At 47.9% G+C, this 43,980-nt stretch carries 44 protein-coding genes and 1 pseudogene (1 of these 45 cut by a window edge); 15 read left to right on the forward strand and 30 right to left on the reverse strand.

Going from position 1 to position 43,980, the window contains the following annotated elements; all coding sequences use genetic code 11:
- A protein-coding gene (locus PJF56_RS11740) for a serine/threonine phosphatase (protein WP_283762862.1) crosses the window boundary here: on the forward strand, nt 1–55 show its 3' end. It extends 1,514 nt beyond the left edge of the window; the window shows 55 of its 1,569 coding nt (coding positions 1,515–1,569); the start codon falls outside the window, past its left edge; the stop codon is at nt 53–55.
- Nucleotides 56–95: 40 nt separating this feature from the next.
- Nucleotides 96–1,322, forward strand: a complete 1,227-nt coding sequence (locus PJF56_RS11745; RefSeq protein ID WP_283762863.1) for a protein kinase domain-containing protein — start codon at nt 96–98, stop codon at nt 1,320–1,322.
- Between the two features lie 33 nt (nt 1,323–1,355).
- Here the strand turns inward: PJF56_RS11745 and PJF56_RS11750 are convergent, their stop codons facing one another.
- From PJF56_RS11750 to psaC, 14 genes are all read right to left on the reverse strand, one after another.
- Entirely contained in the window at nt 1,356–2,234 is an 879-nt protein-coding gene (locus PJF56_RS11750; protein WP_283762864.1) for a hypothetical protein, read from the reverse strand.
- 324 nt (nt 2,235–2,558) lie between these two features.
- Complete coding sequence (locus PJF56_RS11755; RefSeq protein WP_347179524.1) at nt 2,559–2,774, reverse strand: DUF4327 family protein; 216 nt, start codon at nt 2,772–2,774, stop codon at nt 2,559–2,561.
- A 367-nt stretch (nt 2,775–3,141) separates the two neighbouring features.
- On the reverse strand, nt 3,142–5,085 hold the full coding sequence (glmS, locus tag PJF56_RS11760; protein ID WP_283762866.1) for a glutamine--fructose-6-phosphate transaminase (isomerizing): 1,944 nt from the start codon (nt 5,083–5,085) through the stop codon (nt 3,142–3,144).
- A 132-nt stretch (nt 5,086–5,217) separates the two neighbouring features.
- Nucleotides 5,218–6,927, reverse strand: coding sequence for a hypothetical protein (locus PJF56_RS11765; protein ID WP_283762867.1), 1,710 nt, complete (start codon nt 6,925–6,927; stop codon nt 5,218–5,220).
- Nucleotides 6,924–7,295 (reverse strand): hypothetical protein, encoded by a 372-nt coding sequence (locus tag PJF56_RS11770; protein ID WP_283762868.1) that lies wholly within the window; start codon nt 7,293–7,295, stop codon nt 6,924–6,926. The genes PJF56_RS11765 and PJF56_RS11770 overlap by 4 nt, the downstream gene beginning before the upstream one ends.
- A gap of 62 nt (nt 7,296–7,357) precedes the next feature.
- A complete protein-coding gene (gene vapC, locus PJF56_RS11775; protein WP_283762869.1) occupies nt 7,358–7,759 on the reverse strand; it encodes a type II toxin-antitoxin system tRNA(fMet)-specific endonuclease VapC in 402 nt (133 codons plus the stop codon).
- Nucleotides 7,756–7,992: a hypothetical protein gene (locus PJF56_RS11780; RefSeq protein WP_283762870.1), complete on the reverse strand. Its 237-nt coding sequence runs from the start codon at nt 7,990–7,992 to the stop codon at nt 7,756–7,758. Before PJF56_RS11780 ends, vapC begins: the two co-directional genes overlap by 4 nt.
- Nucleotides 7,993–8,053: 61 nt before the next feature.
- Complete coding sequence (locus PJF56_RS11785) at nt 8,054–10,894, reverse strand: CHAT domain-containing protein (RefSeq protein WP_283762871.1); 2,841 nt, start codon at nt 10,892–10,894, stop codon at nt 8,054–8,056.
- A gap of 192 nt (nt 10,895–11,086) precedes the next feature.
- Complete coding sequence (locus PJF56_RS11790) at nt 11,087–11,578, reverse strand: PIN domain-containing protein (protein ID WP_347179530.1); 492 nt, start codon at nt 11,576–11,578, stop codon at nt 11,087–11,089.
- Nucleotides 11,575–11,820 (reverse strand): UPF0175 family protein, encoded by a 246-nt coding sequence (locus tag PJF56_RS11795; protein WP_283762873.1) that lies wholly within the window; start codon nt 11,818–11,820, stop codon nt 11,575–11,577. The genes PJF56_RS11790 and PJF56_RS11795 overlap by 4 nt, the downstream gene beginning before the upstream one ends.
- A 21-nt stretch (nt 11,821–11,841) precedes the next feature.
- Entirely contained in the window at nt 11,842–12,120 is a 279-nt protein-coding gene (locus tag PJF56_RS11800; protein ID WP_283762874.1) for a hypothetical protein, read from the reverse strand.
- A gap of 89 nt (nt 12,121–12,209) precedes the next feature.
- Nucleotides 12,210–12,434, reverse strand: coding sequence for a hypothetical protein (locus tag PJF56_RS11805; protein WP_283762875.1), 225 nt, complete (start codon nt 12,432–12,434; stop codon nt 12,210–12,212).
- A 165-nt stretch (nt 12,435–12,599) separates the two neighbouring features.
- Nucleotides 12,600–13,205 (reverse strand): Uma2 family endonuclease, encoded by a 606-nt coding sequence (locus PJF56_RS11810; protein ID WP_283762876.1) that lies wholly within the window; start codon nt 13,203–13,205, stop codon nt 12,600–12,602.
- Nucleotides 13,206–13,344: 139 nt separating this feature from the next.
- Nucleotides 13,345–13,590, reverse strand: coding sequence for a photosystem I iron-sulfur center protein PsaC (gene psaC, locus PJF56_RS11815; RefSeq protein ID WP_012307203.1), 246 nt, complete (start codon nt 13,588–13,590; stop codon nt 13,345–13,347).
- Nucleotides 13,591–14,017: 427 nt separating this feature from the next.
- Between psaC and glmU the strand changes: the two genes are divergently transcribed.
- Nucleotides 14,018–15,394, forward strand: a complete 1,377-nt coding sequence (gene glmU / locus PJF56_RS11820; protein ID WP_283762877.1) for a bifunctional UDP-N-acetylglucosamine diphosphorylase/glucosamine-1-phosphate N-acetyltransferase GlmU — start codon at nt 14,018–14,020, stop codon at nt 15,392–15,394.
- 59 nt (nt 15,395–15,453) lie between these two features.
- On the opposite strand, the gene hemW is transcribed toward glmU, so the two are convergent.
- Complete coding sequence (gene hemW, locus PJF56_RS11825; protein ID WP_283762878.1) at nt 15,454–16,680, reverse strand: radical SAM family heme chaperone HemW; 1,227 nt, start codon at nt 16,678–16,680, stop codon at nt 15,454–15,456.
- Nucleotides 16,681–16,836: 156 nt separating this feature from the next.
- Here hemW and PJF56_RS11830 point away from each other — a divergent pair, with 156 nt between their 5' ends.
- The gene (locus PJF56_RS11830) at nt 16,837–17,916 is read left to right on the forward strand and encodes a PIN/TRAM domain-containing protein (RefSeq protein ID WP_283762879.1); all 1,080 of its coding nucleotides are present in this window, start codon (nt 16,837–16,839) and stop codon (nt 17,914–17,916) included.
- Between the two features lie 232 nt (nt 17,917–18,148).
- The gene (locus PJF56_RS11835) at nt 18,149–18,895 is read left to right on the forward strand and encodes a Uma2 family endonuclease (RefSeq protein WP_283762880.1); all 747 of its coding nucleotides are present in this window, start codon (nt 18,149–18,151) and stop codon (nt 18,893–18,895) included.
- A 24-nt stretch (nt 18,896–18,919) separates the two neighbouring features.
- Here PJF56_RS11835 and PJF56_RS11840 read toward each other — a convergent pair whose 3' ends face one another.
- From PJF56_RS11840 to nfi, 4 genes are all read right to left on the reverse strand, one after another.
- Nucleotides 18,920–19,549 carry a ribonuclease D gene (locus PJF56_RS11840; RefSeq protein WP_283762881.1) on the reverse strand — a complete coding sequence of 210 codons (630 nt, stop codon included), beginning with the start codon at nt 19,547–19,549 and terminating at the stop codon, nt 18,920–18,922.
- Between the two features lie 63 nt (nt 19,550–19,612).
- On the reverse strand, nt 19,613–19,807 hold the full coding sequence (locus PJF56_RS11845; protein ID WP_283762882.1) for a hypothetical protein: 195 nt from the start codon (nt 19,805–19,807) through the stop codon (nt 19,613–19,615).
- A 140-nt stretch (nt 19,808–19,947) separates the two neighbouring features.
- Nucleotides 19,948–20,547 (reverse strand): hypothetical protein, encoded by a 600-nt coding sequence (locus PJF56_RS11850; RefSeq protein WP_283762883.1) that lies wholly within the window; start codon nt 20,545–20,547, stop codon nt 19,948–19,950.
- Nucleotides 20,548–20,619: 72 nt separating this feature from the next.
- Nucleotides 20,620–21,291 carry a deoxyribonuclease V gene (gene nfi / locus PJF56_RS11855; RefSeq protein WP_283762884.1) on the reverse strand — a complete coding sequence of 224 codons (672 nt, stop codon included), beginning with the start codon at nt 21,289–21,291 and terminating at the stop codon, nt 20,620–20,622.
- A 207-nt stretch (nt 21,292–21,498) separates the two neighbouring features.
- Here nfi and proX point away from each other — a divergent pair, with 207 nt between their 5' ends.
- On the forward strand, nt 21,499–22,497 hold the full coding sequence (gene proX, locus PJF56_RS11860; RefSeq protein WP_283762885.1) for a glycine betaine/L-proline ABC transporter substrate-binding protein ProX: 999 nt from the start codon (nt 21,499–21,501) through the stop codon (nt 22,495–22,497).
- A 180-nt stretch (nt 22,498–22,677) separates the two neighbouring features.
- Here the strand turns inward: proX and PJF56_RS11865 are convergent, their stop codons facing one another.
- From PJF56_RS11865 to PJF56_RS11890, 6 genes are all read right to left on the reverse strand, one after another.
- Complete coding sequence (locus PJF56_RS11865) at nt 22,678–23,169, reverse strand: DUF4079 domain-containing protein (protein WP_283762886.1); 492 nt, start codon at nt 23,167–23,169, stop codon at nt 22,678–22,680.
- A gap of 20 nt (nt 23,170–23,189) precedes the next feature.
- Nucleotides 23,190–23,696 (reverse strand): hypothetical protein, encoded by a 507-nt coding sequence (locus tag PJF56_RS11870; protein ID WP_283762887.1) that lies wholly within the window; start codon nt 23,694–23,696, stop codon nt 23,190–23,192.
- 55 nt (nt 23,697–23,751) lie between these two features.
- Nucleotides 23,752–24,732, reverse strand: a complete 981-nt coding sequence (gene msrP / locus PJF56_RS11875) for a protein-methionine-sulfoxide reductase catalytic subunit MsrP (protein WP_283762888.1) — start codon at nt 24,730–24,732, stop codon at nt 23,752–23,754.
- Between the two features lie 157 nt (nt 24,733–24,889).
- Nucleotides 24,890–26,119 carry an exonuclease subunit SbcD gene (gene sbcD, locus PJF56_RS11880; protein ID WP_347179525.1) on the reverse strand — a complete coding sequence of 410 codons (1,230 nt, stop codon included), beginning with the start codon at nt 26,117–26,119 and terminating at the stop codon, nt 24,890–24,892.
- A 120-nt stretch (nt 26,120–26,239) separates the two neighbouring features.
- On the reverse strand, nt 26,240–26,488 hold the full coding sequence (locus PJF56_RS11885; protein WP_283762890.1) for a hypothetical protein: 249 nt from the start codon (nt 26,486–26,488) through the stop codon (nt 26,240–26,242).
- 78 nt (nt 26,489–26,566) lie between these two features.
- The gene (locus tag PJF56_RS11890) at nt 26,567–28,381 is read right to left on the reverse strand and encodes an FAD-dependent oxidoreductase (protein ID WP_283762891.1); all 1,815 of its coding nucleotides are present in this window, start codon (nt 28,379–28,381) and stop codon (nt 26,567–26,569) included.
- A gap of 215 nt (nt 28,382–28,596) precedes the next feature.
- Here PJF56_RS11890 and PJF56_RS22165 point away from each other — a divergent pair.
- Nucleotides 28,597–28,683, forward strand: a pseudogene (locus PJF56_RS22165) (UPF0175 family protein); the annotation flags it as partial.
- Between the two features lie 6 nt (nt 28,684–28,689).
- A complete protein-coding gene (locus tag PJF56_RS22410) occupies nt 28,690–28,839 on the forward strand; it encodes a PIN domain-containing protein (RefSeq protein WP_488199625.1) in 150 nt (49 codons plus the stop codon).
- A gap of 98 nt (nt 28,840–28,937) precedes the next feature.
- Here the strand turns inward: PJF56_RS22410 and PJF56_RS11895 are convergent, their stop codons facing one another.
- Entirely contained in the window at nt 28,938–29,894 is a 957-nt protein-coding gene (locus tag PJF56_RS11895; RefSeq protein WP_283762892.1) for a glycosyltransferase family 2 protein, read from the reverse strand.
- Nucleotides 29,895–29,927: 33 nt separating this feature from the next.
- A complete protein-coding gene (locus PJF56_RS22170) occupies nt 29,928–30,047 on the reverse strand; it encodes an NAD synthetase (protein ID WP_347179526.1) in 120 nt (39 codons plus the stop codon).
- 105 nt (nt 30,048–30,152) lie between these two features.
- Here PJF56_RS22170 and murD point away from each other — a divergent pair, with 105 nt between their 5' ends.
- The 5 genes from murD (at nt 30,153) to PJF56_RS11920 (ending at nt 36,761) form a co-directional block, all read left to right on the forward strand.
- Nucleotides 30,153–31,508 carry a UDP-N-acetylmuramoyl-L-alanine--D-glutamate ligase gene (gene murD / locus PJF56_RS11900; protein WP_283762893.1) on the forward strand — a complete coding sequence of 452 codons (1,356 nt, stop codon included), beginning with the start codon at nt 30,153–30,155 and terminating at the stop codon, nt 31,506–31,508.
- 22 nt (nt 31,509–31,530) lie between these two features.
- Nucleotides 31,531–34,449, forward strand: a complete 2,919-nt coding sequence (locus tag PJF56_RS11905) for a UPF0182 family protein (protein ID WP_283762894.1) — start codon at nt 31,531–31,533, stop codon at nt 34,447–34,449.
- Between the two features lie 89 nt (nt 34,450–34,538).
- Nucleotides 34,539–34,739 (forward strand): hypothetical protein, encoded by a 201-nt coding sequence (locus tag PJF56_RS11910; protein WP_283762895.1) that lies wholly within the window; start codon nt 34,539–34,541, stop codon nt 34,737–34,739.
- Between the two features lie 27 nt (nt 34,740–34,766).
- Nucleotides 34,767–35,066 (forward strand): hypothetical protein, encoded by a 300-nt coding sequence (locus tag PJF56_RS11915; RefSeq protein WP_283762896.1) that lies wholly within the window; start codon nt 34,767–34,769, stop codon nt 35,064–35,066.
- A gap of 99 nt (nt 35,067–35,165) precedes the next feature.
- The gene (locus tag PJF56_RS11920) at nt 35,166–36,761 is read left to right on the forward strand and encodes a glucose-6-phosphate isomerase (protein WP_283762897.1); all 1,596 of its coding nucleotides are present in this window, start codon (nt 35,166–35,168) and stop codon (nt 36,759–36,761) included.
- A gap of 68 nt (nt 36,762–36,829) precedes the next feature.
- Here the strand turns inward: PJF56_RS11920 and PJF56_RS11925 are convergent, their stop codons facing one another.
- The 3 genes from PJF56_RS11925 to PJF56_RS11935 all read right to left on the reverse strand — a co-directional run bounded on the left by PJF56_RS11925 (nt 36,830) and on the right by PJF56_RS11935 (nt 38,830).
- Nucleotides 36,830–37,036, reverse strand: a complete 207-nt coding sequence (locus tag PJF56_RS11925; RefSeq protein WP_283762898.1) for a glycogen debranching protein — start codon at nt 37,034–37,036, stop codon at nt 36,830–36,832.
- A 159-nt stretch (nt 37,037–37,195) separates the two neighbouring features.
- Complete coding sequence (locus PJF56_RS11930) at nt 37,196–37,687, reverse strand: GNAT family N-acetyltransferase (RefSeq protein WP_283762899.1); 492 nt, start codon at nt 37,685–37,687, stop codon at nt 37,196–37,198.
- A gap of 27 nt (nt 37,688–37,714) precedes the next feature.
- A complete protein-coding gene (locus PJF56_RS11935; protein ID WP_283762900.1) occupies nt 37,715–38,830 on the reverse strand; it encodes an RNA polymerase sigma factor, RpoD/SigA family in 1,116 nt (371 codons plus the stop codon).
- Nucleotides 38,831–39,127: 297 nt separating this feature from the next.
- On the opposite strand from PJF56_RS11935, the gene priA reads away from it, so the two are divergent.
- Nucleotides 39,128–41,653: a primosomal protein N' gene (gene priA, locus PJF56_RS11940; RefSeq protein ID WP_283762901.1), complete on the forward strand. Its 2,526-nt coding sequence runs from the start codon at nt 39,128–39,130 to the stop codon at nt 41,651–41,653.
- 59 nt (nt 41,654–41,712) lie between these two features.
- Complete coding sequence (locus tag PJF56_RS11945; protein ID WP_283762902.1) at nt 41,713–43,275, forward strand: ATP-dependent DNA helicase; 1,563 nt, start codon at nt 41,713–41,715, stop codon at nt 43,273–43,275.
- The last annotated feature ends 705 nt before the right edge of the window (nt 43,276–43,980 follow it).

Raw genomic sequence — 43,980 nt, forward strand, 5'->3', positions numbered from 1 at the left:
GGTGGTTTTGGTGCGGGCTAAGGTGCGCCCCAATTTGGGAGGGTTGAGCCGTTAGGGGACGCTGGGAGAAAGTCGGTATGGTTTGAGGTTCGATAATGCAAGGGACGATTACCCTGACGTTGTTAGATCCAAAGGAAGGAGATCCGCTCCAAAGCTGGGAGTTTCTTCCCCAAGGAAAAGTTTGTATTGGCCGGGCCCAGGATAATGAAGTGGTGCTTTCTAATGATTTGGTGTCTCGGTATCATTTGGAGTTAGAACCGATTCAGGATAAGGGGGCGATCGCCTGGAAGGTGACGAACCGAGGGACGAATGGCACGCTAGTGAACCATCAGCCGATCGCCCAAATTGTGGTCGAGAGCAAAAGTCTGATTCAGTTAGCGGCTGGAGGGCCGATTTTAGAGCTGACGTTTGCCAATCAGGAAATTGCTCCCCTTCCAGGAACTTCAGGATGTACCCATGAAGGCAATGCTCCGAATAATCTGTTTTGTATCCATTGCGGTCAACCTTTGCACATTGAAAAGCAGGTGCGAGATTATCAGATTTTGCGCATTTTGGGCCAAGGGGGTATGGGAACGACCTATTTGGCCTATCCTCCCCTATCGGAACAACAGACTTCTCAGTTAATTGTCCTCAAGGAGATGAATTCCGATCTCGCTCGCATTGCTAAGGCGAGGGAACTGTTTGACCGGGAAGCTCGTACCCTGAAGGGGTTGAACCATCCAGGGGTTCCCCGCTTTTTTGATTCGTTTATTGAGGAGGGTAAAAAGTATTTGGCCATGGAATTAATCCATGGTGAAGATTTAGAGCGTCTGTTGTATCAGCAGGGGTGCTTTTCTGCACCGGTGGCGGTTGAGTGGATGATTCAAACCTGCAAGATTTTGGGTTACTTGCATAGCCAGTCTCCCCCGATTGTGCATCGGGATATTAAACCGGCGAATTTGCTTCTGCGACGTTTGGATCGTCAGATTGTGGTGATTGATTTTGGGGCGGTTAAAGAGATTGGAACGCCCTTGGGAACCCGGATTGGGGCTGAGGGCTATAGTGCGCCCGAACAGGATCGGGGACAACCGGTGACCCAATCGGATTTATATGCGATCGGGCCCACGCTTGTCTTTTTGCTCACGGGAGAGCAGCCATTAAAATATTACAAACGCCGTCGCGATTTCTCCTATCGTTTAGACTTGCAGTCCGTGGAAGCAGTGGCTCCACCTCTGCGGGAGGTGATTGAAAAGACGACGGCTCCTAAACCCCGCGATCGCTTCCAAACGGCTGAAGAGCTAGTGCAAGCTTTAGAGTCTGCACTTTCAGCTGTAAAGCTATAAACCCACATTCGGCATTCAAATCGACTATAATTGTTAATTGATATAAAGTCCGGCTGACCTTCGTGCTTGTTGTAAGTCTTGGCTCAATCCTAGACGATTTGACCAATCATTTAGATAGTTAAAGTCCAGAGATTCTCCTTGTACTTTCAATATTCCTAAAATATCTCGCCATTGTTTATCCGATTCAGTTTGACTTCTCCACTGAAGTTTATTAAGAATAATATCTTCTGGGGATGCTAGATTAACCTCAATTCCACCTGGAATTTTGTATTGTTGTCTGCGTTCAAATTGAATGCGATCAAATGCATTATCATCAGATAAAATGAGGTCTGCACGGGAAATAGTTTCAATCTCAGTGACTTGTAATATTCCCATCCGACCCTCAACAATATCCTCTACACCAGGAACATAAAACCCAACAATTTCTAATTCAGTTGCTAGTTCGGTAACCTGTTGAGGCTGAATAAAAATAACCATATCAACATCACGAGTCGTGCGAACTTCCCCATAGGCGATCGCTGCCACTCCGCCTGTAATATAATAAGGGATATTGAGGGATTCAAAAATTAGGTGTAACCGCCCTGCTAAGGCAATTGAATCTTGAGTCCAATTCATTGGATTTTTAGTCGTTATAGCATCGAGGAAATGCGCCTCTCCTAACCAAGCTTGAGCTAATTTCTGAGCCAGTTGTATCTCAGATAAGTCAGAAAAGCGTTGGCGGAAACAGGAGAGAGAAAACTGACGAGCATTCTGATTCATCCCAGCTCCCATTGCCAGCCGTTGTGATGGGGTACGTTCTTGCAGCAATCTAAAACCCAATATATCAACTTGAGGAGTGGTGTCTGGCGATTGAGATTGATAGCCCGGTGTGACAGCTTGGCTTGATAATTGACCAGGAATCGGTTTATTCATTTAAAATTGTGTCATATCAAGTTCCATTAATATCAAGTGCGGGTAATCAGTTAAAGTATAGGAGTCAGGTGGGCAGGGTCTTTGGGTAGAATTTGAATGATACAGCGCTTCGCGCGGTAATGGGTAATGGGTAATGGGTAATGGGAAAACCATTTTTCACGCTATAATCCCCATTTTTCAGGCTTTTCATGGGAAGGCACTCAACCCTTAAAATTTCGATAACTGTACCTCATAACATCGAAAAGCGCTGTATGGCTTCTTCTGTTGCCCACCCTACGATGAGCTAGGGGATGCCATGAGTGGCTCGCTACCCCTAGACCGGAATTAGTCTTCCCATTCTTCTACAGCCAGGAGTTCACTAACGGGATCGTGCATAGAGAAATCGTAGGCTTGCAATTCTTTTTTCCAATATTGCCACTGGTCTCCATACAGAAATGCCATTTTCCAAATGCCATCTGTCGGTTTCAGGATATTGGAATCGACCAATGATTTCACTTTGGATTGCAGTTTAAACATTGGGTGAACAACCTGCTGGCTCATACAACCTTGATTCATATTTGAAGTTTGTCAAATCTTTTCTATGTGTGCTTTCCTAGTGGCGAGTGAGGGTTCTCGTGAAGATTCTGCAGAATTAGAGAACAAGAACAGCTAGGAATTATTTTTCTTGTTACTCCCTCACAATAGCATAACACTCTAGGAAAGGGAAGAGTTGCATAGAAAAGTTTTTTTTATGTAATGGGGAATGGGGAATAGGCAATAGGAAGTTCTCCATGTCTCCCCATCTCCGCGTCTCCCCATCTCCGCGTCTCCGCGTCCCCGCGTCTCCCCATCTCCGCGTCTCCCCATCTCCGCGTCCCCGCGTCCCCGCGTCTCCGTGTCTCCCCATCTCCCCCACTCCCCCATCTCCCTACTCTACCGTCACCGATTTAGCCAGATTCCGGGGTTGATCGACATCGAGACCTCTGAGGGCGGCAATGTGATAGGCCAGTAATTGCAGGGGAATCACGCTCACGAGGGGCGAGAGAGACTCATCAACCGTGGGAATGGCTAAGATTTCGTTGAAAATATCTTGAGCTTCGAGGGAGTCTTTGGGGGTGACTCCAATTAGACGAGCGTCTCTGGCTTTGGCTTCTTGGGCGTTAGAGAGGACTTTTTCGTACAGCAGTCCCGGAACGGCGATCGCCACCACAGGCACTTTGGCATCCAACAGAGCAATGGGGCCGTGTTTCATTTCGCCAGCCGGATAGCCTTCGGCATGAATATAACTGATTTCCTTGAGCTTCAAGGCTCCTTCGAGGGCAATGGGAAAGTTGATTCCGCGACCCAGGAAGATAAAATCGCTGGTTTCATTAAACTGATGGGCCAACTCTCCAATATAATCATCCTGCTCCTCAATCAGCCGTTCAATCAGTGGGGGCAATTCGCGCAACTTCTTGATGATGCTCTCGATCGCCTCTGCTTTCAGGGTCTTGCGGCGATCGGCCAAATCCAAAGCTAAGGCATAAAACGCCATCACCTGAGCGCTAAAGGTTTTCGTCGCTGCCACTCCCACCTCTAAATTGGCATGGGTATTAATAATGTAGGGAATCAGCCGACCCAAAGAACTTTCCGGCCGGTTCGTAATTCCCAGCATTCGCGGTTGATATGCCGGAGAATGGTGGGACTTGCGCCGCTCCTGTTCCATCTCCAAAGCTGCCAGGGTATCCGCCGTTTCTCCCGACTGGGTAACCCCAATGGTTAACGTATTCGCCGTTAAAGGTGGGGGAGAATAGCGAAACTCCGAGGCATATTGAATAAAAGTGGGAACCCCCGCCCATTGTTCCAGCAAATGCTTCCCGACTAGCGCCGCGTGCCAACTGGTTCCACAGGCCACAATCTGGATCTGTTCTAAGTTCTCATACAGGCTTTGGGGTAAGTTGAGTTGCACCAGTCCTGGAGAGGATGCAGGGGCAGAAGGTGGATTAGAACCTGTGATTCGACTACGCTCACCAACCGTTGGATTTTGGGTTTGGAGATACCATTCTGGGTCAAAATAGGCATCGAGTTGGGTTCGCAAAACCGTCGGTTGCTCATAAATTTCCTTGAGCATAAAGTGGCGAAACCCTTGTTTTTCGGCGCTGCTGGGATGCCAGTTCAGGGTTTGGGGATATTTGACCCGTCGCTCTCCCCGAAAATCATAGACTTCTACCCCTAGGGGAGTCAGGCGAGCGATTTCCCCGTTATCTAAGGGCAGAATAATATGGGTGTGGGAAACCAGGGCTGGGGTATCGGAGGCACAGAAAAATTCCCCTTGACCAAAGCCAATAACTAGGGGGGCTTGTTGGCGGACTACGATCAGTTCATCGGGAAATTGGGTACAAATAATGGCAACAGCAAATGCCCCCTCTAACCGGTTCACCGTTTGCCGCACCGCTTCTAGGAGGGAATTCGAGTTCAGCGATAAATACTCAGAAATCAGATGGGGAATCACCTCCGTATCCGTATCGGACACAAACTCATGACCCTTTGCCTTCAGTTCCTCCCGCAACTCCCGATAGTTTTCCACAATTCCATTTTGGACAACCGCCACCGTTGCCTGCTTATCGGTATGGGGATGGGCATTATACTCCTCCGGTTTACCATGGGTTGCCCATCGAGTGTGCCCAATGCCTACACGAGCGCTATCTTCAACCCCCCTAAGCTTATCGCGCAAATTATACAGCTTTCCTTTGGCTTTGATGGCGTGCAGTTCGCCTTCAGAAATCATGGCAACGCCTGCCGAATCATAACCTCGATATTCCAGCTTCTCCAATCCAGATAAGAGAATATCCTTAGCTTCTTGAGTACCAATGTATCCAACAATTCCACACATTGAATCGATTACTCCAGGTTGTATGAATGACGCAACTGGGGGGTTTGTAGACGGAGAACTTGGGCGATCGCCCTCCCCTTAGCTCTCCATGCTAACAGTTTCTTCGTGGGATTCGTTAATTCACCGGATGGTTCACCCGAACTTCTCTTTTTTTGGGCGATCGCCCTCCTCCGGTGGCAATGATGATGCCTGTTGGCTTGATTGGAGCTTTTCTAAGTTACGCTGACGGTTAATCCACTTTTGGGCAATTTTCCAGGCTCCAAAAGAACAGACAGAACTCGCGAGTAAAGCAGTGAGAAAGGGATGGGGTAATTGAAAGTCTAGTTTTTGGCGATTGGGTAAATACCAGGGTTCAGTCATTAAACCAGACGTTGAAGCGACGATCGCCCCCGCAGCGATACCCACACCGATCGCCTGAATTTCGTTTTCCAGAATGCGATCGCGTTCCGCTTGGTCAATTTCTACTAATCCCCGAATCGTATTAATTGCCGTATCTAACAGCCGTTCCCCTTGCTGAAGATAAACCAAATCCACTTTAATTTGTCCCTGAAACGTTCCAAAAATATAATTTGCCTTATCCCGCAAACAACTTAAATCACTTTGAGTTTTAACCTCCATTCGCGTCAAAGTATTTAGATAATTTTGCCGATTAATTTCAATGGTGTTCTCGAATGTCACCAAACTTCTCATTCTTTGAGAATAGCGCAACGACAAATCCAACAAATTCTTGATTTCCCGTTTCAATAACTTTAACTCTTCCTCCGATAAATCCGGCGGAACATTCGTCGCAATATTAGGCGGAAACGTCCGAATCGTCCTCTCTATCGTTTCAATATCCTGATTCGCCTTTTTATATTCCCCACGACTGTCCAGGTAATTTTGGCAAATCTTGTGTTCATAACAAAACAACTCCGGTAAAGACCACTGGACCGCATTGAGTTTCTCTTTACTCTCTTCTGAAAATATCAGCAAAATTAGAATCTGTCCGTAGGGATGGCGGTTATAAACATCTTGATACTCATACAAAAATCCTCCCAAAAACTCGCGACTAGCTAAAAATGGTGGCGCTGTTTCTAGGGAGTCAATTCCTAACAGGTTTTGTAATAGCCGATCGGCTAATGGTTTACTCCCCTCCAGACTCCCTGCGGAAGAGTCGATAAAACCACTAAACAGAATCGTTGTCCCCCAAAATGCTTGCTGGAGATGAGTTTGTAGGGGGTCATTTAGGTTTGATGAGGTTCCGGTAAAAAATGACTCAGGAGGTCTTAATTCCGAAATATCTGAGAATTTAACCCCATCTTTTCCTTGTTTCTGGGGATGGAGTAAGTGTAATAAAAAGCTATAGCTATCATTGATATATTGTGGGTGGAAAAATCCACGATATCTTGAATTAAAATTAATTCGTTGAATGCCTACCTTGCCCGGATTCTTGATGCCTTGAAAAAATGAACTATTAGCATTCGTTAATTTTTCAAAATCCGACCGAAATAGATAGTCTTGAATGACATCTTCTAGGGTCAATCTGCTCAAATGATTGTTTAAATTAATGAGATTTTCTAGAATAGTTATTCTCTGTTTACACCACCAGACCAAGACTTGAATTTTATCAATATCCGGAAGCCAACTCTCCAGAATTGACAAAGGGGATAAAATGTCTCGTTGTAACTTCTTGATGAGCGAATCCACCAGCGTATAATCCGCCAATAACCGCACATAATAGGCAATCATTGACCTTAAATCTATATTCCGATCCGGGTCGTTGAGGTTTGTGGTTCTTAGAATTTTTAAATGATAGGTGAATAAACGAACTTCTGGGGCATAAATTACCTTGTCTGTCATCATGATTGCTGCTCATGTTGCCCTTTAGCTTGGCTAATCGTTTCATCCACAAATCGAATTGAGAAGTTTGTGAGTCTGAGGATTTGCCGTTCCGTTTCGTCCTCATCTGGGTCTTCGTCTTCAGGAATCGCATCACCTTGGACGGGTCGGAGAGCTTGGAGGATTTGACTATATTGGTGTTTTTTACACCATTCTGTAATAGCTTTCTTTATGGTTTTAATATCATCATTGGCTGACGCGAGGCTGGCTTTCAGTTCCGTTAAAGTTTCCCAAGCCTCGGGGGGAATAATTGCACTATCTGGTTTCTTGCTTTCTCGATGCAGAAGCAGTAAGAAAGCCCGCACAATTCGTTCTTTTTCAGATATGGGCATGGTCTAACCTCATTCTGGCTCAACTCTGCCCCATTATAAACCGATCGCCGTAAACGCAAACCCTACTCAACCCAATTCTCTAAGTTCAAACCCTCAACTCGGCTGAACTCTTTGATATTATTAGTCACCAGTATCAGTTCCCGATTGACTGCTTGAGAGGCAATCAGTAAGTCATAACTACCAATAGGTTGCCCTCTTCGCTCTAATTTGGCTCGAATTTCGCCAAATTTTTGAGCATCTTCTGGACGGAAGCCGACTATCTGAAATGGCAAATAAAAGCGAGTTAAGGTTTCTCGATTGCGCTGGGGGTTTTGACTCTTTGCTGCTCCATATTCTAACTCTGCTAACGTAATAATAGACAGTCCAATCTCTCGGGGATCTATGTTTTGCAATGTCTCCTTAACCCTTAGAGGTTTTTGCTTGATGACGTAAATACAAATATTTGTATCGAGCAAAAATTTCATTCAAATATATCCTCTCGTGCCGGAAGTTGAGGTTGTTCTCGAACTTCTAGAAAGTCCGGGCTAAACTGAGATAAGTTATTCCACCAAGTTTCATCAAAACATGGCATTTCCTGAGAGTTTTGTTCCTGATTTGGGCGATCGCCAGCCATACCCTGAATATAGGCTAAAACCCGCTCAACTTGGGAGTCCGGGAGAGTTTCAATGGCTTGAATCAGTTTGTCTCTGGCTGTCATCTCGGGTTCACCTCTATGAAGTGGGTATGGTCTAACCTCATCATGACTCAAGTATTCTCTATTATAAACCCGTTGCCGTAAACGCTGACCAATAATAGGCATTAGCAAAGGGGGGGTTATCCTCAAATAAATCCAAACGGTCTTCCACCGCTTCGACTTCCTCCTCCGTCGCCTTCTGGTCATGTTCTAGCCAGTGGAGAACATCAGCAGAGGATAACCCCCGTAACCAGGTTTGAGCCGCTTGCAGGGCGACTGTCACCGAGGGATAGTCCGGTAAAATTTGATAGAGGCGCAGGGTCACCAGAGTGGCGGCGAGTTCATCCACATTCCAGAGACTGGCGACCACGGTTCGCGCTCCGGCGTAGAGAAAAGCACTGGATAATCCCACATAGTCATCAGTGTCAGAAGTTTCCACTAAGCCAGTTTTGCAAGCCGAAAGCACCAGCAGGCGACAGAGGGGAATATTAAGACCGTTGAAAATATCCAGAAAGGTCAGCTTTTCCTCATTCGCCAGTCTCAGATGGGCGTTGAGGGGGTTGCGCTGGTCAAACTCACCGTGACAGCCAAAATGGACCGCGTGACTCTGCTCCAGGAAGGTTTGGGTCTGGGGTTGGGTGAAATTATCCAGGGTAGCTTGGTCGCGACGCAAGACTTGATGAGGGCTGAATTGGCGCAATAATAGTTCCACTGCTAATTCAGCAAAGGCGAGATTCTTCTCGTTAGTCGGGTTTTGAATGGCGAAGAAGGGGACGGTTTCCCGGTTGAGGGGGGGACGCTGCTGGAGGTTGTTGAGAATTTGACAACTGGGGGCATATTGCACCGGGAACCAGTCTTGCAGGGGTTTTCCCTCACCCCCGGCCCCTCTCCCAGAGGGGGAGAGGGGAGAAGAGGGGACGGGGAGAGCGTGGAGGGGGATGAGATGCAGTTCCCGGTGGGGAATCAGGATGAGCTGTTGAATCTCGGATAATTCAGCCAGAATGCGGGGGAGTTGCAGGGCGGCGCTGAGGGTTTCCAGGCGTTGGGGGAGTTGCTTATTCCAGGTGGGTTTTCCGTAGTCGCTGCGGTAGTCGAGGATGGCTTCGTCGAGGTGTTGGCGGTGTGCCGCGCTGAAGGGGTGGGGGGTAATCTGGATTTGCTCGTCTCGGCGACGGGTGACGAGGAAGAGGTAAAACCCGGAGTCGGCATCCCTGGGGAGATACCACTCGATGAGGGCGGTTTGAGGGGGGAGGAGGTGGCGCAAGTCCGGGAGTTGGGGGAGGACTTGTTGGGTGAGGGTAAAGTTGGGGTCGTCGAGTTCCGCGAGCAGGTCTTGGAATTGCTGATTGGCGGCTTGGAGTTGTTGGCGGATGAGGGTTTCGGGTGAGGGTTGGTTGGGCTGCTTCTCGGTGGTGGGGGTGAGGGTGTCGCTGGAGGTGTAGGCGAGTTGTTGTTGGTAGATGGCGATTTGACGGCGCAGGTCGCTGATGCGTTGTTTTTGTTCGTCCGTGGCGTTTTTGGGGTAGAGGGTGGCGCTGTCGAGGAGTTCGATCAGGGTGCGGGATTTACTGCGTTCGACGGTGAGCAAGGCTTGGGCGTAGTCTTGGTGGTTGATGCAGGCTTGCACCATTTTTTGATAGATATCCAGGGAGTTGGCGATGAGTTCCCGTTTGGTGGCTTCGGAGGTGGCCCAGTAGCGGCTTTGTTCGATGGCTAGGATGGCTTGGTTGTAGCCTTCGATGGCGATTTCCCAGTTTTGGAAGCTGTAGCCGAGGTTGCCGAGGTTGCGTGCGGTGTCGAGGCAGTCTAGGGGGAGGGCTGTGGGGGTGCGGACTTCTAGGGCTGCTCGGTAGCAGGCGATCGCCTGCTCGATGATATTGTTGGCTCGCTCTCCCCGGATGCGTGTGCGGTAGGCTTCTCCCAAGACAATTTGAGTCCTTGCCCATTGTTCGTCGGGAAAGGCGGTGCGGGTGTAGACTTCTAAGGCCGCTTTGTAGCAGCGAAGCGCCTCCTCGATATTGTCGGCTTCCTCTCCCCGGATGGGGTCAGAGTAGGCAATCCCCAAGTTATTTTGAGTCCTTGCCCATTTTTCGGGAAAGGCGGTGCGGGTGTAGACTTCTAAGGCCGCTTGGTAGCAGCGAAGCGCCTCCTCAATATTGTCCCCTCGCTCTCCCCGGATGCGGTCAAAGTAGGCAAGTCCCAAGTTCATTTGAGTATCTGCCCAATCTTGGGGAAAGGCAGTGCGGGTGTAGACTTCTAAGGCCACTTGGTAGCAGCGAAGCGCCTCCTCAATATTGTCGGCTCGCTCTCCCCGAATGCGGCTCCAGTAGGCAACTCCCAAGTTCATTTGAGTCATTGCCCATTTTTCGGGAAAGGCGCTGCGGGTGCGGACTTCTACGGCGGCTTGGTGGCAGCGAAGCGCCTCCTCGATATTGTCGGCTCGCTCTCCCCGAATGCGGTCAGAGTAGGCAACTCCCAAACAAATTTGAGTATCTGCCCAATCTTCGGGAAAGGCGGTGCGGGTGCGGACTTCTAACGCGGCTTTTAAGGCAGCAATGGCAATTTCCAGATTATTGGCTCGACTGCCTAATGGGAATTTCCAAATATCAATGACAAAATCATGAAGGTTTCGGGCGAGGTCTTGATTTTTCCTAATACGATTGGGGTCGAGTTGGGAGTGAAACCATTGGGTGAGGGTTTCGGCAAAATCGAGGTCGAGTTGGTCTTGGTATTTTTGGAAAATGCGATAAACTGCTTTCCCGCTTAATCCCCTTTTTTTGGCTTTCAGTATTTCTAACCAAATCGCTAAATACTCAGGGGATATCCCCTCAACGGTCGGGTGGGAGGTTCTGGGAGGCTGGGAGGTGAATAAAGGGGTGTTCAGCAGCCGCCATAGATTTTGCCATCTCTCACGCCAACTGGACATGGTTCCACCTCCCTGAGTCTTGTTTCCTTGTGGTCGGTGCGGTGAAGCCGAGCGCCACCCCAACTGGATTTTACCTCATCCCGGCGACTGAGAAACCGGGTTTCTTTGTTAAATTTTTGTCAAGAAACACCAGATTCTGCTAGAAACCCGGTTTCTTTTCCCCCACCCCAAACGCAGCTTTTTATCACTTTATCATTCCCCAGCAGCCGCTAAAACCTCTCTATATAAATTTGGCCCAATCCGAAAATTAGCATCCCAGATTAAACTATCCATAATCGGTCTAATCTGAGTAATCAAACCCCGATGCTTTGCCACTAGCAAAATTCCCAATAATCCCGTAATCGACAACCCCAAATCAATCGCTTGCCTTCGTCCTAACCGTTCATCAATCAATAATTCTTCTGCATTCACTTCCAATGCCAACGCGATCGCCTCTGACTCTCCTCGATCTAAATGACGTTCAGTTTGTAAAACATTTACCAGTTGTTGATTAGTGGGTTGGCGAACCTCAATCCAATCAAGACCCAACACATCTGTGATGCGCGGGTCATCTTCTCCTCCTCGCTGTAATTCATACCAAACCCCGGAAGGAATCAATACCTGTCCGTAGAGTTGTTCTAATAACCCCAGATAACCGGCGATCGCCAACCCACTTAACGGAGAAGTATCACTCACAACAATCATAGCCATCCCTTAGCCGTTAAATGCTGTATATCCTCCTGCAATTCCTCCAAATCGTAATGAATATTGATGCCCCTCTCTGATAGAATTTTTTGGAATCTAAACTGAGAGATATTCAGTAACTCTGCTGCCTTACCCAAGCTAATTTTTTCTTGCTGAAACAGCAATAATACCAACTCGATAATCAACTCTTGTTCAGAGAGTCCACTAGCTTTAACAATGTCTTCGGAAATCACTATGCTCATAATCTTGCTCTTACCTCAAAATCAGTAATTTTTCGCCTTAGCTTGACCCTCACTCGTGGCTAGTCCAGATGTTTGACTGTTGAAATATTCCCCCACCTCCTGCGCCACATTCCCCACAAACTGCGCTTGGTTATCTTGTCCCTCTTCCTGCAACTGTGCCGCCACCAACTCGCAAGCCTGCACAAACCCCTCATCCAGCAACTCCAGATGACGGTTGAGGATTTGAGGTTCCTCCCCACTAGGACATTCGAGAAGTTCTTGAATCAGGGAGAGATAAGCCTGCGATCTTTGTTCATCCATAGCCGCGCATCGGGTAGGGGATAGCAGCCCGATTTTACCCCATGCCCAAACCTCAGAAACCCGGTTTCTTTTGCCAGAACACCCAATTATCAATTATCAATTATTTCGTCGTATTGGGTGCTGTTGTCTGTTGGCTGTTTTTTCAGGGTCAGCAGAATCTCATCTAAAGATGTTTGGTCGAGAAACTGATGGCGTTCTTCGGTATAGTCGCCTTGACTCGGAGTAAAGTATTGAATAAACCGGATTGTATCAGACTGTCCCAAATGATTGACTAAAATCTGATAGCCCTTTTCTCTTAATTTTAGTGGGTTCATCAACAACGACTCCTGTTTACTGCTCCTGTAAAACCTCAATCAGCCACACCACCGGATTACGAATCGCCACCTTTAATTGGTGTTCATGTCTGCGAGCCGTCTTGAGCAGGCGATCGTTAGTCATGTTAACCTTCTCTCCAGAATCCCCAATTCATATCCAGAGTTTTAACCTGGCATAATATCGTCAAGCTTGAGTTGTAACTCAGGCAACAGGTAAGAACGAATCGAGTCTCCCAAACGATATTGTTGCTGTTCATAAACGCCGTTGACCAAGTGGCAAATCGTCAAAGTAGGTTGTTTGGGATTGCCGATAAATTGCAAGCCACCCAAACCTCTAAAGTCCACAATCCAATATTCTGGAATCTTCAAAAAAGCATATTCTTCCACCTTTCTCGCATAATCATCTTGCCAGTTGGTACTCACTACTTCAGCAACGAGTCGAACGGTACTTCCATTACAAATAACCGGTTCTTTTTCCCAAAGGGGTTCTTTGCTCAATTCATCTCGATCTAAAACAATAACATCAGGACGTAAAGCTGTAGCTTTAGCGTAAAGAGGTTTTATCAAACCAGTTTTTGGAATTAACCAATTGAGATGGGAACGAAAAATCTCAACATAGATTCTTCCGGCAATACTGCCTGCAACGGCTTCATGAGTCCCTGTGGGTTCCATGTCTCTGAGTTCTCCATCAATGAGTTCGTAGCGAGTATTATCACCGTATTGAGTGATAAATTCCTCAAAGTTGAGAAGTTTAGCTTGGGTGTAAGTCATGGGTGTATATAGCTCAATGTTTAATAATAAGTTATTTTAGTTTTCGACTTACCAAAAAGGGGGAGTCTAGCAACTCCCCCTTGAAACTTGACCCCAGGTTCAGGGTGAACCCAAGGGCAAGGCAATGGTGAACCCGCTTTTAGTAAGCGAGACCCATGCTGCGGGTGGTTTCCGCGCCTAAGTAAACCCGGATACTTAAAAAGTCAGTCGGACAAGCGGTTTCACAGCGCTTACAACCCACACAGTCTTCTGTGCGAGGAGAAGAAGCAATCTGTCCGGCTTTGCATCCATCCCAAGGAACCATTTCCAGCACATCTAAGGGACAAGCACGCACACACTGGGTGCAACCAATGCAGGTATCGTAGATTTTTACTGAATGAGACATTGAATAAGAACTCCCAACAACAGTTTGATAGTGATATGCTCTCACACTTATCGACAAAGGATAAGGTGTAGGCGGCTCGGTTAGGTCTAGATGGCTCTAGAGGACTAACCGAGAGATCGAGAACGGAATGCTTGAACCGCTCTATGGTTTGACCAATTTAAGTTAGTCCAGTGTTATACCGGATCAAAGCTTAGTGTAGCGCAGGGGTTCAACTCAAATAAACAAAAGGATGAGAAACTTTAAACAACTTGACAATTGCCGATCGCCAAAACTCAAGAAAAAATCGCTCAATCCCCTGCTCTCACTAGGATAGAGGCTGATTGCCCCCCAGAAGCCGAAAATGAATGGCGATCGCAATTTCCGTCAAAGAGTCAAATTTTGGCGATAAACCGCGATATACTCCTGTCGGTAGTGTGGTTGATTAGTCATGGTAGCAGTAGCAATCTTAGCCGCAGGGCGGGGCACTCGGATGAAATCGGAGTTACCCAAGGTCTTACATTCCCTAGGAGGACGCTCTTTAGTCGAACGGGTACTCGAGAGTTGTCGCCTAATTTCTCCCGTGCGTCAGTTTGCGATTGTCGGATATCGGGGGGATTTGATTCAGGACGCTCTTACGGGTGTACCCGGATTAGAGTTTGTCACCCAAAGCGAACAGTTAGGCACGGGTCATGCCGTTCAGCAGATTTTACCCCATTTAGAAGGGTTTACGGGGGATTTACTGGTACTTAATGGGGATGTGCCCCTATTACGACCGGAAACGATTCGTAATTTACTCGAAACTCATAAAACCCAAGGGAATGGAGCGACCATTTTAACGGCTCAACATCCCCATCCTAAAGGCTATGGGCGCGTCTTTTCCGATAGTGATAATTTGCTGCAACAAATTGTGGAAGACCGGGATTGTACGACGGCCCAACGGCAAAATCGGCGGATTAATGCGGGGGTCTATTGCTTCAATTGGCCGCAACTGGCCCGGGTTTTACCCCAGTTAAGGTCAGAGAATGACCAGCAGGAATATTATTTGACGGATGCGGTGAATTATTTAGACCGGGTGATGATTCTGGATGTGGAGGATTATCAGGAGATTTTAGGGATTAATGACCGCAAACAGTTGGCTACGGCCCATCAGATTCTGCAAGACCGGATTAAGGAGGAGTGGATGAAGGCGGGGGTGACGTTGATCGATCCGGATAGTATTACGATTGATGATACGGTACGGATTGGCTCGGATGTGCTGATTGAACCGCAAACCCATATTCGTGGCAATACGGCGATTGGGTCGGGTTGTCGGATCGGGCCGGGGAGTTTGATTGAGAATAGTGAGATTGGGGAAAAGGTGACGGTTCTCTATTCGGTGATTAGTGATAGTGTGGTGAACTCGAAGACGAGAATTGGCCCCTATGCCCATTTGCGAGGGCAAGCCCAAATTGGAGAAGGTTGTCGGGTGGGCAATTTTGTGGAGATTAAGAAGTCTGAAGTTGGCGATCGCACCAATGTGGCCCATTTGTCCTATCTGGGAGATGCCGAACTCGGTCAACAAGTGAATGTGGGCGCAGGCACGATTACGGCCAATTATGATGGCTATCAAAAACATAAGACGACGATCGGCGATCGCACTAAAACTGGTTCCAATAGTGTCTTAGTTGCTCCCATTACCATCGGTGAAGATGTCACCATTGGAGCCGGATCGGTGATCACCAAAGACGTGCAAAATGACGCTCTAGTCGTGGCCCGCGCTCCCCAAAAAGTGCGCCCCGGATGGCGACCGAAGGGCGTTTCTAAGGATGGGGAGATGGGGAGATAGGGAGATAGGGGAATCGCCCATTACCGATTACCGATTACCCATTACCTAGCACGAAGCACTTAACTAAAGACTTGGAACATCTGGGCTAAGACTGTGTTAGAAAAGAGGAAGCCTTCTGGATCGCTTAGACAGATCTGACCCGTTGAGGGTAGAGGTTGTCCAGGAAGCCAAGGTTGTCCATTCAGGGTGTTGAGGTTAATCCATCCTTGTTGATAGTAGGGATACCAACTCGGACTCAACTGTTGCAAGGGAGGATAACCAAATCGATCGGTTAAGGTCTTTAAAGATAGACCTTCTGCAAGCCGAAGACCGAGCATGAGAGTTTCTAGAAGCTGTTCGGTAGACGAGAGTGGAGGAGTGTTCATCACTCCCCCGTCTTGCAGCCATTGATAATAGGTTTGCCGGGTACGCGGTCGGGTAAATCGGATACTGTCGATGTAACTGGCTGCTCCCATGCCCCAACCATAGTAGGGTTGATTGTGCCAATAGACCAGGTTATGGCGACAGTGATATCCAGGAAGGGCATAGTTGGAAATTTCGTAGTGATCGTAACCGGCTTGCCTTAAGATTTGGGAGGTGAGGCGATAGAATTGGGCGCTGGTTTCATCAGTGGGCAGGTTGAGTTTCCCCGATTCATAGCGCCGTTCAAAGACGGTCATGGGTTCAACGATTAGGTCATAGACGGAGAGGTGAGGCGGGGAAATTTCGAGGGCGGTTTGTAGAGTTTCTTGCCACTGCTCTAGATCTTGTTCGGGTAAACCAGAGATCAGGTCAATACTGAAGTTATCAACGGATGCTTGATGGAGGAGATCGATCGCCTGATAAATTTCGCTGACAGTATGCGATCGCCCACAGAGTTTCAAGAGGGAGTCATCAAAGGATTGTACGCCTAAACTGATGCGGTTAACCCCCAGATCCAGAAACCCTTGCAACTTGTCGAGATCGAAGGTTCCAGGGTCAATTTCCATGGAGATTTCGGCAGTCGAGGTTAACCCAAAGTGGCGATCGAGGGTCGTTAAGAGCTGCTCCAGTTGAGCCACACTGAGCAAGGATGGGGTTCCTCCGCCAAAAAACACCGTATCCAGGGGCAAACCGGGAGGGAGAGTCTGTTCAATTTCCGTAATTAATTCCTGGATGTAATGGGAAATGGCTGGGGAATGCTCTCCCCAACGGCGATCGCCGACCACAGAAATGGCAAAATCACAGTAAAAGCAGCGACGACGACAGAAGGGAATATGAAGATAAGCTGAACGAGGAATAGGCAAAGATTTTTCTTGATGCTCCATTAGACCTCTAGTCCCAGTTCGGTTTGCCGTCTTTTGAATCGACAGGGTTTTCTGACGATCTCTTATAATATGGGTTATCTCTATCCTTTATGGCAATGAGTTTAGGGGGTTGATTCAAACCCCTGAATATTTATCCATTCCCAATCAGGTCAAACAATGATTGACGCAATTATTATCATATCCTTCATACTAGCAGGAATCGGTATCGGTTTCTACGGGGTGGAATTGCTCCCGACCCCTGTATTAGACCAAGTGAGTAATCAAGATGGTCTGCGATCGGTCACAGCCGGATTTGCCGCCCTAATTATGGGCGCAGTCGGGCTATTTGTGCAAACCTCCTATCGGCGTTTAGAAGCCCAAGTGCGACAAATGCCCGTAGAAGTCCTCCTCACCCGTTCCATTGGTTTAGTTGTGGGTCTATTAGTCGCTAACCTGATGTTAGCGCCCCTGTTCCTGCTGCCCATTCCCAAAGAATTCGGCTTCATTAAACCCCTGGTGGCTGTCTTAGGCAGCATCCTCTTTGCCTTCTCCGGAATTTCCCTAGCAGATACCCATGGCCGGTCATTTTTACGACTACTAAATCCCCATAGCATGGAGAGCCTATTACTGGCGGAGGGAACCCTAAAACCTGCCACGACCAAAATTGTGGATACCAGTTGTATTATTGATGGTCGGCTGGAAGAATTACTAGCGACAAAATTTATTGAGGGGCAACTCCTCGTGCCTCAATTTGTCCTACAAGAATTGCAACTGGTGGCTGATGCAGGCAACGATCAAAAGCGGATTCGAGGCCGTCGAGGGCTAGAAATTCTCAACCGCATTCGGGAAAACTATCCGGAAAAAATTGCGATCCATCCGGCTGACTATGAAGAAATTAGTACGGTTGATGCAAAGTTGGTGCATTTAGCCCAAGAAATTAACGGCACATTGCTCACCAATGATTACAACCTGAATCAAGTCGCCAGTTTACAGCAGGTTTCTGTTCTCAATATTAATGACCTCGCTCAAGCCATGCGTCCAGCCTATTTGCCGGGTGACGATCTGGACTTGAAAATTATCAAGCAAGGTCGGGAACCGGAACAGGGCGTGGGATATTTGGATGATGGCACGATGGTGGTTGTGGAAGAAGGGGGGCAGTATATCGGGGTGGAATTGCGCGTGGTGGTGACTGGCGCTTTGCAAACCTCGGCAGGACGGATGATTTTTGCCCGTCCCCAAGCCTCTGTAATCGCCTAGGCTTAGGCAAGAGGCACATCCCATCTCTATTGTTCCGATTGCATGAAACGGCGATCGCCCTTACTTCCTGCTATTAAAGACGGTCGCCAGTTAAGGGGGTGGGCACTAAGGAAGGCAGATAGTGCTGAGTGCGATTGATCGCCCTCATGTCCGCAGGAAAGCCACCCATCGAATCAGCTATGATATCCTCAAAACAGGAGTGCAAACTGGATCGGTATTCAGGTAGAAAACGATGGTACAAGAATTACTTCCTCAATCCCAAGTTGACGCTCGACTCTATCCAGAAAGCGATGGCAAGCCGATGGCGGATAATACGGTTCAATTTCGTTTAATTACAACAATTGTCGGCGGATTGTCGGCTCTGTTCCAAGAGCGAGAAGATGTGTTTGTAGCTGGGGATTTGTTGTGGTATCCCAGAGAAGCAGGAACGTTGAGTGTAACAGAAGAAAATTTAGCCTTCTGCCAAGCGCCAGATGTGATGGTGGTTTTGGGAGCCGAGAAAAAAGATAGAGGCTCCTATAAGCAATGGGAAGAAGGAAAGATCGCGCCTCAAGTGGTGTTTGAGATTCTTTCGCCGAGCAATAGCAAAGGAGAGATGGAGGATAAGTTTCGGTTTTACGATCATTATGGCGTGCAAGAATATTATGTCTATAATCCGAAACTCAATCGACTGCAAGGATGGTTGAGCAGTCAGGGGAGATTAACAGAAATTCCTCAGATGGAGGGTTGGAGAAGTCCTTTATTGCAGGTGAGTTTTAGGACAAGCTCGCAAGAGTTGCAGTTATTCACGCCCAGTGGGGAAGCATTCGGGACTTATGAGGATGTTGTGCAAGAGCGCGATCGCGCCACAGAGCGAGCAGACAGTGCTGAACAAGAGCGCGATCGCGCCACAGAGCGAGCAGAGAGTGCTGAATCCGATTTACAACAGCTACGGGAAAAACTGCGACAGTTAAATATCGATCCGGATTCTCTATCATAGGTTCCAAAAGGGCGATCGCCTCCATTAATGCTCTAAAACCTCTTTGTAGTGCAACAAATCTAAGGCAACTAAAACGGGGATACAGCCAAAACACTCTTGCGCGAGTTCCCAACGCTCTTCTCGGTGGAGCATGTGAATGAGCTTTTCTTTCACGCTGAGGAGATAGCGCACGTCATTGGCAGCATAACTGAGTTGTGCCTCGGAAAGGTTGCCCACATTGCCCCAATCTGAACTTTGGGCACTTTTATCAAGTTCAACTTTTTCCAGTTCTTGGACTAATTCTTTCAGTCCGTGGCGATTGGTGTAGGTGCGGGCGAGTTTGCTGGCGATTTTGGTACAGAAGATGGGATTGACGATGATATTAAAATGATACTGAAATTGGGCGACATCAAATCGGGCAAAGTGAAACACTTTAGTAATGGTTGGACACTCTAACAGTTGTTTGAGGTTGGGGGCTGTAGTTTGGCCTTTGGCGATCCGGATGGCAATGACATGGCCTTGGGGATCGGAGATTTGCACTAAACAGAGGCGATCGCGTAGGGGCAATAAGCCCATGGTTTCGGTATCTACGGCGATTTCACCGGCTTGCATATAATGGGCAAGTTGTTCGTCACTCAGATCCTGCTCGCCCACCTGAAAGGGTTGAATAGTCATAAATTAGGTAATGGGTAATCGGTAATGGGTAATCGGTAGAATTTTCCCGTCTGGAGTGTCCCCCTATCCCCCTGATGGCTGTTGTTCGGTGGGGATTTCGGGGTTAGGAGGGGGAGATTTTTGGGAAGCGTGGATAAACCAACCGATCGCCAGAACCAGGACTGCACCGAGAATATAACCTAAACCGGCAAATCCAAAGCGATCGGCGGCAAAACTAATCCATTGTCCAAACCCTTGTTTGGGTGGGGGATCGTTCATATCACTCATAAAAATATATGGCGCTATGCGCTAGAGAATAGGGAACAGGAAATCGGGCAATGAATAGCAATGTAGTAATCATATATTCTGATGACTATTGCCTATTGCCTTTTGCCTTTTGCCTGACTTCTGCAAGAAGTCTATTGACTTTCAAAGAGTTCGGAGAGTTCTTCGGTACTGGTTCCTAAAATACGGGCAAGTTTGGAGATTTCATTATCGGTGAATCCATCCCGAATTTGGATCAGTTCTTTGGGGGCACGGCCGACAATGCGGGCGATCGCCACAATTTGTTCGTCGCTAATCTCTTTTCCTCCATACACATCCCGCAAATCTTGGGGGGAGAGTTTATAGGAGTCACAAAAGCGCACAAACTCTTTATCGCTAATATCGAGTTGTTCTTGGCGATCGCGCAATAGGAACATGATCGCCCGCGAGCCATGATCGGGACGCTTAAAGCGCTCGACATATTGCTTGAATAACTCATTGATTTGTTGGGGAGTGCCTCCCAACTGTTTCACTAAGTCGGTACAAGCCATTTTCAGGGCTTTATTTAGGGTTTTGTTATATTGGGTGAGCTTTTCGTTTTCCTGTTGCAGTTTTTCCGATTTGTTGATGGTGTCAACAATACTGGCGGCAAATTCTGGAGTACATAGGCCCACATCCGCATCTTCATAGGAAATGGGGATATAGGAGCGGTTAGGATTAAATTGTAAGCGTAAAGACTGGTTATTTTCTTCCATAAGGTTTCATAAGTCGCGCTAACCCAACGCTTCAGAAAGGGGTTTCTGAATCTGGGTCTATTGTACTTCACCTTAACTCTGAATTCGATTAGAGGCCAAGCGATCGGCAAGGCGGGTGGTTTCGGGGAGGCGATACTGGGGGGTACAATCGAGGACATAGGCGATCGCCGTCTCTAACCCGATCTTATGGCCAATGGAGACATACAGGGGCTTAACTTGAGTGCGGGTTCTCAGCACTGCACCAATAATTTCTTCCCCATCTTTGAGGGGTGTCCAACTGCCTCGTTTGGGTGCAGGTTCATTATGAGTGCCGATAAACCGGGATTTCGCGACACCAATGGTGGGACAATTGAGTAGTGTCCCCAGATGACAGGCTAATCCAAATCTACGAGGATGGGCTAATCCTTGACCGTCGCAGAGAATTAAATCGGGGGTTGTGGTAAGTTGACGGAGAGCTTTGAGGATGGGGGGGGCTTCGCGAAAGGAGAGAAAACCAGGAACATAGGGAAAGATCGTCGGACAAATGGCGATCGCCGTTTCCACTAGCTTTAAGTCCGGAAAACTCAGCACTGCCACTGCTGCTCTGGTAGTTTTTCCCCCATCTTCAAATCCCAGATCGACTCCAGCAACCCAATGGATCTCTGGGAGGCAATCGGAGGTAATGACGCGATCGCGCCATTGTTCTTGAATTAACCTTGCCTCCTCTATAGAAGTCGGCCAACTGAGCCTTGTAGGAATCTTCATAACTTATCAACTTTGCAGATCGATCTTTTATTCTGCTAATTTAGATCCGTCAACAGCAATCTAATCTATATCAATACTTTTCTCCGAGGTTGGAGAAAGGTAAATTCTTATGCTAGGGTTACCAATAAACAGATGAGATATCTGATTGTTGTGTCAACTCGCTAAACTATGATCCAATCGAAAATAAGATCTGTTGCTTTGGGTACAATGCTTGGGGGATTGCTCTTTGGGGCGATCGCCTGTGGCAATACGACCACAGAAAGCTCCAGTGACTTACCTGGGGAAGGCATCACCGTAATCCCTGCCCACAGCAGCTTACTAGAAGAGCGCTTTCAAACTGAAATTATCAACACAGCCCTAGAGGAATTGGGATACGAGACGGAGACAGCCAAAGAACTCACCTACCCCACCCTGTATACGGCGATCGGCAACGGAGATGTACACTACACGGCTGTAAATTGGGACAGGCTACACACCGAGTTTTACGAAAATAGTGGCGGTGATGAACAATTAGCCCAGATTGGAGTGTTAACCCCTGCGGTATTACAAGGATACCAAATCGATAAGAAAACAGCCGATGAATATAATATTACCAGTTTAGAACAGTTCAAAGATCCAGAAATTGCCCAACTTTTTGATACTGACGGTAATGGAAAAGCCAATTTAACAGGATGCGATCCAGGTTGGGGGTGTGAGCTGGTGATCGAACACCATCTCAATGCTTATGGGTTGCGCGATAGCATCGACCACGAGCAGGGTCAGTATTCTGCCTTGATTGCCGATACCATGGTTCGCTACCGGGAAGGAGAACCCATTTTCTTTTTCACTTGGACTCCTTACTGGATAGGTGGTGTATTGAAACCGGGTGAAGAGACCATTTGGTTAGAAGTTCCCTATACGGATCTACCCGAAGAACAAGGGGAGGTATCCGAAGCAGATACCACAGCTAACGGCAAAAACCTGGGTTTTGTCGTCGATCAGATGAGGATTGCTGCCAATAAAGAGTTTGTGGAAGCCAATCCTGCTGCCGAAAAACTCTTTGAGGTGGTGGAAATTCCCATTGATGATATTAACGCCCAAAACATGCTCATTCAAGAAGGAGAAGACCAACCGGAAGATATTGAACGTCATGTGGATGAGTGGATTGCTGACAATCAAGAGTTATTTGATAGTTGGGTAGAACAAGCAATGGAAGCTCAATCCTAATCCTATTTTTCTGTCATTAAGTTCATGGGTTAAGAAGCGGGCAAGATGCCCGCACTCCTAAAACCTTTACAGTGCTTTTCGATGTTATGAGGTACAAGGGAAAAAAATCCCCCTTTTTAAGGGGGATTGGGGGGGGGATCAAAATATCCCACATAAAGTGCGAAAACTGCTGTAAGTCGATTAAATCGATAAGCCCAAATTCAGACCTAAAAAGGCATGAACAAACAACAACGCCAATGCTGCCGTACCCAAATAAGCATGAAGGGTACGCAAGGACGGTTTCTCACCGCCAAACTTGGTAATCGAAATTGCGCCATTGAGGCCTAACAGAACTAGGACAACGGAACCCGTCCAAAAGTGGGGACTTTCTAAAATCGGCTGCCCTTGCATCACCAGAGATAAAACCCCTCCGGTATATCCCAGAGCCAAGAACAGGGTCAAAAATGGGGCCAGTTTGCGGTGATTGAGCTTATTTTGAGTCTTCACCTCTTCATCGGTAGCGCTACGTCCGCGCCATCCGGCAACGGCCACAAACGTGCCCAACACAAAAACAACAATGCCCATCATCAGGGGATGCCCCCAGTGGGTGATGGGTTCAGGAATGCCCAAACTGGCGAAATAATCGGCAATGGGGTCAACAATGGGGTGTAGAAGGTCTCTAATGGTGTCCATGGAGTAATCCGAGTAATATTTTAGTCAAGTGGTTTGCTAATCCCAGACTTCGGAAGATAAAAGTCTGTGGGGTTGTTTCTGAAGTCTTCATAAGACTCCCATACTTTATTAGTGTAAACAGCAATGTCCCCTTGATCATACAAATTAGCATTTCCCGACACCCACCAAGCGGCCGTTCTGCGGATGGCAAGGTTTTCATCTTGGGCACTGGTGGCATATTCTTCGGCCAGAACATCTCCGACAATACAGATTAAAACTTCTCTGGTTTGCTCAAGATTGGTGGCAAAGGCTTCCGGGGTGACTGGTTCCCCCAGACACCACCGAGACCATCGGGTAATATTATTCGGTCTAATTTTCCACGGGCCATAAAGCGTTTCTGCGGTTTGCCCTTGGGGGGCTGAGACTCGCAGCGCTTCGACTAGGGCTATAATCTGATAGCGCTGTAGCTCTGCCCAAGCAGGCAACACCCACAGGACTAGGCCGGCGATCGCCCCTAGTCCTCCTAATCTCCAATATTTAGTTTTCACTCCTCATCACCTTTAAATGGTTAGGTTTGATGCTCACACTCTTTAAAGCATAGGCTTAACCATATAAATGAGCCACCCATTCCCCATAACCGTTATAGTGTAAGGTCGGTTGTCGGGGCCAAGTGAACGGCGCTCCTTCACTAATGAGCCGTTCCGTGGCTTGAGACCATCGGGGATGGGGTTTATCCGGATTCACATTGGCTTCAAAACCATATTCACTCCCATCGATGGTATTCCAAAAGGTAGCCGGTTGAGTGTCAATAAATTCAATCTTGACAATCGATTTTGCGCCCTTAAATCCATATTTCCAAGGAATGACTTGACGGATGGGAGCGCCATGCTGTTTGGGTAAATCTTTGCCATAAATTCCAGTGGCAAAAAAGGCTAGTTCATTGGCCATTTCCTCAATTCGCAAGCCTTCGGTATAGGGCCAGGGAATGCTAGAAAAAGGACTCCAAGAGGGGCCGGTACTAATTGCTTTATCGTACCAAGAGGTAAACCGGACAAATTTCGCCTCGGAGGTGGGTTCGACTGCTTCGATCAGTTTCCCCATGGGGAACCCTAACCAGGGCACAACCATGGCCCAAGCTTCCACGCAGCGAAACCGATAGACTCGCTCTTCTAAGTCAAATTTTTTGCGTAAGTCATCGATATCATAGGTTTGGGGATTTTTCACCAATCCTGTGACCTCAACTTTCCAGTTTTCCGTGGGCAACGCTTGGGCTGCTTGCTGAATGGATTTGGTGGTTCCAAACTCGTAAAAGTTATTATATTGTGATGAAAGGGCTTGGGGGGTAATTTCCAAGTTTCCCTTGAGAAACTCTGGGTTTTGAGCGATCGCCTCTGGGGTGGTATAACCATATTCAATATTGCTGGCTTGATTTTGCTGGCCACAAGCGGTTAACGGGAGCAGACTGGCGGTAATTCCTGCTCCCATCAGCCCCTTGAGCAATTTCCGCCGATTCATGAAGACAGACTCTGGGGTAATCTGGCGATCGGGTATATCCCAGATTTGGGGAACTTTGATTAAGGTCATGACAATTCGTGAATACTCAAAGCAGCAACAAAAACTATTTTTCGTTCTATTGTAATCTATTTTTTGATCTTAAAATGCTATTGTGAATCTACCAATAACCAATAATCCTCTCTCTTAGAAGCCAGATTTCTGAAAAAAATTGGGCTTCTGGCTCCCTCTAGGACTCTAAAATATTGCCAGAACTTAATAACTCTTGTGCCGCTTCTAGCATTTGTGGCGCTAACTCTTGTAAATCTTCGCGATTGTCTAAATACGCTTGCAGTGCCGATAGGGGATCGACTTCCTTTCCTTGACCTAATTCTGGCAGGCGCGTGCGAGAAAGTTGACTGACTAATTCCGGTTGAATGGTATAACTATGGGCGACTTCTAGCCGTTCATAGAGTTGCTGGGAATCGATTGAATCTAACTGTTCGGAACGAATCTGATAAATTAAGCGAACCACTGCATCTTGAATGGAGGATTTTTCTAGGGTCTGGATTAATTTTTCTTGAGGATTTTCTGCTTGAGTTATATCCACTTTAATCGTTTTAAACCCTCGCACCGATAAGGGACAAAACTCTACATTCGCCTGTCCTTTTTCCACTTCCACCAGCACATAACCCTTTTGTTCTTTTTCTTCGCTAAAATCCACCCGTTCAATACTGCCGGGATAGACAACTGGGGGGCGATCGCATAAAATCTGATGTTTATGGACATGGCCCAGGGCCACATAATCAAAACAGGGACGCGCTAGAATCGACAAGGGAATCGTAAACCCCTTACCCACAGCTAAAAAGCGCTCTGCCCCATAATGGGCATTATCCACCATCACATGGGCTAAAAGAATAGTGGGAAGATCCGGATTAAGGCGGCGAATTTGGGCTTCGAGGGCAGTTCGCAACCGGTCAATGAGTTGATGATTAATTTCTGAAAGCGATAATTCCTTGGTTTCTGGACGAGTAAATAAACTCGAACGGGTTAACCAAGGTAGGGTAATCACTTGAACGGGGCCGTGGGGGGTGGTAATGTTATGCAAAGCTAGGCGATCGCCCACAATAAACCCTGGAACCCCTAGAGTCTGGTAAATCGATAAACTTGCCCCCCCCTTCCCTTGGGCATGTTGGTCGTGATTTCCCACCAACAACACCGTGGGAATATTGGCCTCCACTAACCGGTAAAATTGCCGTGCAAACCCTTGACTCACATAGGGAGGAGGAGTCGCATCCGGGAATGCATCGCCGCCAAACAAGACTAAATCCACCGGTTCGGCGATCGCGCGATCGATACATTCCGACAAGCTGCTGATAAAATCCTCTAACCGGGTATTCAATCCCGTTTCCGGATTCACCCGTCCATGACTCAACCCACTCCCCAAATGGATATCCGATAGATGTAGAACCTTCATCAACCTGCCTCCACAGCCATAAAAATACCCCCAATAACGATTATGGGGGATTATAGAAGCTAACGCCAATCATCATGATTTTAGAGGTACAGGACTAGAAAACTTTCTCTCCTGACTATACCCTTACGTGGACTGATTCGAGTCAATTCGCCCACTACCCCGACGAGCTATTTCTGTGCTATCAAAGGACTGGGAGGAAGGACAACCATTGTCACACCGTCCGCTTCCGCGATGGTCTTCTGCATGGGTAGTAGATTGACTGAACTCGGAACCAACCGTGGCACTCGTTTGTAGGTTAACCCAACCTATTGAGCCAATAACCAAGGACAAAAACAGAAAACGATTAACTTTAATGGAGTTGTAGATACGCATGGGAAACATCTGCCTTGAAGTAACTGTTCTACTTCTCATCGGTTTCCCTGGTTCATCCGGATAAACTGTAGAAGTTTATCAACTGAAAACGTCCGTAATTTCTTCCACAATCATCCAACCCCCGGCTGAGTTTACCCGTCCCCGCAGGCGAATCGGTTGTTCCTCGAAGAGAGTCTGTAAAGCATCATGGACTAGGGGTTCAGTGGTAATCAGTCGCCAAGTGCTTCCCCCCCATTCAACAGGGCTATTGACCTCAAATTGATAGCTTTGTTCCTCCAAGCACTTAAAAAGTCCTGATACTTCTAACCCATCAGTACAAGTTCTTCCTAAGTGAGCGAGGGAAGAGGGCGCATAGCCACTTTTGGGATACTCCTCTCCATAATCTAAATAATGGAATTGCCATGTTTGCCAATCTGGGGAGCGATGGGTGAGATTAAAACAGGGAATGACTGCTGCTGGGGCGCTTGTATCGGTTAATAGGGCTGATTGTAAAACCCCTACTGGTAAACTATGGGGGTCTTCCTGACGTTCAATACAAAGCGCTGCTGCCATGCCTGCGGCTTGACCGATATTCATCACCACCGGTTGTAAGCGGGTGGCTCCATTGGCAATATGGGAGACAGAAATATTCTTTTCGCAGACGAGAAATCCGGTCATTTCCTCTGGAATTAAACAGCCATAGGGAATGGTAAAAGGCGTTCCCGTCCACCGTCCCCCCCAGCGCACAGATTTGGGAGCAAGGGGAAAGGAGACTTCTGGATAATGATGGTCGTTGGGATAGTTGCCGATAACAATACTATTAATCTTTCCCGTTTCATCTCTGGGTAATGGAGCCACATTTCCGTCCGGTTGGGGCAAAATGTCCTGTTCTCGCAGGGTAACTTGTCCTTTGAGTCGGCGACTTTCCCGAAAATAGGGGTAAAGAGCGACTCCTTGTTGGAAGTGGGGAAGGAGTGCAGAGCGGGGGGAGGTGATGGAGTCGAGGACGGGAAATTGATTAACCGCTAACCCGTAGCGCTGTCCGAGTTGGCTTTGAATGGTGCGCCCAAAGTTGAGACTATGTTCTAGGGCTTCTTGTAAGAGGATAAATTGGTCTTGGGGCGATTCAATCAGGCGATTAAGATTAATGCCATAGTCATTGCCCTTAATGGGCCAGTTAATCATCATTTTGCGATCGGGTAAACGGCCATAGCTTAAAAATTTCTCTACCCCATGGTTTTCCCATGCACCCGCAAAGGCTGATTCGTTAACAGAACCGGGAATCTCTGGCGCGTTGACTCCTTCTCCATAATCTTGCAGATGAATCACCCAAGTAGGCGCTTGTACCGGATAGCGTTCCGTCAGTTCATTGGCTTCTTTTGGAGCGCTCGGTTCTCCCCATTCCCTTTGCAGTTCCCACCCCCAACGATGGGGAATATCGGCTAAGGCAAGTAAATCTCCCAGTTCAGTTCCATCCAGGGTAAGAGTGGCGTTTACCCGCAAGTTTTGAAAGCGAACCCCAGTAACGCGGTTACCCTTTCGATACACTTCTAAGGGGGTTTGTCCCCAAATCCAGTCTAGGTTCGGCAGCGCGTCTACCCAGTCCCGGAAAATTTGCGCCCCTATCTGGGGACTAAAGCCAAATAAACTCACCCAATTATGGTCTAATCCTCCCGGTTGTTTCTGGGTTAATTCTTGTACAAATGCCCCCCACATTCCGGTTTGAAAAGCGGCTAACTCGCTCCCATCGGGGGCAGAGACTCCGGCTGCGGTTAACATGCCCCCTAACCAGGGAAATTCACTAACCAGCAGGGTTTGTGCGCCCCTGCGAGCGGCTTGGATGGCGGCACAGGTTCCCCCGGTTCCCCCACCGACAACGAGGATGTCTACGGTGCGTTCTTGTGTTTGGTTCATGGAATAAGGCGCTTCGCGCTGGTAATGGGTAATATCGCGTTTTCATTTGAGACGTAAACTTGGAATGCCCTCTCCCTTTCATGTCCGCTTGCGGAAAATCCCTCTCCCAAGGGAGAGGGACTTTTGCTCCCCTTCTCCCGTGGGAGAAGGGGTTGGGGGATGAGGGCAACCGTTGATAACTCATTGAAAAATGCTAGAGATAATAGGTTTTTCCGTTCTATAAATTGATATCCGATCGCGGGATCTGCGTCCATTATGATGTCACTGAGTTTCAGGAAGACTTGAAGACGCTACAGGAATAATTAATGATGATTGTCAGTAACACTTCCCCAATTTCCAATTTAGCCAAGATCGGACAACTTGACCTAATGACTCAGATTTATGGGAATATTTTTATTCCCTCTGCGGTGCATAATGAATTATTGGATCGGAGGGCTGGTGAAAAGGAATCAAATTAAATTATATAATCGTCTTAAAGAGTTAACGGAAAGGGAAAAACCAGTAAGCGAATACAAAAAAAAGATGCCAGTCATGGCCGCCAAGTAACTCGAAGAGTTTACCCGCGTGTAGCACTATAGGCAGCATAAACGCCTTGCACATTGTACCAATTGAGGAAAATGCGGGCGGCTTCCAGAGCCAATTGGGGTTTTCCGCGATCGATTAACCATTGCAAAAAGGGAGCCATTGTCCGTTCATTCAGCCTTCCCCCTAATGATAAAACGCCCCATAAAATTCGATGTATCCAGGTCATTTGGATCATCATTCGCACGTTCCAAGTGGGATGTTTTTGATAGAATAAAACGCCCATGCGTCCGCGCTGGATTTCTTGGTCAATCATGGGGGGAATTTGCTCTAGGCTAAAGGGGGGATGCCAATGGTAACCAACGGCTTGGGGACATTTAATCAGTTTAAGTCCTAGGTTTTTGAGGCGCACTCCTAATTCTAAATCTTCCCAGCCATAGAGTTGGAATTGGGTGTCGAAAAGTCCCGCTTCTTCTAACCAATGGCGGGCGATCGCCACATTCCCGGTCGCAAAATAGGCGGCCGAGAAGTCCGTGATCTTGTAGGGTTCTGAGGTCGGCTCGTCAAAATTGCAGGTATTAATCACTGCTCCGTAGGTAAACAGGCGATCGCTCCCTAACTTCTCCTCTCCCTCCTGCAATGCCTGTGCATGGCAGCTTAAGAAGGTTTCCGTCACCACCAGATCGCTATCGATAAAGATAATGGTATCGCCCTGAGCCTCCTTTACCCCCAAATTCCGGGCAGCAGCCGGCCCTTGATGCTCCTGCACCAACCAACGCACATGGGGCAGTTGCTGCCGTTCTTGAGCTAACCAGGCTAAAGTGTCATCCGTGGAACCATCATCAACCACCACCACCTCATACCCTTGGATGTGGCGATAATGGGACTCATCGCTTTCGCGATCGCTAAACTGCTGATTCTCTAGCGCTCTCAGGCACTTTTGTAGAATCGGTAAACGGTTGTAAGTGGGAATGACAACACTGAAGAACATAGAGAATTAAAGTTTAATTTTGTAAGGGTAACTTCACTTTTTATCCTGCTCGTTAAAACCCGATAAACCTTGAAACAGCATCACTAAGCCTCCAATGGCAATGGCGATCGCCAAACCTGCCGCAATCCAATCTAAAACGGGTGTATTTTCCATTACTGTTCCTAATGCTTGCTGGGTTGAGCGTGAACTCAAAGGTTCAGAATATCACACAAACGATTATCATAAGGAACAAACCCTTTTGGCTCTCGCAGAAAAAATATGCCCCTTGCTCATGTCATTGGTTTAGGTAAATCGGGAATTGCAGCCGCTAAACTCCTACACTGCCAAGGATGGCAGGTAAAAGTGAGCGATCGCCAAATCTCCGATAGCTTACGCCAACAACAGAAAACCCTTCACGATCTAGGAATTGCCTGCGATATCGGCTCTTCCTTGACCCTAGAGGATACCCCACCTCCAGAGCGGATTGTGGTCAGTCCTGGAGTTCCTTGGGATATTCCGGTGTTGGTGGAAGCTAGAGTGCAAGGAATTGAAACCCTGGGAGAAATGGAACTCGCTTGGCGAGAACTGAAGGATGTTCCTTGGGTGGGGGTTACGGGAACCAATGGCAAAACCACCACCACCGCTTTAATTGCCGCGATTTTTCAGCAGGCTGGCTTCCATGCTCCGGCCTGTGGTAATATCGGCTATGCGGCCTGCGAGTTGGCATTGGGAGAACAAAAGCCCGATTGGGCGATCGCCGAAATTAGTAGTTATCAGATTGAATCCTCCTCTACCCTATCTCCGCAAATTGGAGTCTGGACAACGTTTACCCCCGATCATCTCAACCGCCATAAAACCCTGGACAATTATTACAATATTAAAGCGCAGTTATTGCGGCGATCGCATCAGCAAATCTTTAACGGCGACGATCCCTACCTGCGCCAAGTTGGACTCAAACAATGGCCCGATGCCTATTGGACAAGCACTCAAGGCAAAAAGCATCTAGTCAGTTCTCCCCAAAAAGGCATTTATATTCAAGACCGATGGGTAATGGTGCAAGGCGACCCCATTTTACCCGCCGCCAGCCTGAAAATGGTGGGAGCGCATAACCAGCAAAACCTATTGATGGCGGTAGCGGTGGCTCGGTTAGCCGGTATTGAGCGGGAAGCCATTGCTGAGGCGATCGCCCATTTTCCCGGCGTTCCCCATCGCTTAGAACTCATTTGCACCCTAGATCAAATCAACTTCATTAATGATAGTAAAGCCACCAATTATGATGCGGCTGAAGTCGGCTTATCCGCAGTTGAGCCTCCCGTTATTTTAATTGCGGGAGGAGAAGCCAAAGAGGGTGATGATACCCAATGGTTGCATCGGATCAAATCTAAAGCAGCAGCCGTCTTACTGATTGGCGAAGCAGCACCCCGTTTTGCCCAACGCTTAGAAGCCGTGGGTTATGCTTCTTATGAAATTTTGGAAACCTTAGATCGAGCCATTCCCCGCTCCCTAGCCCTAGCCCAACAGTATCAAGCCAAAGGGGTCTTATTTTCTCCCGCCTGCGCCAGCTTCGATCAATATGCTAACTTTGAACAACGGGGCGATCATTTCCGCCAACTGTGCTTAGAAATGAACAAGTAGGAGCGAATCGGTTCATATCAACATGCAATGGGTACGATCGCCAAAAATCGGTTGGATATTAGTCATCCTGTTAGCAGGATGGCTCATTTTCGAGATCACCACCAACCTGATCGCCGAAGGACTCTGGTTTACCGAAGTCGGTTATCGCGCTGAATTTGCCCTGCGGGTAACCACCCAACTCATCGTCGGCGCTATTGTTTTTGGAATCAGCAGCCTTTATCTGTGCGGCAATCTCTGGGTTGCCAACCAGCTCAAACATCCCAACCCCCCAGAAGATCAGGACGCTTATCCCAAATATGCCAAAAGCGTTCCCCTGGGATGGCTACTCCTATCAGTAGGACTCTTAAGCCTCGTCTTAGGATTAATTGTGATTCAATATGCAGAAGTCATCCTGCAATATTGGCATACCGATTTTAACATTGCCCGCCTCACCCCCGAACTCCCGCCTCGATTTCGCCCCGAATCAGCCCTTCGCACCTTCTTAGATCTCCCCTACTCTGGGGTCAAAGCCCTGTTTATCATTGGGTTTCCCATTCTCTTAGTATGCATTCCCCAAAGAATCCTGCTGGCGATCGCCATCCTCCTCAGCACCGGTTTAGGCGTAATTTTATCCAGCCATTGGGCCAAAATTCTCGCCAGTTTTAACCCCACTCCCTTTAACCAAATCGATCCCCTTTTCGATCAAGACATTAGCTTCTACATCTTCACCTTACCCGTTCTCCATCTCCTCGAATTTTGGCTCGTTATCCTCTGTGTTTTTTCCCTATTTGCCGTTACCATTATCTATTTATTATCCGGTAGAAGTTTAGCCCTCGGCAGTTTTCCCGGTTTTTCCTCTAAACAGCGCCGCCATCTACAAGTGATTAGTGCCGCAGTCATGTTTAGCGTCGCCTATAGCTATGCCCTCTCCCGCTATGAACTCCTCTATTCTTCTACAGGAGTCATTTATGGAGCCAGCTTTACCGATATCTATACCCAAAAACCCATGATTGAAGTGCTGTCAATTCTGGCAGCCGCCTATGGATTTTTTCTCTTAGGCCGCTCGATTTATTGGGCAAAAAAACGGGATATTTGGCGACAAATGATTGTCGTGATGATTCTCTATTTAGGAATTGCTGGAGTGAGCAATTATGGCCTACCAGCTCTGAGCCAAAGATTACTTGTTGAACCCAATGAACTGGGACGAGAAACACCATTTATCCAGCACAGCATAGAATATACTCGTTCTGCTTTTGATTTAGACAAAATCGAAGTTTCCCCCTTTAATCCCGAAGGACAATTAACCCCAGAAGATTTACTCAACAACAGGCTAACCATTGATAATATTCGCCTTTGGGATACTCGTCCCCTATTGCAAACAAACCGGCAATTGCAACAAATTCGCCTATATTATAAATTTCTCGATGCCGATATTGAGCGCTATACGTTCCGCAAGCGAAATTATCAAGGAGCAGAAAAACAACAGGTGATTTTAGCTCCCAGGGAATTAGACTATGAAGGGGTTCCTGAAGAGGCTAAAACTTGGGTGAATGAACATTTGGTTTATACCCATGGGTATGGGTTTACCATGTCCCCCGTGAATACGGTTGCCCCCGATGGCTTACCAGAATACTATGTGAAAGATATTGGTGCAGAAAGTCCAGAAGGCCAAACTACTCCCGTTTGGATTTCTGAAGCTCGAATTCGAGATAGTATTCCCATTGGTCAACCGAGAATTTATTACGGGGAATTGACCAATACTTATATTATGACTCCTTCCACGGAACCAGAATTAGATTATCCCCAGGGAGATGCCAACCAATATAATTTTTATGATGGCACAGGAGGAGTCTCGATCGCCAGTCCCTGGAGACGATGGTTGTTTGCCAAATACCTCAACGACTGGGAAATGCTTTTAACCCAGTCCTTTACCCCAGAAACTAAAGTTTTATTTCGCCGCAATATCGTCGATCGCGTCAAGGCGATCGCCCCCTTTCTTAGATTCGATCGAGACCCCTATTTAGTCGTTGCTAATACTAATTTAAGCGGCATCCCCAGCACCAATCAAGAGAACTATTTGTACTGGATTATTGATGCCTATACGACCAGCGATCGCTACCCCTATTCCGATCCTGGAGAGCTGCCTTTTAACTATATTCGTAACTCCGTAAAAGTTGTCGTTGATGCCTACAATGGCAAGGTCTATTTTTTTATCAGCGATGATGCCGATCCGATGATTCAGACCTTCGCCAAAATCTTTCCTAACCTGTTCCGTTCTTTAGAAGAAATGCCCCAATCTCTCAGGGTACATATTCGCTATCCTGTAGATCTTTTTACTATCCAATCCAATCAACTGCTCACCTATCACATGCGCGATCCTCAAGTATTTTACAACCGGGAAGATCAATGGCGCGTTCCCCTCGAAATTTATGGCGGTCAACCCCAAACCGTAGAACCCTATTATCTAATTATTAAATTACCCGCAGAAAACCGAGAAGAATTTATCTTGCTCCATCCCTTTACCCCCGCCAGTCGCAATAACCTAATTGCTTGGTTAGCGGGTCGTTCCGATGGTGAAAATTATGGTAAACTTTTACTGTATCAATTTTCCAAGCAACAGCTAATTTATGGGCCAGAACAAATTGATGCTCTGATCAATCAAGACCCAGAAATTTCCCGGCAAATCTCCCTATGGAATCGGCAGGGTTCAAAAGCGATTCAAGGCAACCTACTCGTTATTCCTATCGAAAAATCCTTACTTTACGTCGAACCCCTCTATTTAGAAGCCGAGCAAAATAGCTTGCCAACCCTAGTACGGGTGATTGTTGCCTATGAAAATCAAATTATCATGGCTGATAGCCTCGATAAAGCGCTCAATGCTATCTTTAATTCCTCCAATTCTGCTCCCTCAAATGTCCCTACACCTGTGATTCGCAATTTAAATGAAATTGGGCCGCCCTAGGCGTTAGAATAGATAAGGAAATATAAGAGTAGGGGCTTTCTGGCTGTTTCAGCGATCGCTGACATGAAACGCACTTACAACCAGGGTTTATGCAAAAAAAACGACAAGAGATCCACGATCTCGTCGATCAGCTTCCAGAGGAATACTTACATCAGGTGTGGACATTCTTAGCTCCCTTGTGTGCAGATGCTTATGTGCTGGGCATGATTCACGCAACCATGGATACCATTAAACCTGGTGATTTTATGACTCGTGAAGAAGCTATAGGGTTTTTGCAGCATCATCGATGATTGATTACTGCCAGAGGTGAAAATCCTATGACTGTGGCGAACTCATCCACGGCATCGTCTACCCAATATCAACTGCTCTATCACCGTAGCTTTCTCCAAGACCTACAAAAGTTACAGAAAAGAGAGAAGAGATGCTATGAAAAAATTTATCACTTGGTATTTACTGAGTTTCTAAGCCTGAAACGGCTAGAAGATCTGCCGCAGCTACATCGACTCGGCCGGGAAAAGATGTTCTATCATTTTACGATTGAAGAATACCTGATTGCGATCGCCGTCATGGGGCAAATTGTTAAATTTCTCCGGATTCTACCCAAACCGAAGATCTAAAGGGTATGGTGTCTAGGGGAGAGTCTCAAGCAACCTCTCATTACCTTGTTTCAATCGGCGATCGCCGAAAATGCCTCAACCCTTTGGAGAAGACTGGTTATGGATGCAGCAACCCTCTGGCAACGTTATCAAGACTGGCTGTACACCCACGACGGCCTGGGATTTTATCTCGATATTAGTCGAATGAGGTTTGACGATCGCCAAGTCGCAGAAATGAAACCCAAGTTTGACCAAGCCTTTGCAGAAATGGCCAAACTCGAAGCGGGGGCGATCTCCAACCCAGATGAAGGACGGATGGTGGGTCACTATTGGTTACGCAACGCCCATATCGCCCCTAACCCCCAACTGAAAGCCGAAATCAACGAAACCCTAGAAGCCATCCATCGCTTCGCCCAAGATATCCACTCCGGAGCCATCAAACCCCCCAACGCCCCCAAATTTACCGATATTCTCTCCATCGGTATTGGGGGATCGGCCCTGGGGCCTGAATTCGTCGCCCAAGCCTTAGCCTCCTCCTCTCCCCAACTCAACATTCACTTCATTGACAACACTGATCCCGCCGGTATCGATCGCACCCTGGGGCAACTCAAAGATAAACTCAACACCACCCTAGTGATTATCATCTCCAAATCTGGAGGCACGCCCGAAACCCGCAACGGCATGATCGAAGCCAAAGCCGCCTATGAAGCCGCGAACCTCACCCCTGGCCCTCATTTTGTCGCCATTACCGGCCATGGCAGTAAACTAGAAAAGCAGGCAGAATCGGAAAACTGGTTAGCCACCTTCCCCATGCATGACTGGGTAGGGGGACGCACCTCCGAACTCTCCGCCGTCGGCTTAGTCCCTGCTGCTCTACAAGGCATCGACATCGATCGAATGTTAGCGGGGGCTAAAGAAATGGATGAAGCCACCCGTATTCCCTCCCTCAAACAAAATCCCGCCGCCCTCCTTGCCCTTGCCTGGTACTTCGCGGGAAATGGCAAAGGGGAAAAAGATATGGTCATTCTGCCTTACAAAGATAGTTTGTTGCTCTTTAGCCGCTATCTACAACAATTGGTGATGGAATCCTTGGGCAAAGAAAAGGATTTAGACGGCAATACGGTCTATCAAGGTATTGCGGTTTATGGAAACAAAGGCTCCACTGACCAACATGCCTATGTGCAACAATTGCGCGAAGGTGTACCCAATTTCTTTGTCACCTTCATTGAAGTCCTGAAAGACCGCGAACGACCTTCTCCTGAAGTCGAACCGGGAGTTACCTGCGGCGACTATCTCTCTGGACTCTTGCAAGGAACCCGCCAAGCCTTATACGACAATAATCGAGATTCCATTACCCTCACCATTCCCGAAGTCACCCCCCGTACTGTGGGTGCATTAATTGCCCTCTATGAGCGGGCGGTCGGATTTTATGCCACTTTGGTGAATATCAATGCCTATCACCAACCGGGGGTAGAAGCAGGTAAAAAAGCCGCCGCCAGTATTCTCCAGTTGCAAAATCAAGTGATGAAGGCTTTAGCCGAGAGTAATCAGCCCTTATCTTTGCCAGAATTAGCGGCTGCTGCCCATGCACCAGAAGAGATTGAGTCAGTTTACAAAATTGTCCGACATCTCGCTGCCAATAATCGCGGAGTCGTCTTGCAAGGCGACACCTCTCAACTCCAACAGTTGAAAGTCAGTAAGGTTAATAAACATTAATTTCGTAGGGGCGGGTTTGAAACCCACCCCTACAACTCATTGTTAATCGAATTCACGATAAAAGGGGTTTAATTCAATTTCAAGGCACTTGCGGGGACTTCTTCCCAAGAGTCAACGGTACGCATTCGAGCTGTCCATCCGGCTTGTTTTTGGTCTTCGGTGAGGTTGTTGTTAAAGGAGTCGTGGCAGTCCTGAGCTTGCTTATGATCGGAACAGGCAATGCAAGCGTAGATCATGCCAGAGGGATCGACTTGTTCATTCACCCAAATAGTCATAGGGCATATACTCCTAAGTGTAAGAAATCTAGTCTATCGTAGGGGCGGGTTTCAAACCTAGTCTATCGTAGGGGCGGGTTTCAAATCTAGTAGGGGCGGGTTTCAAACCTAGTAGGGGCGGGTTTCAAACCCGCCCCTACAGCAATGTCCGATCGCTCATTACTGCGCGAAGTGGTGTAAGTCGGTGACGCGACAAATTCGCCAGTCGGGAAGCACATCAGCGCCCATACGTTGGTAGAAGGCGATCGCCGGTTCATTCCAGTCTAATACCGCCCACTCAAAGCGCCCACAACCCCGCTCTAGAGCAATTTTTGCCAAATTTTTCAGCAGGGCAGACCCAATCCCCTGACGGCGATATTCAGGCCGCACAAATAGGTCTTCGAGATAGAGTCCCGGTTGGGTGCGAAAGGTGGAATAGTTATGGAAAAAGAGGGCAAAACCCACCGGTTTTCCCTCCCATTCGGCAATTAAGGCTTCTACATAATGTCGATCGCACAGGTCTTTTTCCAGATCGGCAGCGCTCCCGACCACTTGATGGGACAATTGTTCGTATTCAGCTAAAGCGCCAATGAGATCGAACAAAATGGGGACATCATCGCGGGTTGCGGGTCTAATTTGGAGTTGGGGGCGATCGCCTGCATCAAGGGTCATAGTTGCATAGAATGCCGATTTTTGGGTTTAACGCAGCCACGCTTTCAACCGTTGAGCCACTTGAGGACGGCGCAATTTCCGCATGGCTTTGGTCTGAATTTGCCGCACTCGTTCGCGGGAGAGGTTAAACAAATGGCTGACCTCTTCTAGGGTATAGGGTTTTCCGTTGCTTAAGCCATACCTTAAGGAAATAATATCTTTTTCTCGTTCTGTCAGCACATCGCTGAGAACCGATAGAATTTCCTGACGCATCATGGTTTCGCTAATCTGAGCTTCTGGAGATTGGGTTCCTTGATCTTCAAGTAAATCCAGTAATTCTGTATCTTGTTCTTCTCCAAATCGATGATTGAGGGAGAGCGATCGCCGACGCACCTGATGTAAATATCGCAATTGAGTAATCGAAATTTCCAATGCTTCAGCCAATTCTGCTTCGCTGGGGTTGCGTTCGAGTTTTTGCCGCAGTTGCTGTTGCATAACCCGCATTTTATTCAGTTTTTCTACCACATGGATCGGCAATCTCACCGTCCGTCCATGGTTAGCCAACGTGCGCGTGATCCCCTGACGAATCCACCAGTAGGCATAGGTGGAAAACTTATAACCTTTTTCGGGATCAAACTTTTCTGCGGCTCGATTTAATCCCAATGCCCCTTCTTGAATCAGATCCAGAAAGGGGACTCCTCGATTCACATATCGTTTGGCAATTGACACCACTAATCTCAGATTAGAGCGCACTATTTTCTGCTTGGCAATTTGGCTTTTTTTCAGCTTCGTGCTAACTTCTGATTCCGATAGTCCACTGGCAGAAGACACCTCCTTAAGAGTAGGGTTATTACCGGTTTTTGCCAGCAACTTTTCTTGTATTTTTTGTAGTTCTACTCCTTCTTGAACTTGTCGAGATAATATGACTTCTTCTTCTGCACTCAGGAGCGGATAACGTGCCATTTCTTTTAGGAATAGACCGACGGTATCCTCATTGAGCCAAGAAATTGATTCTACCCAATCTCCATTCGACCAGGAGTTTGATGTCTCTTTAGACTCTGACGATGATAAGGCAGTTACAACAGAAGCTTTTGCCTCTGATTTTACGGGAGGATTATCGTCTTTCCGATCGATCAATCCGTGATTATCTAGTCGGTTCAACATAGGAAATGACAAAATGAGTTTCACTTCAAAGGATTACGGATCTTTGGGGTGAGGAGCGGTCATTTAGAGCAGGGCTTTTAATCTGAAGTCAAGGCAATTTTCAATGAACTACTGATGGTTGCCCTTAGTGTAATCGTAGAATCGAAAGTTTGCAATCTATGGATGAGTCAACGATACAAAAGTTATTGTTGTGTGTTATTTTCTCAAGTTTCTGTGGTATACGATACACTCTGAGCTAAATGAGGAGAAATTATAATATTTTTGATAGAATTAGACCCAGTTAGCCATCTAAAGCTTATGATCAGCAAACTCGATCGCTTGCAAACATCGGTTACGAGTTTCCGAGTGGCCGCCTCAAAGAGTCCGTTTTATCGGGAGTCGCCATCCCCTGCCAAGCCGCGCTGGGTGGAGGTTTTGGTGGATTACGATCGCCAAGAAGTCGAGGATCAAAAGCTGTATACTTATGCCCTGAGCCAGAACTTGCAGGTGCAACCGGGAGATATTCTCAGCGTCCCCTTTGGTCGTCAGCAGTTAGGGGCGATCGCCATTCGTCTGTTGTCGGAACCGCCAGCAGACTTACCCCCAGAGCGGATTAAATCAGTACAAGAGGTCATCAGTGCGGGTTTTTTCCCCCCCAGTTATTGGCAACTTCTAAACCAAGTGGCCACTTATTACCATACTCCCTTAATGCGAGTGATTCGCATGGCCCTACCTCCAGGACTCTTGGGAAAATCCCAACGTCGCATCCGCTTAACCAACTCGATCCCAACCGCAGCACAAGTCTTTCTGAATCCCCCCGCGCAACAACTGCTAAATGTCCTCACCAGCAGCAAAACTGGGGATTATTCTTGGCGCTATCTGAAAAAACAAGTCCGTCAGGCCCAGCGCGGACTGCAAGATTTGTTAAAACGTCAATGGGTAGAAAGCTATCTAGAACCGCCAAAACCGCCTCGTCCCAAGCGTCAACAGGTGGTAACCCTAGTTAAGTTTACTGTACCGGAACCGGAAGAATTAACGCCCCGACAACAGGAAATTTTAAGAGTTCTGGGCCGTCAGGGAGGGGAAGTGTTAATGACTGAACTGCTACAACAGGCCCAAACCTCTTCGGGGTTAATCAAGACCTTAGAGCAAAAGCAGTGGGTGGTAATAGAAGAGCAGGAACAGTTACGCACCGATCGTCACCCCATGCCCGATCGCGATACCCCCAAACCCCTCACCCCCGCGCAAACGGAAGCGCTACAAGCCATTCAGGGGCGTTCGGGGTATCATCCCTTTTTGCTCCATGGCATCACTGGATCGGGAAAAACAGAAGTCTATCTTCAGGCGATCGCCCCCATTCTAGAACAAGGGCAATCCATCCTCGTCCTCGTGCCCGAAATTGGCCTCACCCCCCAACTGACCGATCGCTTCCGGGCAAGATTTGGGGCGAAAATCCGCGTTTACCACAGTGCCCTATCCGATGGCGAACGGTACGATACCTGGCGGCAGATGCTCCAGGGAACCCCCCAAATCGTCATCGGAACCCGATCCGCCGTTTTTGCTCCCTTGCCCCATCTGGGCTTAATTATCCTGGACGAAGAACACGACACCAGCTTCAAACAAAGCCAACCTGCCCCCACCTACCACGCTCGCCAAGTGGCCCAATGGCGGGCCCAATTGGAAAATTGCCCCCTCATTCTCGGTAGCGCCACCCCATCCATGGAAACCTGGTTTAGTAGTGGCTTGGAGAAAACCTCCACCCGGCTAAGTTTACCGGAACGAGTCGAAAACCGGCCCCTCCCTCCCATTGCCATTGTTGACTTACGTCGAGAACTCAAACAGGGAAATCGGTCAATTTTTAGCCGCAGTCTACAGGATCATTTAAGGCGTTTAGGCGATCTCCAGCAACAAGGCATCCTCTTCATCCCCCGTCGCGGCCATAGTACCTTTGTCTCCTGTCGCAGTTGCGGCCATGTCCTCGAATGTCCCCATTGCGATGTCTCCCTCTCCTACCACTACACCCACGAAGGAGCCACCGAGCGGTTGCGCTGTCATTACTGCAACTTTTCCCAGCTCCAACCCTCCCACTGTCCCGAATGTCAATCCCCCTATCTCAAGCACTTTGGCACAGGAACCCAACGGGTAACCCAAGAACTCGCCAAACTCTTCCCAGAGTTGCGTGTCATTCGCTTTGACAGCGATACCACCCGCACCAAAAACGCCCACCGCACCCTACTCACCCGGTTTGTGCAGGGAGAAGCCGATTTACTCGTGGGAACCCAGATGTTAACCAAAGGATTAGACATTCCCGGAGTCACCCTAGTAGGAGTGGTAGCGGCTGATGGCTTATTGCACCAGGGAGACTATCGCGCTGGGGAAGAAGCGGTGCAAATTTTGACCCAAGTGGCTGGTCGTGCCGGTCGTGGAGATGACCCCGGCCAAGTGATTATTCAAACCTATTCCCCCGACCATCGCGCCATTCAAGCCGTTCAGCAGAATGCTTATGCCACCTTTATGGAGCAGGAATTACAGGAGCGAGAAGCCTACCATTATCCGCCCTACAGTTCCTTGGTGCTGTTTCGCTTCAGTGGCTTAGATTTGATGGAGGTGCAAACGGCTGCCGATCGGGTCGCTGAGGTTTTAGAATCGAGGGCAGGAAGTTATCAGGTTTTAGGCCCTGCACCCGCGCGGGTGATGCGAGTCTCCGATGCCTATCGGTGGCAGATATTGCTCAAGTTTCCTCCCGGAGCAGAGATCGATCTGCCATCTTTAGGGGAATTGCGATCGCTCTGTTCTGCTAGAGTCAGTTTACACCTAGATATCGATCCCCTTAATTTTGGATAGGTCACAATAAGACAAGGTAGTGGTCAGTCAGCCTGGCCTGATAACAGTTAGACACTTTCATGTCGGACTTTCGTCCGAAAGATAAACCTGTGATTGAGGTTGAAGTCCATCAGCAACTGCGAGCATTTCTGCGCTTGGGAGCGTCTCCTTCCTGGCCCCATCAGTTAACGATGGCCAGGTTGGTGGCCCGAGCCATGCGTTTGGGACGGAGTGCTTTAATTCAAACCGGTCGCCCCCTTTATCAAGGACAACCCTATCGGGTGAGTTATTTGGTTCCCTTGTTGATGTGGCCGGGGCCAGCCATTTGGGTGGGGCCCCAAGAGGTTTTGCAGCAGTTACGGATGGTGGAAATTCCTCAATTACAGGAGACGTTAGCGCTCAGTTGGGTGAAGTCGGTAGTGGTGGCCGATCGCTGGCCGAATGGGGAGTTTTCTGGTATCGTATTGACGACTCCAGAGCAATTTTTAGGCGATCGCCTGCATCCAGAAAACCGAGGACAGCGTTTTCCCCTGGGAATTCCCACCCTGATCGATGGTGTAGATGATTTAGAGGACTGGACGGGACATCAGGTCAATCAATGCTTAACCCCCAAGGACTGGACTGAGTTAATGTTAGCCTGTCCCCAACACCGAGACTCGATTCGCGATACCCAAGTTAAGCTCACCAAATCGATTTTCCAACATCCTCCCAACCCCTACGAATGCTGTTTACTCACCGAGGAGGATGAACAGGCGATCGCCCAATTGTTTCATTACTTTGACGAACAACAAATTATCCTACCCTCTCCCTGGCAACACTTCCCCCTCTCTCCCTCCCCCTCCGACGATCTCAGGTGGGCTGATATTCATCGTTCTACAGGGCAATTTACCCTCTGGTCTGGCCCCGTCGATATTGCTCCTATCCTTGCTCCTCTCTGGGCCGATCAACCAGTGGTTTTAATTGGGGAAACCCTGGATCGACAGGCCAATGCCACCCGTTATTGCCGCCAAATGGGACTCGACGATATTACTTGTATTGAATTTAATGCTTCGAGAGACCAAGAGTTGATCCATCTCTATTTACCCGATCGCCTTCCTCTCCCCAATACTCCCCAATTTCAAATCCAGGTTTTGCCGGAAATTCAAAGTCTACTCAGCGTCCGGGGACATCAAGGCGATTTAACTGTTATTTTAGTTGCGGATGTGCCTCTCAAAGGGCAAATTGCTGCTACCTTAGCGGGTGAATTTGGCTCCAAAGTGCAAGTGGAAAAAACGACATTGGAAAGCCATGGGATTTTAGTGTGTGGATGGGACTTTTGGCGATCGCATCAAGGTATCCTTCCGACTCCCAGTTTACTGATTGTTGTGGCTTTACCCATTCCTTCTTTAGAACATCCCCTGGTAGCTGGACGAGTTGCCTATTATAAGCGGCGGCACTTAGACTGGTTTCGGGAATATCTACTGCCCACAGCCATTCAAAACCTGAAACGGGCGATCGCCCCAGTCCGTCCAGGAGTTGTAGCCCTATTAGATACCCGTGTCCTCCACCGCAGTTATGGTCAAACCATCCTCTCTGCCCTCGAACCCATGGCCCGCATTAATTACCGCGACCCCAGTTGGGTCAGGCAAATTTGGGATCGCTGAGATTGACACATCCAGCGATCTGTAGTGGGGGAATGAGGGAATGGGGAATGAGGGAATTAGGGAATTAGGGAATGGGGAATGAGGGAATGAGGGAATGAGGGAATTAGGGAATGGGGGAATTAGGGAATTAGGGAATGGGGAATTAGGGAATGGGGGAATGGGGGAATGGGGGAATTAGGGAGCGAGACGCTCCCACTCCCACTCCAGTCTTACCCCTCTTCTGTCACTCTTGGAAAACTCTCTATAACTCATCCAAGGACTCGGTAATTTAAACTGACACGAGCCGAATAAATAGATGGATTTTGGCAAACTTCATCAAGAGGTGTTGTTTCACCTGCTGCGATTTCTTTCCTGACGCTCTGGGCGATCGCCTCCCACTGCTCGTCTGTAGTGGCTTCAAATCGTGCTGTCCAGTTCAGTTCGTCTTAGATCTCAGCCAGCAGACGAGCGGCGATTCGCTCCGCGATACCTTCGGGAACGCATCCTGCTGATCTGCGGGTAATTGCTTCAGTTGGGCGATTCGCTGCGCGATACCTTCGGGAACGCCTCTTCGAGTAATTGAGTCATACCCCTCTTTTGTCACTCTAGGCAGAGGAAAATAAGAAATCAGGGTCAAGAGAGAGAGGAAAGAGAGCAAGACAAGCACGATTAATCAAGGAAATTAATCGTGGGAACCCCAAAGATAAGTGAGGGATAGGAAAGACC

The sequence above is a fragment of the Roseofilum halophilum BLCC-M91 genome (assembly GCF_030068445.1).
Taxonomy (GTDB): Bacteria; Cyanobacteriota; Cyanobacteriia; order Cyanobacteriales; family Desertifilaceae; genus Roseofilum; species Roseofilum halophilum.

What these genes read in the sequence shown, in the direction of transcription:
- psaC (WP_012307203.1), bottom strand. Translation starts at nt 13,590, where the DNA reads ATGTCTCATTCAGTAAAAATCTACGATACCTGCATTGGTTGCACCCAG.
- proX (WP_283762885.1), top strand. Translation starts at nt 21,499, where the DNA reads ATGCTTGGGGGATTGCTCTTTGGGGCGATCGCCTGTGGCAATACGACC.
- murD (WP_283762893.1), top strand. Translation starts at nt 30,153, where the DNA reads ATGCCCCTTGCTCATGTCATTGGTTTAGGTAAATCGGGAATTGCAGCC.
- PJF56_RS11745 (WP_283762863.1), top strand. Translation starts at nt 96, where the DNA reads ATGCAAGGGACGATTACCCTGACGTTGTTAGATCCAAAGGAAGGAGAT.
- PJF56_RS11790 (WP_347179530.1), bottom strand. Translation starts at nt 11,578, where the DNA reads ATGATTGTTGTGAGTGATACTTCTCCGTTAAGTGGGTTGGCGATCGCC.
- PJF56_RS11750 (WP_283762864.1), bottom strand. Translation starts at nt 2,234, where the DNA reads ATGAATAAACCGATTCCTGGTCAATTATCAAGCCAAGCTGTCACACCG.
- glmS (WP_283762866.1), bottom strand. Translation starts at nt 5,085, where the DNA reads ATGTGTGGAATTGTTGGATACATTGGTACTCAAGAAGCTAAGGATATT.
- PJF56_RS11800 (WP_283762874.1), bottom strand. Translation starts at nt 12,120, where the DNA reads ATGGATGAACAAAGATCGCAGGCTTATCTCTCCCTGATTCAAGAACTT.
- PJF56_RS11945 (WP_283762902.1), top strand. Translation starts at nt 41,713, where the DNA reads ATGTCGGACTTTCGTCCGAAAGATAAACCTGTGATTGAGGTTGAAGTC.
- PJF56_RS11925 (WP_283762898.1), bottom strand. Translation starts at nt 37,036, where the DNA reads ATGACTATTTGGGTGAATGAACAAGTCGATCCCTCTGGCATGATCTAC.
- PJF56_RS11845 (WP_283762882.1), bottom strand. Translation starts at nt 19,807, where the DNA reads ATGAACGATCCCCCACCCAAACAAGGGTTTGGACAATGGATTAGTTTT.
- PJF56_RS11765 (WP_283762867.1), bottom strand. Translation starts at nt 6,927, where the DNA reads ATGATGACAGACAAGGTAATTTATGCCCCAGAAGTTCGTTTATTCACC.
- PJF56_RS11865 (WP_283762886.1), bottom strand. Translation starts at nt 23,169, where the DNA reads ATGGACACCATTAGAGACCTTCTACACCCCATTGTTGACCCCATTGCC.
- PJF56_RS11755 (WP_347179524.1), bottom strand. Translation starts at nt 2,774, where the DNA reads ATGAGCCAGCAGGTTGTTCACCCAATGTTTAAACTGCAATCCAAAGTG.
- msrP (WP_283762888.1), bottom strand. Translation starts at nt 24,732, where the DNA reads ATGACCTTAATCAAAGTTCCCCAAATCTGGGATATACCCGATCGCCAG.
- hemW (WP_283762878.1), bottom strand. Translation starts at nt 16,680, where the DNA reads ATGGAGCATCAAGAAAAATCTTTGCCTATTCCTCGTTCAGCTTATCTT.
- PJF56_RS11910 (WP_283762895.1), top strand. Translation starts at nt 34,539, where the DNA reads ATGCAAAAAAAACGACAAGAGATCCACGATCTCGTCGATCAGCTTCCA.
- PJF56_RS11895 (WP_283762892.1), bottom strand. Translation starts at nt 29,894, where the DNA reads ATGTTCTTCAGTGTTGTCATTCCCACTTACAACCGTTTACCGATTCTA.
- PJF56_RS11780 (WP_283762870.1), bottom strand. Translation starts at nt 7,992, where the DNA reads ATGACAGCCAGAGACAAACTGATTCAAGCCATTGAAACTCTCCCGGAC.
- PJF56_RS11805 (WP_283762875.1), bottom strand. Translation starts at nt 12,434, where the DNA reads ATGAACCCACTAAAATTAAGAGAAAAGGGCTATCAGATTTTAGTCAAT.
- PJF56_RS11810 (WP_283762876.1), bottom strand. Translation starts at nt 13,205, where the DNA reads ATGACTTACACCCAAGCTAAACTTCTCAACTTTGAGGAATTTATCACT.
- PJF56_RS11830 (WP_283762879.1), top strand. Translation starts at nt 16,837, where the DNA reads ATGATTGACGCAATTATTATCATATCCTTCATACTAGCAGGAATCGGT.
- glmU (WP_283762877.1), top strand. Translation starts at nt 14,018, where the DNA reads ATGGTAGCAGTAGCAATCTTAGCCGCAGGGCGGGGCACTCGGATGAAA.
- PJF56_RS11785 (WP_283762871.1), bottom strand. Translation starts at nt 10,894, where the DNA reads ATGTCCAGTTGGCGTGAGAGATGGCAAAATCTATGGCGGCTGCTGAAC.
- PJF56_RS11890 (WP_283762891.1), bottom strand. Translation starts at nt 28,381, where the DNA reads ATGAACCAAACACAAGAACGCACCGTAGACATCCTCGTTGTCGGTGGG.
- PJF56_RS11905 (WP_283762894.1), top strand. Translation starts at nt 31,531, where the DNA reads ATGCAATGGGTACGATCGCCAAAAATCGGTTGGATATTAGTCATCCTG.
- PJF56_RS11850 (WP_283762883.1), bottom strand. Translation starts at nt 20,547, where the DNA reads ATGGAAGAAAATAACCAGTCTTTACGCTTACAATTTAATCCTAACCGC.
- nfi (WP_283762884.1), bottom strand. Translation starts at nt 21,291, where the DNA reads ATGAAGATTCCTACAAGGCTCAGTTGGCCGACTTCTATAGAGGAGGCA.
- priA (WP_283762901.1), top strand. Translation starts at nt 39,128, where the DNA reads ATGATCAGCAAACTCGATCGCTTGCAAACATCGGTTACGAGTTTCCGA.
- PJF56_RS11795 (WP_283762873.1), bottom strand. Translation starts at nt 11,820, where the DNA reads ATGAGCATAGTGATTTCCGAAGACATTGTTAAAGCTAGTGGACTCTCT.
- vapC (WP_283762869.1), bottom strand. Translation starts at nt 7,759, where the DNA reads ATGAAATTTTTGCTCGATACAAATATTTGTATTTACGTCATCAAGCAA.
- PJF56_RS22170 (WP_347179526.1), bottom strand. Translation starts at nt 30,047, where the DNA reads ATGGAAAATACACCCGTTTTAGATTGGATTGCGGCAGGTTTGGCGATC.
- PJF56_RS11930 (WP_283762899.1), bottom strand. Translation starts at nt 37,687, where the DNA reads ATGACCCTTGATGCAGGCGATCGCCCCCAACTCCAAATTAGACCCGCA.
- PJF56_RS11840 (WP_283762881.1), bottom strand. Translation starts at nt 19,549, where the DNA reads ATGACTATTCAACCCTTTCAGGTGGGCGAGCAGGATCTGAGTGACGAA.
- PJF56_RS11920 (WP_283762897.1), top strand. Translation starts at nt 35,166, where the DNA reads ATGGATGCAGCAACCCTCTGGCAACGTTATCAAGACTGGCTGTACACC.
- PJF56_RS22410 (WP_488199625.1), top strand. Translation starts at nt 28,690, where the DNA reads ATGATTGTCAGTAACACTTCCCCAATTTCCAATTTAGCCAAGATCGGA.
- PJF56_RS11835 (WP_283762880.1), top strand. Translation starts at nt 18,149, where the DNA reads ATGGTACAAGAATTACTTCCTCAATCCCAAGTTGACGCTCGACTCTAT.
- PJF56_RS11915 (WP_283762896.1), top strand. Translation starts at nt 34,767, where the DNA reads ATGACTGTGGCGAACTCATCCACGGCATCGTCTACCCAATATCAACTG.
- PJF56_RS11935 (WP_283762900.1), bottom strand. Translation starts at nt 38,830, where the DNA reads ATGTTGAACCGACTAGATAATCACGGATTGATCGATCGGAAAGACGAT.
- PJF56_RS11770 (WP_283762868.1), bottom strand. Translation starts at nt 7,295, where the DNA reads ATGCCCATATCTGAAAAAGAACGAATTGTGCGGGCTTTCTTACTGCTT.
- PJF56_RS11885 (WP_283762890.1), bottom strand. Translation starts at nt 26,488, where the DNA reads ATGCGTATCTACAACTCCATTAAAGTTAATCGTTTTCTGTTTTTGTCC.